The 57671-nt window shown below is 44.9% G+C and carries 53 protein-coding genes, 1 tRNA gene, 1 pseudogene and 2 riboswitches; of the genes and pseudogenes, 14 read left to right on the forward strand and 41 right to left on the reverse strand.

Going from position 1 to position 57671, the window contains the following annotated elements:
• Positions 1-213: 213 nt before the first annotated feature.
• The 4 genes from FD47_RS02815 (at position 214) to FD47_RS02830 (ending at position 3078) form a co-directional block, all read left to right on the forward strand.
• Complete coding sequence (locus tag FD47_RS02815; RefSeq protein WP_054732948.1) at positions 214-561, forward strand: hypothetical protein; 348 nt, start codon at positions 214-216, stop codon at positions 559-561.
• Positions 562-654: 93 nt separating this feature from the next.
• On the forward strand, positions 655-1500 hold the full coding sequence (locus FD47_RS02820; RefSeq protein ID WP_056980023.1) for an aldo/keto reductase: 846 nt from the start codon (positions 655-657) through the stop codon (positions 1498-1500).
• A gap of 180 nt (positions 1501-1680) precedes the next feature.
• Positions 1681-2082, forward strand: coding sequence for a hypothetical protein (locus FD47_RS02825; RefSeq protein ID WP_054732938.1), 402 nt, complete (start codon positions 1681-1683; stop codon positions 2080-2082).
• Positions 2083-2151: 69 nt separating this feature from the next.
• Positions 2152-3078 (forward strand): L-lactate dehydrogenase, encoded by a 927-nt coding sequence (locus FD47_RS02830; protein ID WP_054732935.1) that lies wholly within the window; start codon positions 2152-2154, stop codon positions 3076-3078.
• Positions 3079-3268: 190 nt separating this feature from the next.
• Here FD47_RS02830 and FD47_RS02835 read toward each other — a convergent pair whose 3' ends face one another.
• From FD47_RS02835 to sfsA, 10 genes and pseudogenes are all read right to left on the reverse strand, one after another.
• On the reverse strand, positions 3269-3454 hold the full coding sequence (locus FD47_RS02835; protein ID WP_054732933.1) for a hypothetical protein: 186 nt from the start codon (positions 3452-3454) through the stop codon (positions 3269-3271).
• A gap of 231 nt (positions 3455-3685) precedes the next feature.
• Positions 3686-5017, reverse strand: a complete 1332-nt coding sequence (locus tag FD47_RS02840) for a dihydrolipoyl dehydrogenase family protein (RefSeq protein WP_054732930.1) — start codon at positions 5015-5017, stop codon at positions 3686-3688.
• Between the two features lie 210 nt (positions 5018-5227).
• Positions 5228-5920, reverse strand: coding sequence for a glycerophosphodiester phosphodiesterase (locus FD47_RS02845; protein WP_054732927.1), 693 nt, complete (start codon positions 5918-5920; stop codon positions 5228-5230).
• Positions 5921-5958: 38 nt separating this feature from the next.
• Entirely contained in the window at positions 5959-7326 is a 1368-nt protein-coding gene (locus FD47_RS02850; protein ID WP_171035024.1) for an ABC transporter substrate-binding protein, read from the reverse strand.
• Positions 7326-8156 carry a carbohydrate ABC transporter permease gene (locus FD47_RS02855; RefSeq protein ID WP_008213085.1) on the reverse strand — a complete coding sequence of 277 codons (831 nt, stop codon included), beginning with the start codon at positions 8154-8156 and terminating at the stop codon, positions 7326-7328. Before FD47_RS02855 ends, FD47_RS02850 begins: the two co-directional genes overlap by 1 nt.
• Complete coding sequence (locus FD47_RS02860) at positions 8156-9118, reverse strand: carbohydrate ABC transporter permease (protein WP_054732921.1); 963 nt, start codon at positions 9116-9118, stop codon at positions 8156-8158. Before FD47_RS02860 ends, FD47_RS02855 begins: the two co-directional genes overlap by 1 nt.
• Positions 9111-10202 (reverse strand): ABC transporter ATP-binding protein, encoded by a 1092-nt coding sequence (locus tag FD47_RS02865; RefSeq protein WP_054732918.1) that lies wholly within the window; start codon positions 10200-10202, stop codon positions 9111-9113. Before FD47_RS02865 ends, FD47_RS02860 begins: the two co-directional genes overlap by 8 nt.
• Before the next feature lie 231 nt (positions 10203-10433).
• The gene (locus FD47_RS02870) at positions 10434-11126 is read right to left on the reverse strand and encodes a glycerophosphodiester phosphodiesterase (RefSeq protein WP_054732915.1); all 693 of its coding nucleotides are present in this window, start codon (positions 11124-11126) and stop codon (positions 10434-10436) included.
• Positions 11127-11291: 165 nt separating this feature from the next.
• Positions 11292-12326: an SDR family NAD(P)-dependent oxidoreductase gene (locus FD47_RS02875; RefSeq protein WP_056980024.1), complete on the reverse strand. Its 1035-nt coding sequence runs from the start codon at positions 12324-12326 to the stop codon at positions 11292-11294.
• A gap of 41 nt (positions 12327-12367) precedes the next feature.
• Positions 12368-13102 (reverse strand): annotated as a pseudogene (gene sfsA, locus FD47_RS02880) (DNA/RNA nuclease SfsA); the annotation flags it as partial.
• 137 nt (positions 13103-13239) lie between these two features.
• Here sfsA and FD47_RS02885 point away from each other — a divergent pair.
• Complete coding sequence (locus FD47_RS02885; RefSeq protein ID WP_054732907.1) at positions 13240-13767, forward strand: DUF308 domain-containing protein; 528 nt, start codon at positions 13240-13242, stop codon at positions 13765-13767.
• 77 nt (positions 13768-13844) lie between these two features.
• Here FD47_RS02885 and FD47_RS02890 read toward each other — a convergent pair whose 3' ends face one another.
• The 4 genes from FD47_RS02890 to FD47_RS02905 all read right to left on the reverse strand — a co-directional run bounded on the left by FD47_RS02890 (position 13845) and on the right by FD47_RS02905 (position 16944).
• Positions 13845-14828, reverse strand: a complete 984-nt coding sequence (locus tag FD47_RS02890; protein ID WP_056980026.1) for an aldo/keto reductase — start codon at positions 14826-14828, stop codon at positions 13845-13847.
• 405 nt (positions 14829-15233) lie between these two features.
• Positions 15234-16091, reverse strand: coding sequence for a YitT family protein (locus FD47_RS02895; RefSeq protein ID WP_054732904.1), 858 nt, complete (start codon positions 16089-16091; stop codon positions 15234-15236).
• A 107-nt stretch (positions 16092-16198) separates the two neighbouring features.
• Positions 16199-16552: a fluoride efflux transporter FluC gene (locus FD47_RS02900; protein ID WP_054732901.1), complete on the reverse strand. Its 354-nt coding sequence runs from the start codon at positions 16550-16552 to the stop codon at positions 16199-16201.
• On the reverse strand, positions 16546-16944 hold the full coding sequence (locus FD47_RS02905) for a fluoride efflux transporter FluC (protein ID WP_054732897.1): 399 nt from the start codon (positions 16942-16944) through the stop codon (positions 16546-16548). The genes FD47_RS02900 and FD47_RS02905 overlap by 7 nt, the downstream gene beginning before the upstream one ends.
• Positions 16945-17197: 253 nt before the next feature.
• On the opposite strand from FD47_RS02905, the gene FD47_RS02910 reads away from it, so the two are divergent.
• Positions 17198-17839, forward strand: coding sequence for a DUF6198 family protein (locus tag FD47_RS02910; RefSeq protein WP_054732895.1), 642 nt, complete (start codon positions 17198-17200; stop codon positions 17837-17839).
• A 91-nt stretch (positions 17840-17930) separates the two neighbouring features.
• Here the strand turns inward: FD47_RS02910 and FD47_RS02915 are convergent, their stop codons facing one another.
• The 11 genes from FD47_RS02915 to yycF form a co-directional block, all read right to left on the reverse strand.
• Positions 17931-19250, reverse strand: coding sequence for an NCS1 family transporter (locus tag FD47_RS02915; RefSeq protein ID WP_054732893.1), 1320 nt, complete (start codon positions 19248-19250; stop codon positions 17931-17933).
• Complete coding sequence (gene allB, locus FD47_RS02920) at positions 19247-20632, reverse strand: allantoinase AllB (protein ID WP_056980027.1); 1386 nt, start codon at positions 20630-20632, stop codon at positions 19247-19249. The genes FD47_RS02915 and allB overlap by 4 nt, the downstream gene beginning before the upstream one ends.
• A gap of 49 nt (positions 20633-20681) precedes the next feature.
• A riboswitch (TPP riboswitch) is annotated at positions 20682-20773 on the reverse strand.
• Positions 20774-20788: 15 nt separating this feature from the next.
• Entirely contained in the window at positions 20789-21343 is a 555-nt protein-coding gene (locus FD47_RS02925; protein ID WP_054732889.1) for an ECF transporter S component, read from the reverse strand.
• A 137-nt stretch (positions 21344-21480) separates the two neighbouring features.
• A riboswitch (TPP riboswitch) is annotated at positions 21481-21571 on the reverse strand.
• Between the two features lie 67 nt (positions 21572-21638).
• Positions 21639-22223, reverse strand: coding sequence for a uracil-DNA glycosylase family protein (locus FD47_RS02930; RefSeq protein WP_056980036.1), 585 nt, complete (start codon positions 22221-22223; stop codon positions 21639-21641).
• Between the two features lie 29 nt (positions 22224-22252).
• A complete protein-coding gene (gene rlmH / locus FD47_RS02935) occupies positions 22253-22732 on the reverse strand; it encodes a 23S rRNA (pseudouridine(1915)-N(3))-methyltransferase RlmH (RefSeq protein ID WP_054732887.1) in 480 nt (159 codons plus the stop codon).
• 587 nt (positions 22733-23319) lie between these two features.
• Positions 23320-24582 carry a S1C family serine protease gene (locus FD47_RS02940; protein WP_008213052.1) on the reverse strand — a complete coding sequence of 421 codons (1263 nt, stop codon included), beginning with the start codon at positions 24580-24582 and terminating at the stop codon, positions 23320-23322.
• 89 nt (positions 24583-24671) lie between these two features.
• Positions 24672-25475: an MBL fold metallo-hydrolase gene (locus tag FD47_RS02945; protein WP_171035027.1), complete on the reverse strand. Its 804-nt coding sequence runs from the start codon at positions 25473-25475 to the stop codon at positions 24672-24674.
• 20 nt (positions 25476-25495) lie between these two features.
• Positions 25496-26332 carry a two-component system regulatory protein YycI gene (locus tag FD47_RS02950; RefSeq protein WP_171035025.1) on the reverse strand — a complete coding sequence of 279 codons (837 nt, stop codon included), beginning with the start codon at positions 26330-26332 and terminating at the stop codon, positions 25496-25498.
• Positions 26333-26352: 20 nt separating this feature from the next.
• On the reverse strand, positions 26353-27654 hold the full coding sequence (locus FD47_RS02955) for a YycH family regulatory protein (RefSeq protein WP_054732884.1): 1302 nt from the start codon (positions 27652-27654) through the stop codon (positions 26353-26355).
• Entirely contained in the window at positions 27644-29497 is a 1854-nt protein-coding gene (walK, locus tag FD47_RS02960; protein ID WP_054732880.1) for a cell wall metabolism sensor histidine kinase WalK, read from the reverse strand. The genes FD47_RS02955 and walK overlap by 11 nt, the downstream gene beginning before the upstream one ends.
• A 37-nt stretch (positions 29498-29534) precedes the next feature.
• Positions 29535-30251: a response regulator YycF gene (gene yycF / locus FD47_RS02965; RefSeq protein WP_008213061.1), complete on the reverse strand. Its 717-nt coding sequence runs from the start codon at positions 30249-30251 to the stop codon at positions 29535-29537.
• Positions 30252-30568: 317 nt separating this feature from the next.
• Here yycF and FD47_RS02970 point away from each other — a divergent pair.
• Positions 30569-30641, forward strand: a tRNA-Lys gene (locus tag FD47_RS02970).
• Positions 30642-30816: 175 nt separating this feature from the next.
• Here the strand turns inward: FD47_RS02970 and dnaB are convergent.
• The 13 genes from dnaB to dnaA form a co-directional block, all read right to left on the reverse strand.
• On the reverse strand, positions 30817-32202 hold the full coding sequence (gene dnaB / locus FD47_RS02975; RefSeq protein ID WP_008213062.1) for a replicative DNA helicase: 1386 nt from the start codon (positions 32200-32202) through the stop codon (positions 30817-30819).
• Between the two features lie 197 nt (positions 32203-32399).
• A complete protein-coding gene (gene rplI, locus FD47_RS02980; RefSeq protein ID WP_008213064.1) occupies positions 32400-32852 on the reverse strand; it encodes a 50S ribosomal protein L9 in 453 nt (150 codons plus the stop codon).
• Between the two features lie 39 nt (positions 32853-32891).
• On the reverse strand, positions 32892-34904 hold the full coding sequence (locus FD47_RS02985; RefSeq protein ID WP_171034994.1) for a DHH family phosphoesterase: 2013 nt from the start codon (positions 34902-34904) through the stop codon (positions 32892-32894).
• Positions 34905-35088: 184 nt separating this feature from the next.
• The gene (rpsR, locus tag FD47_RS02990; protein WP_008213417.1) at positions 35089-35325 is read right to left on the reverse strand and encodes a 30S ribosomal protein S18; all 237 of its coding nucleotides are present in this window, start codon (positions 35323-35325) and stop codon (positions 35089-35091) included.
• A 35-nt stretch (positions 35326-35360) separates the two neighbouring features.
• Complete coding sequence (gene ssb, locus FD47_RS02995; protein WP_008213419.1) at positions 35361-35918, reverse strand: single-stranded DNA-binding protein; 558 nt, start codon at positions 35916-35918, stop codon at positions 35361-35363.
• 33 nt (positions 35919-35951) lie between these two features.
• Positions 35952-36248: a 30S ribosomal protein S6 gene (gene rpsF, locus FD47_RS03000; RefSeq protein WP_008213420.1), complete on the reverse strand. Its 297-nt coding sequence runs from the start codon at positions 36246-36248 to the stop codon at positions 35952-35954.
• Between the two features lie 256 nt (positions 36249-36504).
• A complete protein-coding gene (locus tag FD47_RS03005; RefSeq protein ID WP_008213423.1) occupies positions 36505-37614 on the reverse strand; it encodes a lactate oxidase in 1110 nt (369 codons plus the stop codon).
• 147 nt (positions 37615-37761) lie between these two features.
• Positions 37762-40347, reverse strand: coding sequence for a DNA gyrase subunit A (gene gyrA / locus FD47_RS03010; protein ID WP_054732877.1), 2586 nt, complete (start codon positions 40345-40347; stop codon positions 37762-37764).
• Positions 40348-40433: 86 nt separating this feature from the next.
• A complete protein-coding gene (gene gyrB / locus FD47_RS03015) occupies positions 40434-42377 on the reverse strand; it encodes a DNA topoisomerase (ATP-hydrolyzing) subunit B (RefSeq protein ID WP_056980028.1) in 1944 nt (647 codons plus the stop codon).
• Between the two features lie 12 nt (positions 42378-42389).
• The gene (recF, locus tag FD47_RS03020) at positions 42390-43511 is read right to left on the reverse strand and encodes a DNA replication/repair protein RecF (protein WP_054732874.1); all 1122 of its coding nucleotides are present in this window, start codon (positions 43509-43511) and stop codon (positions 42390-42392) included.
• Positions 43508-43777, reverse strand: a complete 270-nt coding sequence (yaaA, locus tag FD47_RS03025; RefSeq protein ID WP_171035015.1) for a S4 domain-containing protein YaaA — start codon at positions 43775-43777, stop codon at positions 43508-43510. The genes recF and yaaA overlap by 4 nt, the downstream gene beginning before the upstream one ends.
• Before the next feature lie 326 nt (positions 43778-44103).
• Positions 44104-45243, reverse strand: a complete 1140-nt coding sequence (dnaN, locus tag FD47_RS03030; protein ID WP_008213430.1) for a DNA polymerase III subunit beta — start codon at positions 45241-45243, stop codon at positions 44104-44106.
• Positions 45244-45438: 195 nt separating this feature from the next.
• Complete coding sequence (gene dnaA / locus FD47_RS03035; RefSeq protein ID WP_008213431.1) at positions 45439-46797, reverse strand: chromosomal replication initiator protein DnaA; 1359 nt, start codon at positions 46795-46797, stop codon at positions 45439-45441.
• 514 nt (positions 46798-47311) lie between these two features.
• Between dnaA and rpmH the strand changes: the two genes are divergently transcribed.
• Genes rpmH through yidC form a run of 3 tightly spaced genes read left to right on the forward strand, consistent with a single transcriptional unit; the run spans position 47312 to position 48698 of the window.
• Positions 47312-47446, forward strand: coding sequence for a 50S ribosomal protein L34 (rpmH, locus tag FD47_RS14970; protein ID WP_013729124.1), 135 nt, complete (start codon positions 47312-47314; stop codon positions 47444-47446).
• A gap of 53 nt (positions 47447-47499) precedes the next feature.
• Positions 47500-47865 carry a ribonuclease P protein component gene (gene rnpA, locus FD47_RS03040; RefSeq protein WP_008213432.1) on the forward strand — a complete coding sequence of 122 codons (366 nt, stop codon included), beginning with the start codon at positions 47500-47502 and terminating at the stop codon, positions 47863-47865.
• The gene (gene yidC, locus FD47_RS03045; protein ID WP_056980029.1) at positions 47862-48698 is read left to right on the forward strand and encodes a membrane protein insertase YidC; all 837 of its coding nucleotides are present in this window, start codon (positions 47862-47864) and stop codon (positions 48696-48698) included. The genes rnpA and yidC overlap by 4 nt, the downstream gene beginning before the upstream one ends.
• A gap of 213 nt (positions 48699-48911) precedes the next feature.
• On the opposite strand, the gene FD47_RS03050 is transcribed toward yidC, so the two are convergent.
• The gene (locus tag FD47_RS03050; protein WP_225425040.1) at positions 48912-49784 is read right to left on the reverse strand and encodes a cation diffusion facilitator family transporter; all 873 of its coding nucleotides are present in this window, start codon (positions 49782-49784) and stop codon (positions 48912-48914) included.
• Positions 49785-50031: 247 nt separating this feature from the next.
• On the opposite strand from FD47_RS03050, the gene jag reads away from it, so the two are divergent.
• The 3 genes from jag to mnmG all read left to right on the forward strand — a co-directional run bounded on the left by jag (position 50032) and on the right by mnmG (position 54340).
• Positions 50032-50763, forward strand: coding sequence for an RNA-binding cell elongation regulator Jag/EloR (jag, locus tag FD47_RS03055; protein ID WP_054732870.1), 732 nt, complete (start codon positions 50032-50034; stop codon positions 50761-50763).
• A gap of 209 nt (positions 50764-50972) precedes the next feature.
• Positions 50973-52367 (forward strand): tRNA uridine-5-carboxymethylaminomethyl(34) synthesis GTPase MnmE, encoded by a 1395-nt coding sequence (gene mnmE, locus FD47_RS03060; RefSeq protein ID WP_008213436.1) that lies wholly within the window; start codon positions 50973-50975, stop codon positions 52365-52367.
• A 35-nt stretch (positions 52368-52402) separates the two neighbouring features.
• Entirely contained in the window at positions 52403-54340 is a 1938-nt protein-coding gene (gene mnmG / locus FD47_RS03065) for a tRNA uridine-5-carboxymethylaminomethyl(34) synthesis enzyme MnmG (protein ID WP_054732867.1), read from the forward strand.
• 85 nt (positions 54341-54425) lie between these two features.
• Here the strand turns inward: mnmG and FD47_RS03070 are convergent, their stop codons facing one another.
• A complete protein-coding gene (locus FD47_RS03070) occupies positions 54426-55622 on the reverse strand; it encodes a multidrug effflux MFS transporter (RefSeq protein WP_056980030.1) in 1197 nt (398 codons plus the stop codon).
• 222 nt (positions 55623-55844) lie between these two features.
• Here FD47_RS03070 and lepB point away from each other — a divergent pair, with 222 nt between their 5' ends.
• Entirely contained in the window at positions 55845-56435 is a 591-nt protein-coding gene (gene lepB, locus FD47_RS03075; protein ID WP_008213440.1) for a signal peptidase I, read from the forward strand.
• A 115-nt stretch (positions 56436-56550) separates the two neighbouring features.
• On the opposite strand, the gene FD47_RS03080 is transcribed toward lepB, so the two are convergent.
• Complete coding sequence (locus FD47_RS03080) at positions 56551-57417, reverse strand: helix-turn-helix transcriptional regulator (RefSeq protein WP_056980031.1); 867 nt, start codon at positions 57415-57417, stop codon at positions 56551-56553.
• Positions 57418-57671: the final 254 nt, after the last annotated feature.

Consider the following 57671-nt stretch of genomic DNA (forward strand, 5'->3'; position numbering starts at 1 on the left):
ACTTTTTCATGGAACTTTGGACATTACCCAGACAACTTCAAATTTCGTTAACTTGCTCAATAAGCTACTTGCTCCTATTTTAAAGGCATCGCTTCCAAATTACAATTTGAATAGTCCATGACGTTGCCTTTTTGAATCCTTTTTGACGTATCCATCGCATTCCACTGGAATGTTGAGTACAATAAAGGTATATAGAGGGGGGACGTGATCATCGTGACCAAATCTGAAGAGTTCCTAGATTTTTTTAATAAAGCATACAAGGACCCAACTAAGCACAGCAATTACAGCACTAACAGCGATCTGCGGTTCGACAGCCGATCAGATGCGTTGACGGTTAAACACTTACTAGAAGATCAAAGTCCATACGCCAAATTTTATACGTTAAGCGCTGAATACATTAATCCAAATCAGTCGATGCAGGTCGGCTGGTACTTGACCGTTCGAAAAACACCGCAGCCAACGAATAACCAGAACGCAAACCAAAAACCGGAATCGCAAACTAATGGCAAGCCACAAAAATCAGACCATCAAGTAAATCAATCTGATCAATCCGGAAAATAATCGTTGGGGAAAACCGATTATTTGAAACGTCCCGTCATTTGCGCTAAGTTATTTGATAACGACTTTCATTACTAATTTCTTAGGAGGACAATCATGACAATTAAAATACCGAATGTTATTTTAAATGATGGTTACCCATTACCCGCTATTGGGCTTGGCACCTACCAGGTTCGTGGCGGCATGGGGGTTCAGCAAATCCTTCAGGCAATCCGGGACGGCTACCGAAGTATCGATACCGCAACAAACTATGACAACGAAGGCGCTGTCGGCGAAGCGATTCGCCTTTCCGGAATCCCCCGTTCACAGTTTATTGTCACATCAAAACTTCCCGGTAAGTATCACCAGTATGATGAGGCCACCAAGGCCATTTCCGAATCCATTTATCGACTGGGTGTCGGTTATCTGGATCTGTACCTGATCCACTGGCCGCTGCCAAAACGAGACCACTACGTTGAAGCGTTTCAGGCAATGATTGCTGCAAAAAAACGGGGTCTCATTCGTTCAATTGGCGTTTCAAACTTTGAGCCGGAACATCTGGACCGTCTCATCAAAGAAACTGGGGTGACGCCGGCCGTCAACCAACTCGAAATCCATCCATACTGGGTTCAGCAGCGGATGTTAGAAGAGGACCAGAAACGTGGCATTGTGACCGAAGCCTGGAGCCCACTCGGTCGGGGCAGCGCCGCTTTATTTGAACCAGTCATTCAAGAACTGGCTAAGAAGTACGATAAGAATGTCGGCCAAATCATCCTGAGATGGCACGTTCAACGCGGAATCGTTCCAATTCCCAAGTCGACTAATCTGAATCATCAGCGCGCAAATCTCGATATTTTCGACTTTAAGTTAACCCCCGCTGAGATTAACGAAATTAACGGCCTCAGTAAACAAGATGGCCGAATTGATGGTCAGGACCCAAATGTCTACGAAGAATTTGAGTAACGCCAGTCACTTTCTACCTGAGCTATCACGACTTTAAAAAATGACTATGAACTGAACCCCTTGAACTGGAGAAATCTAATTCAAGGGATTTTTTATATTCCCGTCACTAAGGCGCCGTTTCCCAAATTGTGAGCAGTTCCTTTTATAATGAAGCCATCTAACAGAAGGGGGGAATTTTAAATGACGCAAGAATTAGGTTCCAACGATCTGGGCACGTACAGCTACGTTTCCCGCGTTTATAATGAGAATATACGCTTGGCTGCTTACAAGCTGCCGGAAACAGCTGCTGACAGGGATAACGTGCTGTTTTTCGATACCGATGAAATTCAACTCACCATGCAGATTGTTGACCAGCGAGTTATTCGGGTTACCATTTCGACGCCGGCGCCCCAATCGTCGACCTACATGCAGGTCTTCGAAGGGTTCGAATTTGGGTTGGATGCGCTGGGTACCTGGATCAATACCTACCACCGGTCAACAAGCACCCATGGACCGGCATCAGACGTTGTGAACGGTATCCTCGCAAGTTACAATACAACTCCGGATAACGTGCTCACAGTCAGTCTTACCCGCGCAAAATAATTAGTCGGTTCACAAACAATCACTAAATTCCGTGCTATGCTAAAGATAATTCTAAGATGGGGTGATCATATGACAAGAAAAATTGCTGTTATTGGAATGGGAAACGTTGGCGCAACTGCTGCCCACTACATCGTTGCGTGCGGATTTGCGGATGACCTGGTATTAATTGATACCCGAGAGGAAAAGGTCCAGGCCGACGCAACTGATTTTGAAGATGCGATGGCCAACCTGCCGTATCATACAAATATTACCGTTAATGACTACTCACAACTAAAAGACACTGACGTGATTATTTCCGCGTTGGGTAACATCAAGCTTCAAGATAACAAGAACGACGATCGGTTTGCGGAACTGCCATTTACCAGTAAGGCCGTTAAATCGGTTGCCCAGAAGATCAAGGATTCCGGATTTAATGGCATTATTGTCGACATCTCCAACCCGGTAGATGTCATCACATCAATGTACCAAGAGATTACCGGATTGCCGAAAAAGCACGTCATCGGAACCGGTACCCTGCTGGATTCCTCACGTATGAAGCGGGCAGTTGCCAAAGAATTGGGAATCGATCCCCGTTCAGTTTCCGGGTATAACCTCGGTGAACACGGAAACTCGCAGTTTACAGCGTGGTCAACGGTCCGCGTGTTGGGCCATCCAATTACGGAGATCGCCTCTCAACGCAACCTTGACTTGAACAAGCTGGACAAAGCAGCCCGTGAAGGTGGCTTTAGCGTGTTCCATGGTAAAAAGTACACGAACTATGGCGTTGCAACTGCGGCTGTCCGCCTTGCCAATACAGTGATCAGCGATGCGCGCACCCAGTTAGCCGTTTCCAATTACCGTGAAGAATTAGACACCTACCTATCATATCCGGCAATCGTCGGCCGTGACGGAATTATTGAACAGGTCCAACTTGATTTAACCGATGAAGAAAAAGAGAAATTGCAAACCTCCGCAAACTTTATTAAGACGAAGTTTGCGGAATCGATGGGGAAATAGGGCTTAGTATTTAACCATTGTCTTTTAAAACATATCAAATAGCAGGTAAATCACCGGAATATGATGATTGTGCCTGCTATTTTTGCGGATAAATAATTGTAAGTAAAGATTGCATAACTGCTTAAATGACGTTTGAAGTTTAATACTCATTGCCTTTCAATAATTTATCGATTTTATTAACTGTTTACATTCACATTGCAACCTTTAAGATTAAGTCTGCACCTAGCGGAGTTGCAACATAGATTGCAAAGGCCATTAAGATAATCCCAATGCCAACCAACACAGGCCTCAATGGTTTTTGAGCACGTTTATTAAATCCCAAATGCAACATTTCTAAACCGATCAGACCAGATAATATCATTATCCAAAATCCCATAACGTTATCAGCTCCTCTTTAACATTTATGAAAATAATCGTAATGAAGGATTGGTCTCAGTATATTACCGTCATCTCTACAGTCAACCCCGCCGGATGCATTTCGCGTTCAACCTAGTCCACTTCAATAAACCACGACTTCTGTCTTTCTCTAATTTCGTAACCCAGAATAAAAATCTGTTAGGATCATCATCCATGATTCCTAACAGATTTTGTTTATGACATATTATTTTTACAGCTGGCCCCAAGTAGCCGAACTGATCGATGGGAAGAGGTAAACCAGCCGACCGAGTTCAGCCGCGCCAAATTTAAACTCCATCGCCGGCAGCAGCGTATTGATCACGTTGTCCGCCTGCTCACTGACTTCGGTGACGCCAACCAAGTGATGGTCCTTATCAAAAATCAGGGTGTCGTCGCCTTGAGTTTCGTTATCGACCTGCCGATACCAATCATCCGGCAAGTGGTTGGTTTGAACGGTCAGCCCCTGCTTCTCAGCGTCCTCAACCGATACGCCAGCCTTGGCGATTCTTGGTGACGTGAAGACTACCGATGGAATAACCGGGTACTGAATCGCATTGCTGGTCTGACCTGAGAAGAGCTTGCAGAGATAGGTTGATTCAAACACAGCCGTTGGGGTTAACTTAGGCTGAGTCTTATCGATAACATCCCCTGAAGCGTAGATATTCTCAACGCTGGTTTGCAAATGATCATTCACAATCACACCATGGGCATTATACTTAACGCCAACTTTCTCCAATCCAATATTTTCAACGTTGGGAATCCGGCCGGTGGCGTCCAAAATCCAATCAACGGTTAACTTATCGTCATCGCCATACTCAACGTCAAATTGATCGCCATTGCGAACGAATGCCGAAACGTTAGCGTTCTTAATGAACTTAACCCCACGGTCTTCCAGATCCGCGATAACCTGCTCAACGTACGGTTGATAGAAACTGCGTAAAGCCTTGTCACTGTGCATCAAAACCGTGACGTTAGCCCCAGCAGCGTTGGCAATCGTCGCAAATTCCATACTAATGTATCCTGAACCAATGATCGCAATGTTCTTTGGTAATTCAATGAGGTCCATGAACTCACGACTGTCGTGAGCCAATTCGGTTCCCGGAATATCGAGACGGTGTGGCCGTAGTCCGGTTGAAACCACGATCTTGTCGGCAGTTTTTTCTTGGCCGTCAACAACAATGGTATGGGCATCTTGGAAGCTTCCCTTACCGTGTAAAACGTCGATGCCAACACTATCAAGAAGGCCACCAATCATCCCCGGCAAGCCCTTAATCACGTCGTTTTTGTGGGCCACATTCTTTGCCCAATTAATGGTCAGCTTACCATCGACTACCCCGGCGAGTCGTTCAACTTCTCGGCTTAATGCAACCGGAGCGTCTAGCGTAATTTTAGCGTTACAGCCATAGTTTGGACAAGTACCGCCAATCATATCCGCTTCAACAACGCCGACCTTCGCGCCGGATTGAGCGAGCGGAATCGCGCCATCAAACGTCCCGTGACCGCTACCCAAATATAAAACATCATAATCATATTGATTTGCCATATAGGATACCTCCAATTCACAATCGATAGTCCATTACATTGTACACAATCTACTACCATCTTCATTATAGCGGAGGAGGAGAGTGGATTCAAAATAACCGTTTACAAATTTTGTCAGCCGGACATTTGAAAGTAAATCGTGATCCACAAAAAGGTCGGCGCAACGATTAGCTGCCCCGACCCCGCAATTTGAAATAAGCCATTTAAATGATTAAACCAGCACGCTCTTCTTCACGTCGTTGGCCAGTTCAAAGTTATCGGTAATGATTCCGGCCACATGATCCGCTAAGAGCTTCCGTTCAGTACTGGGATCGTCAATTGTCCAGATGCGTTCCTTAATATTACGCAGCGGCTGATAATGGTTGAGATGAAGCCCGGCAAGGTGGGCATCAATCATGAGTTCCCGTGGATGAAGTAATGGGTGATTGGCCAACAAACAATATTGTTCATTTGGACTTACCTTGTAAGCATCCTTCAGAGTCTGTAAGGAAAATGAAGAGTAAATGACCGGATAAACCAAGTGATACTGGTGCACCATGTCCAACACGATCCGTTCAATATTTGGATAATGGATCTTATTGGTCTTAAATTCGAGGTTTAAATAAATTGGTTGATTAGCCGCCAGACTCAGCAAATCCTTCAATTTAGGAACCGTTTCACCGTTACTTAAATGAAACGCCTGCAGTTGCCCGTACGTATAGTCGTGAATGCGTCCGTGACCATTTGTCGTTCGGTTGATTTTTTCATCGTGCATAATCACCGGGACATTATCTTTGGTCAGGTGCACATCAAATTCCAACCCGTCAGCGTGGTGGTCAATCGCATATTGAAACCCATTTAATGAATTTTCCGGAAACTTAGCTGGATAACCTCGGTGACCAAAAATTAACGTTTCGTTTGTCATTTTCAGGATACTCCTTCATAAAATCAATTCAGTCTCTCTCACTGATAATCATGATTTGCCCGGTTAGTCGTCTTCAAGTTCGCATTCATCCCCTGGTTAGCAGTGGACAATGCCTTTGAAATCGACCCGCCATCGTAAACAGTTTCCATTGATGTTTCTTCTAATTCACGCGTAAGCTGCATCCCCTCCATTAAAATTCCGGAGTTCGTATTATTTGGCTTAGCAGCGGCAAGCTGTTCGCCAGGAACTCTGGCCTCAGGCTGCTTGGCGTAAAGACTCTTCAAAGCCGGTTGACTTTGAGACTTGCTGTTAAGTGCCAAGTAGCCGGTGGCCTTTTGCCAGTTTGCCTGGCTATCTGGTCGCAAGGCGTACTTGATGAATTCAAAGGCACCCTTTTGAACTTTTTTCGGTTTGTCGTTGGAAATCCACAGAGCGGCACCGCCAATCCCAACACCATTGGCTTTTTTACCATCAGGATGGGGGAAGTACGAAATGCCCAGTTTGTCCTTGTTGCCGGTAGTCAGCTGGCCAATATAAGCTGATGATTGAACAAAAATCCCCAGCTTGCCGGCCAAGAAGGCAGCAATTTCATTGGTTTCCGCACTGGCACCAGAACCGTAATTGACAAAATCGCCAGATTTAATATTCGTGCGAATCCATTTCAGATAGTTCTTAGTGGTTGGGTTGTTCAGGTTAATCTTGGTTGGATTCCCGGTATGGCCGTCACCGTTGTTAACTAATGACGTTTTCGCGTTGGCTAAAGCCTCTTCCATCAGCCAACCATAGATTTCCATGGTCATCCCTTTAACCTTATGCCCGGAACGCTTGTACAGCTGCTCAGCGACTCGGGTCACATCGCTATAGCTTGGTGATTTAGCCGGTGGGGTAATGTGATATTTTTTAAGCAGCGTCGCGTTATAGTACAGAACCGGCTGCGACGTATTGAACGGCATGGCCAGTTGTTTGCCCTTATTAGAATAGAATGACCGGGCAACCGGAGAAATATCGCTGACGTTGTAGTGATCAGCGTCAATAAATTTCTGAACCGGCGTCGTGTATTTACTGTGCATCATTTGGGCAGTCGAAATATCAAATGATTGGAACAGCGCGGGCGAAGCACTGGACCCGTGACTTTGGATAATCTTTTGAACCGCTTCATCGTAAGCCCCTTGATATTGAGGAATCACTTCGTACTTGGTTTGCGATTTGTTAAATTTATCCACCATTTGATCCAGCGCAACTTCGGCTGGACCGCCCATTTCATTCCAGAAGACAATTTTTGTGCGCCCAGGTTTAGCGGAAACCTGATTGTGGGCTGATGTATAAACCACCGCGCCCAAAGCCACGACAACGATCGCAATAACCGGTAAAATATGAGCTCTTAAAAAGGCTAGTATTTTTTTCATCACTTAACCGCACCTTCATTCACACCTGACTTGAAGTAGTGCTGGCCGATAAATAACACAATCAGCGTTGGAATCACAACGATTGCGGCGGTGGCTTGAATCATGCCCCAATCATTAAAGGTTTCTTCGGATTGCAGCTGCCGCAAGCCATTTTGAACCGGTCGAAAGGCGTTACTAAACGTCGTTAGCATTGGCCAGAGATACTGGTTCCAAGCGCCCAAGAAACTGTAAGCGCCCAGTGTAATTAGGCTAATTCGGTTATATGGCAGGACAATCTTCCAGTAAAATTGAAAGTGCCCCAGGCCCTCGATATCGGCAGCCTCTTTAAGTTCGGCCGGCATTTGTAAGAACGACTGGCGCAACATGAACGTGCCAAACGCCGAAGTCAAAAACGGCACAATCATTGCTGAGTAAGTGTTCAATAACCCCATCGCCTTAATTGTCATGAAGTTGGGAATGATTTCGGCTTCAAATGGCAGCATCATCGTTGCTAAAAACAGGATGAACAGAACGTGGCGACCGCGAAATCTTAAGAAGACAAACGCGTACGCACTCATGGAACAGAAGATTAATTGTGCAGCGGTCGTGAGGGCGGAAATCCACAAACTGTTACCTAAATACTGCAGGATCGGTGTCTTAGTGAAGGCGTCAACATAGTTGGTCAGGGAAATATGCAGGCTCAAAAAGTTTCCCTTGGCAATGTCCATGGTCGGCAGCAGACTGGTCCAAAGGCCAATGAGAAACGGCCCCAAAACCACTACCGTGAGGATGATGAGTAACGCATAATTTAAAATTTTGTGAGAAAGACTCTGTTTGGCAACAACTTCCATCAGTAATTCACCCGCTTTTCCAATACTTTAAATTGAATCAACGTAAAGATTGCAATAATCACCGTTAAGATCAGCGATTCGGCGCTGGCTTGAGCATAGTTACCGCTATAAAACGCATCCTTATAAATCCGGTAAACCAGCATGTTGGTGGCGTTTGTCGGGCCACCCTTAGTCATTAAATCAATTAGGCCAAAACTCTTGAATCCTTCAATTAGGGTAATGATCGACACAAAGAATAGGGTTGGTGAAATCATTGGAATCGTAATATGAAACAACTGGTAACGAGGCGTTGCCCCTTCAATGCTGGCGGCTTCATATAGCGTCGTTGGCACCGATTGCATGGCACCCAGCAAAATTAAGAACGTAAAGCCGAGGTTCATCCAGACGGTCGTGATGATGACCGCAACCATTGCCCACGTTGGATCTGTCAGCCAGCCAATTTGTGGCAGGTGCAGCCAGGTGCTGACAAGGGAAAGAAATCCAGTTGATGGGTTGAAAATAAATAGCCAGAAGATGGCGGCAACGGAAACCGAAACCCCCATGGTTGCTGAAAATAACGTGCGGAAAATACCAATTCCCGCGAGCTGCTTGCTGGCAAAGTTTGCCAAGACTAAGCCAAGCACAATCGTAATTGCCGTAACGGCTAAAACATAGACCATCGTCACCGCTAAACTGTTTAAATAGTCGGCCGATGTGAGTAAGTTGATGTAGTTTGCCAAGCCAACAAAGACGGTTGGTTTGCCAACGGTGTTCGTTAAAAATAAACTTAAGTACAGGGTTTTAAGCATCGGGTAAAAGATAAAGACACCGAGGATTAACAACGACGGCCCTAAAAATATCCAGGCGTAATATTTATCCTTGGCATTCAGCCAAAAGTCCGAACGAGATTTGGTGGCCTTCGATGTCTCATCGTTTGAGGCTAAAGGCGTCGTGGAAGAGTGAGTTGCCGGTGATTTAAGCATGAACGACTTCCTCCTTTGATAAGGCAATCCGCTGGCCCTGGTTATTAAAGAACAGCAGGTTGGAACCAATTGTGACCTTAATGGGTTCATACGCCCGAAAACTAACCTGCCCCGAAATAACGGCCCGGATGTTGTCACCGCTATTAAGGGTGGCGTAAACAATGGTTTCATCCCCCAGGAACTCGGTGTTCTTAACCACCGCGTTGGATTCCACGGAATCTGTCCGCGAAACCCGCAACTGATCGGGACGAACACCAACACGTAACTCGGCGACCGGTACCGCCTCGTTCAGGGCAATCTCAATATCATCAGACGCGATCGTGAGAAGATGGTCATTTTCGCTAGACCGCTTAGCCGGCAAAATATTAATTTGTGGGGTGCCAAAGAACTGGGCCACAAATTCGTTGGCCGGGTGCTGGTAAATATCAGACGGCGTCCCAATTTGCTGAACATGTTGATCATTTAACACCATGATGTGGTCAGCCATCGTCATCGCTTCAACCTGATCATGGGTCACGTAAATCAAGGTCAGACCCAGTTTTCGTTGCAGGTTATAAATTTCCTGGCGCATTTTAATTCGCAGTTGGGCATCCAAGTTGGACAGTGGTTCATCCATCAGACAAATTTCGGCATCGCTGGCAACCGCCCGAGCAAGGGCGACTCGTTGGCGTTGCCCACCTGAGAGTTCCCGGGGCTTGCGTTTGCTAAACTCGGTCAGGTTAACCATTTCAAGGGCGTGATCAACCCGATGCTGAATATCGGATTGGTTGAGCTTGCGGGCTTTCAGGCCAAAGGCAACGTTATCCCAAACGGTCTGGAAGGGATACAGCGCGTAATTTTGAAAGACCATCGTTAACTTGCGGGCCTTGGGCGGCAGGTCATTGACCACCTTGTCATTAATTAAGACATCGCCATCGGTAATCGGTGTCAAACCGGCAATCATCCGCAGCAAGGTACTCTTGCCACAGCCGGAAGGCCCAACGATCACGAAGAATTCACCGGTTTGAACATCGGCGGAAACGTCCTTCAACACCTCGGTCTGGGAATCATAATCTTTTCGAACATTTCTCAAAGAAATTGACACATCCACTCACCTCATTCACATATTTTTAGTACGGTTTTATTGTGGCAGGCCAATGTAAAACCTGTGTTGAGGGAGTGTAAAAGGGATGTAAAGATTTAAGGAATTATTGAAGCAGTGTTGTAATGGGTAGACAAAAATCATTTCCGGGCAAAGCACTGACGGCTATTTTAGGCAAAAGAAAAACATCCCCACTAATTTGCAGAGATGTTTCATTCAATATTTAGATTGAAATTAAGCAATCGACCCCGCCTGCACCTTTTCAGCGGCTTCAAAGTCGTTGGTGAAAATGCCGGCAACGTTCTGAGCAAATAGGTGCTTTTGAACTTTAGGATCGTCAACCGTCCAGATGCGTTCCTTAATGTTGCGCATTGGCACATAGTGACTCAAATGCAGACCCACCAAATGCTCGCGGGTCATTAATTCCCGTGGATTCTTGATGTCGTGCTCCGACAAGAAGCAGTATTGCTGGGTTGGGTCAATTTTATAAGCAAGTTTAAGTGAATCCAGATTAAATGAGGAGTAGATGACTGGGTAAACCAAGTCGTAGTTCTTCATCATATCCAGAACAATTTGTTCAATATTGTCGTAATGAATTTCATTGGTCTTAAACTCCAAGTTCAAGTGAACCGGCTGCTTGTTGGCAAGGGCCATCAGTTCCCTTAAAGTTGGCACCTTTTGACCGTCCTTCAAGTGAAATTGACGCAATTCTTTAAATGTATACGAACGAATTGTGCCAGTTCCATTCGTGGTTCGGTCAATTTTTTCGTCATGCATGATAACCGGAACATCGTCCTTGGTTAAATGAACGTCAAATTCCAAGCCGTCAATGCCGTGCTCAATTGCATACTTAAATCCAGCCAGTGAATTTTCTGGGAATTTATGGGGATAGCCGCGGTGACCGAAGATCAATGTTTTGTTTAACATAGTTTTAATTGTTTGCTTCCTTCCAAAAAACAAGCTTTTTAGTTAACAGTTTTCAGGTGTTTTCACACTGTAGCGTCTATCATAGCATCCTTTTTCAGGGTTTCAAGAGATATTCCGCCACTTTTGGGTTACAGTTTGTTTACTTATTATAACAAGCGCCCAAATCTAAATGGTAAATTTCGTCCCGGTTAACTGTTCGCCCAATTGCCACAGCCGATCAGCCGTTTTTTCGTCAACTGCCCACGGCCGAACGCCGAACTTGGAAGAGCTGTCGGCTGGTTCAACATGGCTAATGTTGCAGTCTTCGATAAAGACGCCGCCCAAATCAGCCAATTGGGGACTCGTTGCGGCCCACAGAGTGCTGGCAGCGCCCTGACTGACCGTTTTAAAGTAGTCATATTCCCGTTCATGAGCCAGCTTTGCCTTAATCGAATTACCGGTATTAATCATGTGGGTAAATTCAAGTTGGTTAAGCGCAAATGCGGATGCCTTTTTCAGCGCTTCATTTCCGGTCACATTCCGACTTAGATCAGTTCCCGGAACAATTCCCGGATGAACGGCAAATGCGTGGATATCATCCTTGGCAGCCCGCTTATCCAACGCAACGGCAAATAATGCGTCTGCCGCTTTGGATTGCGCATAGGCGGTGTGGGCATCGTACTTGCGATGATTAAAATTGGGGTCGTCAAAGTCAACGCCGTTCCAACTCTGAGCTCGTGATGACATCACAATGATCCGGGCGTGATTCGCTTGTTTGAGTGCCGGATAGAGGGCGTTAGTTAACTGAAAATGGCCAAGAAAATTAGTCGATAACTGAGACTCATTACCACGCTGATCGCGCTTAAGTGTCGGCATCATCACTCCAGCACTTTCGATCAAGAGATTAAGCGGCCGACCAGACGCCAAAAATCCCTTGGCAAACTTGTTAATAGCGTCGGGATCCATTAAATCCAGCAGTCCCAGTTCAGCGTTCTTTAAATTGTCAATTACCGGCATCGCCTTATCAACTGAACGAGCGGGCACGATCACGTGCGCGCCGGCGTTGGTCAACATTTCGGTCACTTTGAGGCCAATCCCGCTGTAGCCACCGGTCACAATGGCCGTTTTTCCAGTGAGATCAACGCCTTTCATAACCTTTTCAGCAGTGGTACGGTTATTAAATGGACTATTGATTGGCGTTTGTTTTGTCGTTTGAAGCATTAATTGATTACCTCTAATATCTAAATTCTTTTTCTAATTGNGGAAGACGGCAGGCCGTCACTAACGAACGGCTGCTTTAAATCAAATGGAATCGGCCGGTTCAACGTCAGCGTATCAGCGGTGACGTGGCAATCGTAGGCCAAAACGTGAACCCCTCTTCTTTGAGCCTTTGCGATCTCAATGGCGAGGGGTTCAAAAATATCGGTATCAATTGTCATTGCGGTTATATTTTCCATCTGGATAGTAAATAATAGATAGGAGAGGGCCCCTTTGTCAAGAGCTTTCTGCAAAGTTTTCACGTGTTTCAGTCCGCGGGTGGTCGGCGCGTCTGGAAACGCCGCGATTCCGCGGTTCTCCAATGTAACACCTTTCACTTCGAGGAAAAATTGTTTTTCGTGATCGCCAATCCCAGCAAAATCCAACCGTGAATCCAGAAACCGGACTTCTGGGGTGACCTCGGTAATTTGATGAATGCCGGGCAATTGAATGTCATTGGTCTGCAACCCAGCTTTAACGATTTTATTTGGCGCCTGGGAATCAATGTTAATCCAAAACTGGTCGTATTTTTTGGCGGCAACCAGATCATACTGGGTTTTACGCGCCGGATTATCGCTTTTCACCAGGGAGACGGTGACGTTCGGCTGCAGAATTGTGGTTCGGCCGGTGTTTTTAACGTGAACCGTCACAATCTCACCGGTGGCCATCAGACGACAATGGGCGATAAAGCGGTTGGGACGGTCAATGAATCTGGCGAGGTGACTGTTAGGATATTGCATGGCAGGGCTTCCTTAATTTTTTCTCACATCCAAAATGGTTCTTGGAAATTCTAAAACGACAAGCTTATCACTATAATTTTAATGGAATTTCCCCTATGATAAAAGTAAATTAATTATTATTGAACGGGGGAGATAGCATGTACAACTTCTTCAACAGCGTCCGGCAATACGTCTGGCTAAACGGCCTTCTTTATCTCATTTTTGGGTTATTCTTTCTATTTGATCCGCGACAAACCCTCAGCGCCTTCATCTGGTTGTTCGCTGCGTTCTTCGTGATATTTGGCATCATTAACCTGATTGCGTCTTTACGTGTCCATTCCCAAACGGGGATTTACGACGTCGGCCTTTCAATTGGGATCTTTCAATTGATTCTCGCGGTTTTAATTTTAGTGTTCGCTAAACCCCTGATCGCCTTCATCCCAATCATTACTGGAATCACCCTGATCATCTTAGGAATTTCAGAAATTATTGATGCCTTCAGCCGCCGCCAATTCATCAACGTTGTGCCGCTGCCAATGATCATCTATGGCATTATTTTAATTTTAATCGGCATTGTCTTAACATTTAACCCGTTTACAACCGTCTTAGTACTCCTCCAATTCTTTGGCGCGATTCTAATCGTCAACGCAATTATGGATTTCATTGGCATGTGGCGCTGGAAATAATTTTACTAATGATCATCAAAAAACGCGATTCATTAGCAAAAAATGCTAAATGAGTCGCGTTTTTTAACGATTAATGATTATTCCGGATCCGCGAGTGACTTCCCGCTTTCAGTAGTTTTGAACCAGTTAAAGGCATCATCAATGGTTTGATAATCGGTATGAGACAATCTGATCGCCATTGATTTTGCGTTCGCAACCACCTGATCGGCGTGTTTGGCACCCGGAATCACCACGCTGATTAATGGGTTTTGCATGTACCATGCCAAGATAATTTGGGTAATTGTGGCATCGTGAGCCTTCGCAATCGGCCGAATTTGGTCAACGGCCGCAAGTGCATGACTGAACCTGGGTTCCTGAAAATCAGCAATTTGACTACGAATATCGTCGTCAGCAAACGTGACATTTTTGTCGTACTTGCCGGTCAACAACCCCGAAGCCAGCGGAAAGTATGGTACAAAGCTCATGTGGTGGGCCTTCAAGTAGGGCATCATTTCCTTGGCGTTGTCCTGATGAAGCAGGCTAAATTCATCTTCCACGACGTCAACGTAGCCATCGGCATTAGCCTCCTTAATCTGTTCGAGGCTAAAATTCGAAAGACCAATTGCCTTGATTTTCCCCGCTTCCCGCAACTTTTGCAGGGCGCCAACCGCCTCCGCTTTGGGAGTGATCTTATCCGGAAAATGAATATAGTAAATATCCAGATAGTCAGTGCCTAAACGGTTTAAACTGGCCTCAACCTGAGCGGTCAGGAATTCAGGGTCATTATTGATGACTTCCGTGCCAGTGGAAAAATCATGAGCCCCCTTAGTCGCCAGGACAATCTTTGAACGGTCAAACCCCTTCATGGATTGGCCGACGAGTTCTTCAGAGTGCCCCAGACCGTATACATAGGCGGTGTCCAGGAGATTAATGCCGTTATTGAGAGCGGCTTGAACCAAGTCAATTCCGGCTTGATCATCCAAATCCGGGAATAGGTTATAACCCCCAACGGCATTTGTCCCCAACCCAAGAGCAGTGGCGGTGACATCCGTCTTACCAATCGTCGCAGTTGCTGGTATCATAATGATCCTCCTCTAATTGTGAAATGATAAACATTTATACCTAGATTATACCAAATACCGTGTTTCAAGTTTGAGATATTCCCATTAATTTCAGTTATTGGTTAAAGGCCATTAATTGTTGGAGTTGTTACTTTATTCACAATGGTATATACTAAGACTGGTTGTGAAGGGGGAAGCAGGAAGTCGTCACGTTTTCTGATTTGCTTCTTGCCAGACTCTTATCCGATACGTCGTTATTAGGGGATTGGCACGATTAAAGGCTATTTATGATTGACTGCATTTAAAAACCGGTCAGAAACGAATCTTTAGTTTCTGGCCGATTTTTTAGGCTGTTCGGGTCATTTATTCTTTTGATTGGCCTTTGCGGATCTGGGCGGCCAGCTATTTGGAAAAACAACCGGCTGATTACAAAATCTTATTCAACGCCTCACCCTTAACGCTGTGCACTTCTTCAACAACCACCAACGCCTCCGGATCAATACTGGATATCAGAGGAACCACTTCTGCCAGTTGGCGTTTCGTACAAATCAAATAAATCATCGGGTGAGATTCTTGATGGTAATAGCCCTTAGCATTCACTAAGGTAATCCCCTGCTTTAACCGCGCTGACAATTCCGCGGTCACTTCGGTGGTACGACTGGTAATGATCGTGACGGACTTCTTGGCACCAAATCGGGAAAGAAATCCATTCAGCACCACTGCGGCAACGTATAATTCCGCAACGGTTAAGAGCATATTTTGAAATCCAATAATCAATCCGGACGGAATTGCCACAATCAAGTCAAACATCAGCATTGCCGTTCCGGTCATCATCCCAAAATAGCGGTTCATGATCTTGGCTAAAATTGTGCTGCCGGCAGTGGTCCCCTCACCTTGAAAGATGATCCCCATGGCGATTCCCATGAGAACACCACCACCGGCAATTGCTGGAATAATCGATTGAGAGGTGTGGTAAGTAAGCAGTCGCGGAAGTTTCAAAAACACCGAGATCCACAAAACCGCCCATAGTGAGTACCAGACCGTCCGCTTATCAAGTAGTCGAAATCCTACCAGTAAAAGTAAGCCATTTAACACCAAGTTCGTGATGAACGGCGGAATCTGTAAGGCGTAATAACCAACCGCTGTTAATCCGGTTACACCCCCTTCACCGATTTGGTGGGGAATTAAGAAATCATTAATTGCGATGGCGTACACGAAGGCCCCCAAAATAATGAGGCTGCCATTTTTAATATGGGTTAGATTTTTAGATGAAATAAAACTCACCCTTTCGTATCATTTTGATGTCACTAACCATGATTGAAGTTTGTGCGATAACCCTGTCAGTCATTTGGGACAACCAATCTGATTGACATGACATCCTCATGATACATCTAAACCATGCTGCCTAGCCACCAGCCCACTTCAATTGCGATGATGCCGAAAATAATTGTTACTATGTAATAGGTTACTGCGGCAAGCCACCGATTATTTCTGACCAAAACAAATGTATCAGTCGTGAAGGTTGAAAAGGTTGTGAAACCGCCGCATAGTCCGGTTAATAGAAACAGCGCAACGGTTCCGCCGGCTGCCATTCCCGTTAAAAATCCGGCTAGCAAGGCACCAACAACATTGATCACAAACATTGCCCACGGCCATTTCGTCCAATACTGCTTACCGATTAATGTGATCGCATATCGCATCACGGCGCCAATGCCAGCCCCAAAACCAACTGCATAAATCACCATACGCGCTTACCTCGATCCATTAATCTGGCAGCACCGTAACCAAGCAATGCGGTGAAAAAGCCGCCCACTAAATTGAGAATTAAGAATCCGGTTGCGACTAGGGGCTGCTGCATCTGTTGGACAACTAACAGGGCAAACGTTGAAAAGGTTGTAAACGCCCCAACCACCCCGGTTCCAAATCCTAAAATCAGCCAGTTGGGCAGGTCAATGACCAAATCCAGACCGTAAATGTTAAAGGTGAGCAAAAAACATCCCACAATATTCACAACCGTCGTTGCCAATAAGCTGTTCGAATTGACCCAAAGGCCAACTTCATAGCGGCCAATACCACCGATCATGCCGCCAACGAATACCGCCCCAAACTGAAGGACCTTGTACCAATTGACTTTCACAAAACCACTTCCTTTGATGAAAAAACACCTACCCGGATCATCAGGTAGACGTCAGCGGCGCAACAGAATCACGCAGTTTGGCGACTGCCATCGCCAGGTAAATTAATTCTCACTATATCAGAAACCGTGAAAGCGTGCAATTAATTTTCAATTAGCTTTCATCCCTTTCAGAAAAGGCTTAACGAGTGGCTGTGATACACTATTACCAGAAGGGAGGAAACTGACCATCCAAAACACAAAGAAACAACGCTGGATCGGGTTAATTTCCGGACTGATTCTTAACGCGTTTGGAAACGCGTTGACCGTCTCAGCCAACATGGGAAGTGCCGTTTGGACTGCCTCAGCCGTCAATTATAGTCACTGGTTTAACGTTAACATTGGGTTTATATTATTCATCATCGGTTTTTTAAACACCGTTACCAACCAAGTTCTGATTAAACACTGGGATTGGCCGCGGTTCGTGGGGGAAATTTGCTACGTCCTATTCTTCAGCTATTTTGTGAATTTATTTGTCGCCGGTTTTAACGCGGTCGGGATTGGTCACCTGCCAATCATCATGCGGGCAATTTTATCATGCGTTGGCATCATTTTCTTCTGCGTGGCCATTTCGCTTTATCAGCGCGCTAACATCTTAATGCATCCTAACGATGACACCACCAATATTTTGCGATTCTTCTACCTGCACGAAAATGCGGTGGCCGCTCAATTAATCGACTTTATCCCACCGATTGCAGCCATTATCATTGCCTTTGCCGTCACGGGTAATCTGCTCGCCGTCAACGTTGGGACGATTTTTTCAATTCTATTTAATGGCCTGATTATTCAAACGGCTGATAAATTTGTTTGGCCGACGTTGAAGCATAATTTCAAAACTCTGGAACCTAAAAAAGACTGAATTTGAGGTGTCCCCCCAAGCTAAAGTTTTGACTTTAACCTGGGAGGACAGATCAATTTATTCAGTCTTTTTGATTGGTAAAATTAAAATACTATTCCGTCGTCTTACGATCATATCCTGACAACCACAGTACCAGCCAAGAGGTCACAAAGCCAATCGGCCAACTCAGGTTCACGCCGGCCAACGCGATCCCCGCACCGACAAACAAGGCAATGACCGGTTGAATAGCCGTGGTCGTTTTCTGACTGTCATAGAGGTTAGCGACATCCACTTGCTTGTGGCGACGAACATAGTACTCGTTAAGCACAATGGCAGTCATCGGTCCCAAGAATGCCGAGTAAGTTTTAATGAAAATTGTCAGTCCCATGGATGAACTGTCCTGAACCAACAACCACGGAAAACTCAAGCAAGCCAGCAGGGCAACAATCACCAAGGATTTCCGTTCTGAAATATTAAACCAGGCGTTTAACACATACGTCGGTGGAATGATGTTAGCAACTAAATTGGTCGTGATCGTTCCCAGAACGATAAAAATGGACACAATCACCGTTGCCAAATTATTATTAAACAGGATGGCCATCGCGTGAACTGGACTGGAGATCCGGGTAACAACCGCCAACAGTGAGCCTGTCAGGACCGTAATGCCGTATGCCAGAAAGATTGGCAGAAAGTACAATGCCGCCCGCCGCTTATTTGATAATCCAACCTTCAACTCACGTGAATAGTCAGCCGCAGACTCGAAAATCGCGGTGTAGTTCCCGAGAAACGCCACGACAAATCCCCAGAAAGTGACTCCCCAAGTTCCCCTAACGTTGACCATTCGACTTGTAAAGGCGGCGCTACGCTGGGTAATTAAGTAAATCAGCGTTGTCACCAAAAGAATCGCCATAAGCAGGGAAATCCAGGTCGATACCACCTTAATCCAGCGAAAACCGCGAATTGAAATCAGCGTCTGTACAATCAGCAGAATGACGAAGAAAGTCGGCGGATTATCATACCCGGTCGCCAACTTGAAAATTTGGTTGAGGGCCAACCCGCCGGTCCAAGTCTGAAAGCCGTACCAAACAATTGCGGGAATCCCCCGCAATAAACTGGCCAATTTCGATCCTAAGATCCCAAACGTCATTCGCAACTGAATAACGTAAGGTGAACCAGTGTAATAGCCAAAGTGATCATTTAACACGAAAATAACGGTAATAATCGCAATCGCTAAACCGGCAGCCGCCATGGTTTGCAAGAGGTTCATCGTGGCAACCCCGGCAATCACAATCGATGATCCCAGGGTCACATTGCCAATATTGAACCCATCGCCCAGCCACATTGCCATGTACGACAACTGACCAACGTGGCGCTGCGATTCGGTTCGCGGCCTTAGATCAGGTGAAATGGCCAAATCCTTTGACGAATTCATCGCTGCAACACTCCCGAAAACTTCTTAGTCAGCAAGTGCCCACTAGGCTTATCAATAAAGCCATGATCAAGCCGATAAATCACGTGCCCTCGCAGAAGCGTGGTCGTGACCCGATCATTGACTTTAAAGCCTTCATAAGCGCTAATTTTGTTCTTGTAATATAAATCATCAGCCTTAACTGTGTAGGATTGGTTCAGATCCAGCAAGGTAATATCGGCGTCATAGCCAACCTGCAGTCTGCCCTTATTCGCAAGTCCGAACAGTTCAGCTGGTCGCTGGGCGGTTACCTTCACGAATTCCGTTATCGGCAATCCACGTTTGGTGACCGCTTCATCGTAGAACAAATCGACGTTATTCTGACACCCGCTGATGCCGCCCCAAATATCAAAAATATTATTCGTTTGACTCCGTTTCATACTCATTGGGGCCGGTGAGTGGTCAGACCCGATGGTGTCAATTTCACCGTTAAATAGTTTTTTCCAAAGCCCTTTAACGATGGCGGGATCTCGTAAAGCCGGCGAACACTTGGCAAGCGGCCCAATCTTTTCAAATTGATCGCGATCTAGAATCAGATAGTGCGGACAAGTTTCACAAGTGACCTGCAACCCGGCTTCGCGAGCCTTCGTCACTTCGGCTACCGATTCAGGTGTCGATAAATGAACAAAGTGCAGTCGGACATTGGTCTGCTTGGCAAAGTAAATTGCCCGCCGGACCGCTTCAAATTCCACAAATGGTGGCCGTGAATCGACATAATCCTTAATGTCAGTTTTCCCCGCAGCGATTTTTTCGGCAGCCAGCCCATCCGTAATCGCGGCATTTTCCGCGTGGACTAAGATTGGCAATCCTGTCTGGGCAATGGCCTGCATCCCCCTAAACAGCTGGTAATCGTCAACGTTTTTAAAGTCCCCTGGAATGTCTGATCCAGTCGTTGCCATAAAGGTTTTAAATCCCATGGCACCCGCATCAGCCATCTTCTGAATTTCGTCAACGTTTCCCGGAACCAATCCACCATACAGACCGTAATCAACGTAGGATTTGTTTTCAGCAATTTTTGCCTGTCGTTTGAATTCTTTTTCTGTCGTCCGGGCGGGTAACGCATTCAGTGGCATCACCAGCATCGTGGTGGTCCCGCCGGCAGCCAGCGCTTGGGAACCCGTGTGATAATCTTCCCAGTCGCTTCTTCCCGGTTCGTTGATATGAACGTGGGAGTCCACCATTCCTGGTAAAACCATCTGTCCCTTTGCGTCCAGCACCTGATCGCTATGAGCGGCTAAATTGTGGCCGATCGCCGCAATTTTTTCGTCTTGAATCGCCAGATCAGCGTCAATCACCCCGTCCGGTGTCGCAATATGACCATTTGTAATAACCAATGCGTATTCCATAAAAAATCCTTCCTCCAAACAACATCAGAGGAAGGTGACCCACGGAAATGGTTTCCGCGCGTTGTCTTCCTCCGACAGTCCAAACTGTGTCAGGTTCAATGGGTATGATCTCAGCCGCAAGCGGCACCCCAGACATTTGACTTAATCAATCACAATTTACTTTTGAACATCAAAATGCAAAACTGATGACCGTTCAACCAGGGCAAAAATCATCTTAACTAATACGGCCCCGAAGAACAGATCCGAAATCAACCGAACCGAAAACAATGCCAAAATCATTGGAAATGAGTACTTCACGTAACCCAACCGGAATAATTCGTAACCAAAGGCAACGATGGTCGTGGTAACCGCTGAAGTTAACAAACTACCCCAGCCCCAGTTACGGTAACGCCAAAACGCAAACCCAATTTCACTACCAAAGCCCTGAACCAGGCCAGAAATTAATGCGGCGGCGCCAAACGTCCCCCCAAATAAGACTTCGGCAGCGGCTCCCAAGGTTTCACCAACGATTGCGGCACCGGGAACCCGAATGAGGTATGCTGCCAGTGGTCCGGCCATAATCCAAAGACCAAACAGTGCTTCATTGGCGAACGGCCCAATGACAAGGTAAAGCGCGTTATAAATCCAATCAGTTCCCACAAAAATAGCCCCAAACGCAATCGCAATTAACGCGATTAAAATCACATCTTGCAAATGAAATTTCTTCTTCAATGTAACTCTTCCTTTCGTGAATCGATGATTAACATCAACATATTTCAAAAGGGAATCATCTGTGAACCGACAAAAAATCCTTTCCCTGAATAACCAGAGAAAGGATTTCCTTTAAATCGTCATAGCTACATAAAATAGTTACTTGATTATCGTCTTCCTCCGACAGTACGAACTGCATCAGGTTCAATGGGTATATCTCAGCCGCAAGCGGCACCCCAGACAGTATTCGATTTTGACAAGTTAATTATGTCTTAAATAGTGGAGAAAAGCAAGGGGAACGCGATTCTTCGTTCAACTAATCCGATAGACCCCTCCGAACCCGTTTCTGTAATTCGGGCACCACTTCATTTTTAAACCAGCCGTGGCGCTTCATCCACCCATAGTTGAGGGGTGAGGGATGGACGAGGGGAAAATAATCCGGCAGATAATCATCAAAATGCCGCACGGTTTCCGTTAGGTTCTTCCGGCATCGTTTACCCAGGTAATATTTTTGGGCGTACTGCCCGATAAGCAATTTCACCTCAACTTGGGGCATCAACTGCAATAACGGTTTATGCCACTTTTCCGCAAACCCTTTGCGCGGCGGCAGATCCCCGTGAGCCCCCTTACCGGGATAATAAAAGTCCAGCGGCATGACGGCGATCTTGCCAGCGTGGTAAAATTCAGCCTTTGTAACGCCCATCCACTCCCGAAGCCGATCGCCACTCGGATCATTCCAGAAAACCATCGATTCCTGAGCTTTCCGGCTGGGTGCCTGACTAATAATGAGAATTTTAGCGGTGGGCTCAATATGATAGAGCGGCTGAATCCCATGTTTAGTAAAGATTTCGTTCTGGGGGTCAGCCTGAATTGCCGCAAAAATGTCATCGCTGATTGCCATATCGTTTCCTTTCCAATCAAACCCAGCGTTCATTTATGATACGGACTGCCCTCATTAATCATGAAGGCTCGGTAAATCTGTTCTGTCAGAACCAATCGCATGAGTTGGTGGGGAAGCGTAAATTTCCCAAACGAAATCTGGGTGTCGGCGCGATCCAATACGTGCTTGGATAGTCCTAGCGACCCCCCGATCACAAACGTAATGTCTGAATGACCATAGGTTGTTAAATCAGCAATTTCCTTGGCAAACTGCTCAGACGATCGCTCATTTCCCAGGATCGCAAGGGCGTAAACATACTCGCGATCCTTAATTTTATCGAGAATTCGCGAACCTTCCTTATCCATCACCTCATCCATTTCAGCCTGACTCAATGACTCAGGGGCTTTCTCATCCGGAACCTCGACAATCTGGAACTTACAAAACCGCGATAACCGCTTCGCGTATTCCGCAATTCCCTGTTTAAAATACTTTTCCTTTAATTTTCCCACGACAACTAGCTTAATATTCACTGACTAAATCTCCTCATGATGGTTTGCTGTGTAAAAAGGGCGGGTTATAAACAAGTTATCAACATAGTTATCCACAGGTTGATAACTTTTCCTGTGGATTAGTGCCCCCGCATTTTTTTGAAATATGTCAAGCCTGATTTTAGTTATCCACAAAACTGTGGACAACACGTGTTCGCAAATTACATTCGTAAACCCTATTATATCAGCCTTTTATGAGCCGAACAAATCTAATTTTTTATTGAAAAAAAGTTATCCCCAGCCTCTGTGGATAACTTTTGCGTTTTGTCGATAACTTTCAAACGTTCATTTACCAGTATTTCACTTCTGGCCTGTGGACTATCCACAGGTTTATCCACAGGTTCTTTGTGGACAAAATTGATTGTTTTTTGTTACTACTGAATTTTCTATCAAATCATCTAGTAGAAGTTCGGTTTTTTGACCAAGTTCACCCTTAAATCACTGATTTAACCCACTGACTGTTCGGAAACCCAACGGTCAATTGTAAAAATAATCATAAATTGTTCGATTACCAAGTAATTAAACAAATAAACCCGATGATGAATCAAGTTCACCACCGGGTCTAATCGTTATTTCGTTGCTTCGCTTAACACTTTATTCGTTGCTTTTTGACTTAACGTAATCGTGCCAGTCTTCTTAGTTCCCTTCTGATAATAGGTAACTGAGATCTTATCGCCAATCTGGTGTTTATATAAGATATCTCGCAACTGGCTCTGCTGAGTAATCTTCGTGCCATCTAATTCGGTGATCACATCATACTTCTTCAAACCGGCCTTTTGAGCTGGCGAACCAGCATTCACCTTAAGAACCACTGCCCCTTGAGTAACGCTCTTCGGCAGTTTCAAAATTGATTGCTGCTGGTCTTCGGAAACGTTGGAAAGATCTGTATAGCCAATTCCAAGCGCTGGGCGAGTAACCTGACCATTCTTGATGAGTTGGTTAATAATCGTCACAACTTCGTTACTTGGAATTGCAAAGCCCATTCCTTCAACACTTGTTCCCTGTTGATCCTGAGCCAGCTTCATGGAGTTAATGCCGACCACTTGACCGGCAAAATTAATCAATGGGCCACCAGAATTTCCGGGGTTAATGGCCGCGTCAGTTTGAATAACGGTTGCGTTACCAACTTGAGCTCCAGACTCAGAGGTTTGCGGTACTTCCCGCTTCTTAGCAGAAATAATGCCTTGGGTAACGGAAGTCGCGTACTGCGAACCAAGTGGTGATCCAATTGCCAGCACTGGTTCGGCAACCTTGATGTTATCAGAATCGCCAAACTCGGCAACGCTCTTTACCTTATTGGAAGTAATTTTCAAAACAGCCAAATCAGTTACTGAATCTTTACCGACAACCTTCGCGGAAGCCTTTGACCCATCACTGAGAATAATTTCCAGCGCATTGGCACCAGAGACCACGTGGTTGTTCGTCACGATATAAGCGGTGTTGCCGCTCTTCTTATAAATGACCCCGGAACCCTCACTGGAAGCTTCCAGCTCACCACTCTTGGAGTTTGAACTGCTCGATGAACGTCCCTGGATCTGGCCAAGAATTCCGGCCAAACTGTCATCACTTGAACTTTCCCGCTGTAAGTTAATAACGGAAACAACGGAATTTTTAGTTGCGTTAAAGGCTTTTTCGGCCTGCGTGTTGAGGTTCACTTTAACATTACTGATCTTGGTATTGCCGTTCTTGTTCGTGGAAACGAGCGACGTGCCGGTTCCGTTATCATTGCTGCTATTAAAGTATGACATCCCACCATACGTAATACCGCCGCCCAGTGCGCCAGCGACAAGTGCGGTGACAATAATTTTTCCAAAACCATTATTTTGTGCCATTGGTGTTCCCCCTTCTCTTTCTTATTGTTATTTTATCCTATTTTCTTGAAAAAAGTGTGACCACAAAGTTATAAAATTCTAAAGGAAATCTAAATAATCATTAAAGGCGAAGCAGTTTCCGGTTCAGTATCGTACAACTTAAAGTCCGAACCGACGCCTAAATCATGGTCAGCAAGAATTGAAGCAACGGTTAAATGACACAGCGACTTCATATTATTGTGCTGGCTCCGATGTCCCAAAAAGACTTTCTTGGTGCGGTGGCCGATAACATCCAACATCGTATTGGCACCGTCCTCGTTGGACAAATGCCCCTGATCACCAAGAATCCGTTGTTTTAACGGCCACGAATACTCACCATTCTCAAGCATTTCAATGTCGTGATTACACTCTAACAGATAGCCATCAGCGTCCTTAATGACGCCTTCCATGCGATCAGAAACGTAACCGGTATCTGTGAGGACCACAAATGACTTGTTGTTATGATGAAACACGTAAAATTGCGGCTCCGCTGCGTCATGCGACACTGAAAAGCTTTCAATATCCAAATCGCCGAAGTCCATTACCGTATCTGGCGGGAAAATATTGATTTCATCTTCGGGAACCTTACCAATTCGCGAACGCATTGCGTCCCAAGTTCCCTGATTCGCGTATACGTTCAGGTTATATTTCCGGGCTAAAACGCCAACGCTTTGGCGATGATCGGAATGTTCATGGGTCACCAACAACGAATCAACGTCGTTAATGTCCCGGCCAATCGATTTCATTAGATTGGCAATTTTCTTGCCGCTTAACCCAGCATCCAATAAGACCTTATGTTGCGGTGTCTCGATATATGTAACGTTGCCAGTACTTCCGCTGGCCAGCACGCTAATTTTCATATCGTCAGTTTCCATAGTGCTTCTTCTTTCCAACATTAATTATCTCCAGATATACTTTGTGCGTTCTTCAAGTTTTCATTTGTTTCTTTAATAATGCCACCGGTAAATGCATTAATCTTCTTCAACTGTACCTGAGGCGAGTTTTGCGGCTTAATCGCAATGACCCAGGTTGGAATAAAGACCCGGTCTGTATCAATCGATAACAGCTTCGTGTACGCTAATTTCGACCAGACAACCTTGGTATTATTAGGAATTTCGTTGTATTGGTATAACCATATTAAAGCACGAGTTTCCGAAATTGTCTCGGATTTTTCTCGTAAGCTCTTAACATCCTGCAAATAGGATTGGGTGTAACTCACAATCTGGTGGTTCGCATTCAGGTTAAACCGGACCTGCGCCTCGGTGGAATAAATCAACCCATTCATAGCCTTCTGGACGAATACAATGCTCTTAGCAGTTGATAAATCCTTGCTGTAGGCGTATTGATCGCCATAGAGGACAAAGGTAGGATTATCCATTAATTTGGCAATGGACGACTGTGGGTTGTTCTGACTAACCGTCACGGGTTCCTTAAACTCGCTATCCAGTTCGTGGCCAACGTAGTGGGGAGTCTGGTTTAATAATTGGCCCATCTGACTGCGTAACGTATCGTTTTGGGTACCAGATAGGTAGTAGGCAAAACTGGTCTTATTTGAGAGGCTGCCAACGTTAATCTGATCGTCCTTCATTTCTTTGACGATCTTGGAATCCGAATCGCCCTGAGAAACGTTCTCGGTTTGCATGCTCATATTCTGTTCAAACATTCCAAACAGAAAAATATCAATGGCGATAAATGTTACCAGGAAAATGATCTCAATTCGTTTAAAGTTCACGCGACTCCCCTCCTTTCACATTAGTATTGGTTAATCATTAAGGAGTAACTGCGCCAGTGTCCCTGATAGTTAACGTACCAGTCAGGAATTAGGTTAATCAGCAATTGAGACGACTTATCCCGCCGCCAACCATATCCTAATTGCAGCTGTTTAATGGCTTTCTGTTGGTATCCGTGAGCAACTAGGCGGCGAATCACGGTTTCAGTCGCCGGAAGCGTCCGGTAGCTTTGATCAGTTGGAATTGGCACTTCCGGATTATCCAGCGTAAATTTCAATCGCTTTGCACTGGAGTTGAGGATTTGCGATGAAATCGTGCCAAATCCATTTTGGCGGAAAATTGGAAATCCTTCAACAAACGTCCGGTACATCACCGTTCTGGTGCTGGTATCGTAGTTGAAGAACCGCACACTGTCCAGCGATAACCCCAAGTCAACTAACTGGTTGTACGAATCATTCAGCACGGAAGTCACGTTTCGCTGATCCTTATTTGTTCTGAAATCAGAGAACGTTCCCATTCTGGTTTTCGAATCAAACGCCAACTGTAAATTATTTTGTTCGCTGTAAGTGACTAAATTCTTCCGGCGCTTAACCGTTGTGCTGCTTTGCGATTCACGATTATTTAACAATCGACTGACGTAATAGTCTTCAGATTGGCGATCAATCAAATACTTGTAGGGCTGAAGCTGAAGCTGATTTCTCACGTAAACCATTGGCCGCCCATTTAACAACTGAATGGAAGCCGGCACCCGCCGAAAATTCATCTTAAGCACGTCGTTTAAGGCCTTGAGACTGTGCTTCTTCACATTGACCTGATAAACGGCAAAGTTTTGATCGTTCAACAAATACAGCTTCGAGGAATCATCGGTTGGCAAGACAATTCTCGTCACCGAATGGTTTGGAAGCTTTTTGAATTTCTTATTTGTAATCTCATTAACAATTTTCATCGAAACCGGACTGCCATAACTCAACATGATTGAGTTTGGCCGGTTTGCGATTTGGAAATACTTATCTTCAGACTTGGTGCTTAATGTTTTTAAACTCACGTTTTGGTACCCGCGCATTGTTTTTTGAACTTCAGCAACCGAATTGGCCAAGCGATTCACCAAAATCACTTGGTTACCCGACTCGTCAGTGTGAATTGCCTGTGTCGGCGAATAAACGTACCGTTTAGGCTTCGTAACCGCTTGTGTTTGGGTTGTTTGGGTGGAATTTTGCCGGTTTTTATAGTTCGCTGGATTCGTCCAAATCACCACCGAGAGCGTCAGACTTACGATAACGGCGATGGTCAGCGCGATTGGTATGATATATTTACTAAACCTCATCCCATAAGTCCTCCTCTCCTAACGGCTCATAAGGCAGGGCAATGTAAAAGGTGGAACCCTTCCCCTCAACACTTTCGGCCCATAATTGACCGTGAAGGGCTTCAACGACTTCCTTGGAAATTGCCAGACCGAGACCACTACCGCCCTGTTGCCGTGAACGGGCCTTATCAACCCGATAGAACCGGTCAAAGATGTGGGGAATGTCCTTACGCGGAATTCCCAATCCCTGGTCACTGATGCTTAAAATGACCTTATTTCGGGTTTCGTACAGGCGGCAGGTGATCACACCGCCATCTGGAGAATATTTAATCGCGTTATTCATTAAATTATCGAGCACCTGGGTGAAGCGGTCGGTGTCCAAATCGACCCACAGATCGCGTTTCGTGAAGTAGCGCTTAATGGTGTACATTTTGGCGGGGTGTTCATCTTTCTTCAGGATCATATCAAATCGATTGAGAACATAGTTAAACAGTTCATTGATATTGACCAGTTCGACATCCATCTTCTGGGTACCGGAATCCATTCGCGACAGTGTCAGCAAATCGTTGATCATTCGGATCATTCGGTCGGTTTCATCCTGAGTCACTTTTAAGAACTTAGGCGCCAACTTCGGATCTTTCCAGGCCCCGTCGTGCAAAGCTTCAATATAGGAACGCACACTGGTTAGCGGTGTCCGCAACTCATGAGAAACGTTGGAAACGAACTGTTTACGATCAGCATCAATTCGCTGTTGTTCGGTAATATCCCGCAGAACGCAAACCAGGCCGCTAATAAAGCCGGATTCCCGTTGAATGAGAGAAAAATGGGCGTGCAAAATCAGACTGTGATCATCACTTGAAAAATCCAAAATCAATTCATCTGGTTTTTCAAGCAAATCACGCAGACTATAGTCTTTGCGAATATCTAACACGTCTAAAATCGATTTGCCCATTGCCTGGTTTTCGTCCATGTCCAGAAAACTAGCCGCCGTTTCGTTAATGATAATCACGTTTCCGCGCCGATCGGTTGCCAAAACCCCGTCAGTCATATTAGCTAAAACGGAATCCAAACGGCGTCGCTCTGATTCAGTGGACTCGTGAGATTCCTCAACTCTGACAGACAGGTTATTAACCGCACTGGCTAACTGGCCCAATTCATCGTTTCCATAAACGTGAACCTGGCCGGAATAGTCCCCACGGGCAATTCGCATGGTTTGCTTTTTCATTTCTTCAATTGGCCGGGTAATCGCCCTGGAAATCACAATCGAAATCAAGAGCCCCAAAATAATCGCAATTGAAGCCGCAAACAGGTAAATGACGGTGATACTATTAATATTTTGATAGACGGGATCCAGATTTGCCTTGGTATAAATGACGCCAACCAGGGTACTGTTATTCCCAGAACTCTTAATTAGGGGCGATACCAGCGTATAGTAACGGGTATTACTCGACGAATCATAGGTGTTCTTTTCGACTTTATGCCCACTGTAAATCACGTTTTTAACGTCATTATCAGTTGTTTTTTGACCCACAACGGCCTGATTATTAACCTGATTGGTTCCACGAATGGTCCCTTTGTTATCAATAACCTGAATTTGGGCCGTATTGCCAGTATCGGAATCGTTCAAAATCGTTTTAATCCGGCGATTTGCCAGGGTTTTATTTGACCGGTTCAGTTCAGTTGTCAGTGAGTTTTTCACGTAAGACTGCAGCTGAACCTGATTGGTGAAAGCTGAGAGGTTTTGGTGTTCCAATTGCCTCACAAATACCGCCCCAACGATTTCCAACGTCAGCAGCAGTACGAGGGCGAAAACCAGCGCTATTTTAAACTTGATTGATTGGTAAAATTTGATTCGGTTATTCACAACCAGTTAATACCCCTTACATTCTTAGCATTTTTAATTACTGCTGATCACTTTCAGGATTTCTCAAGTAGTAGCCGACCCCACGACGGGTGACCAGCCAAGTTGGGTGACTTGGGCTATCCTCAACCTTTTCACGCAAGCGCCGGACCGTGACATCAACGGTCCGAACATCGCCGAAGTAGTCATATCCCCAAACGGTTTGTAAAAGGTGTTCCCGAGTCATCACTTGGCCGATGTGCTGGGCCAAATAATGAAGCAGTTCAAATTCTCGGTGGGTTAATTCAATGTTCTCACCACGCTTGGACACTGAGTATGCCTCGGGATGAATAACCAGGTCACCGATCTTGATGTCCTTATTTTCATCACCTTCATTGGTATTACCACTGGAAGTGCCCTGACGGCGCAGATTAGCTTTAACTCGGGCAACCAATTCACGATTTGAAAACGGCTTGGTAACGTAATCATCGGCACCCAATTCAAGCCCCAGAACCTTATCAAGTTCAGAGTCCTTAGCGGTTACCATGATAATTGGGGTATCCTTTGTTTTCCGAACTTCTCGAGCAACCTCGAGACCATCAATTTTAGGTAACATCAGATCCAAAATGATGAGATCTGGATCAACTTCATTTACTTGTTTAATTGCTTCTTCGCCATCATAGGCAACGAAGACTTCATAACCTTCTTTAGTAAGATTAAATTTCTCTATGTCGACGATCGGTTTTTCATCGTCTACAACCAATATCTTTTTAGCCATTCAAGTATCTCCTAACATGGATTTTAATATTGTTTTTGTTTCAAAAATTTACACACATCAACACGATATTATTATAACACAGTGTGTGAATCCGCCCGGGACAGTCTGAAAGCTAAGAAAGCTTCACCAAAATCGCGGGTTTCGATTTGGGGGAAGGTTACTTAGCTGCAGGACTGTGGGCGGGTGAACATAATTTGTCAGTCCGTCCCAACCCAACCGAAAAATGAGACCCTCTTCTCGGCCACCGAGAATTTTTCGAATTCTGGTTGCAAAATTTTTTCCCACATGGTATTATATTTAAGTCGGTTAGATGATATGGGCAGTTAGCTCAGTTGGTAGAGCAACGGACTCTTAATCCGTGGGTCCAGGGTTCGAGCCCCTGACTGCCCACTATATTACATAAACCACTAAATAACAATCATGCTGCTTAATAGGCCGTGGTTGTTATTTTTTTCGTGAAAATAAGTTTCCACGCGGATTCACAATAGACCCAGTTCGAAAACTGATGGCTGGTCCATCGGCCTTTCAAACTGGGTCTATTTTTGCAATTATTTGCCTGATTTAGTTACTTACTGCCCTCTTGCGCATACGAAATCGATGAAAATTTATTATACGATTTCACAAATAACAATTTAACCGTTCCTCGGGGGCCCGATCGGTTCTTTTCGATAATGACTTCAACTTCGCCGACATCATTCTCATCATCAGCACCCTGATTGTCATCATCGTCATCGCCGTCTTCATCCCGATAATAGTCATCTCGATAAAGGAAGGCCACAATATCGGCATCCTGCTCAATTGAACCGGATTCCCGAATATCTGACAGCACCGGCCGCTTGTCCTGACGCTGCTCAACGCCCCGCGACAGCTGCGACAGCGAAATAACCGGCACATGAAGCTCTTTAGCAAGCTTTTTAAGCTGTCGTGAAATATAAGAAACTTCCTGTTGCCGGTTTTCCTGATGACCGCCTTCAATTAACTGAAGGTAATCAATCACGATCAATCCCAAGTTACCGGATTCCTTGGCTAACCGTCGGCACTTAGCCCGAATTTCAGACATCTTAATGCCCGCAGTATCGTCAATGAAAACATTGGCGCGGGACAGACTGCCCATGGCAACAACCAAATTCTGCCACTCATCTTCAGTTAATTGACCGGTTCGCAAGTGGTTAGCATTGATACTGCCTTCCGAACAAAGCATCCGGTCAACCAATGATTCAGCACTCATTTCCAAACTAAAAATGGCAACGGTCTTGTCAGTTTTTGTCCCGACGTTCTGGGCCAAGTTCAAAGCAAACGCCGTTTTACCAACGGCAGGCCGGGCAGCCAAAATGACCAGTTCGTCTTCATGCAACCCGGTCGTGATCTTATCCAGCTCCGGATAACCGGTAGAAAGTCCGGTAACCGTTTCGCCTTCCTGTGACAGCTCATCAATCTTATTGAACGCAGTGTTTAAAACATCCTTAATTGGCTTGAAACCAGATTGGTTCCGGTCTTCGGCAACGTTCATAATATCCCGTTCAGCGTTGTCCAGTACCGTTGTGACATCGTCATCGGTATTATAACTGTCTGTAACGATGTTTGTGGCGGTTTGGATGAGTCGCCGAAGGATTGCCTTATCCTTGACGATCTTGGCGTAATACGTCACGTTAGCGGCCGTTGGCACGGCATTGGCCAACTCGGCAATGTATTGATAGCCGCCAACATTTTCTAAATTATTTTGATTCTTCAGCGCATCCGTTACCGTAATGCCATCCACGGCCTGGTCATTATCGTTTAATTCAACCATTGCCTGGAACACAATTTGGTTGGCACGCTTGTAAAAATCATCCGGATCAAGGTATTCCATCGCATCAATCAAGGCGTCGGTACTCAGAAAAATTGATCCAAGAACCGCTTTTTCAGCCTCAACGTTCTGTGGTGGCACCTGATTCATTACATCATTGTTCATTAATTGGTCACCATTTTATTCTTAAAACTAGGTTTAGCATCATCCAAAATTGAATCAAACATCTACAAAAAGAGACCGGACACAAAATACGACAAATCCTTTGCCTCCAGCCTACTGACTTCACTATCTCTAATCCTGATTGAGCAGGTTCCAGCATTGTTGGCATTTTCATTAACCAACCCGTGCGAACCGTAACACTACTTTTCTGAAACGTGAACCCGAATTCGGGCACTAACTTCAGTATGCAGTTTCACCGGAACATTCGTGTAACCGGCAACTTTAATTGGTTCATTCAGCTCAATCTTTCGTTTGTCGATCTTAATGCCATACTGCTTTTCAAGCGCAGAGGCGATCTGCTTACTTGGAATTGATCCAAACAAGCGCCCATCAGTCCCAGCTTTAGCCGTCAGTTCAACAACGGTCTTGTCGTCCTCAAGCTTCGTCTTGACGGCTTTGGCCTCGTCAACCTCTTCTTCTTCACGTTTCTTTTCGGCGCGCTGCTGGCCCTTTAACTGGCTCATTGCTTGCCGAGTCGCTGCCTTGGCCTTGCCATTTTTAATTAGAAAGTTTTGAGCATAGCCATCGGGAACTTCTTTAACTTCGCCACGTTTACCTTTACCACGGACGTCTTCCAGAAAAATTATTTTCACAACAGATCACTCCTACTATCCTCAAAATTTATTTTCTCTTTACTCATTATCATCGATATAGTCAATCGTTTCAAGCAGTAATTGCTTAACTTCCTCAATCGACTTGTCCTTAAGCTGCGTTGCCCCACTGGAAAGGTGACCGCCGCCTCCCATACGTTCCATAATGATTTGAACGTTAATCGATCCGGTACTGCGGGCCGAAACCCCAATCTGTCCATCGGCGCGTTTGGTAATAATAAATGACGCGTCAACTCCCGACATTGTCAGCAATGAGTCACAGGCTTGCGCTGCCGTAACCGGATCATAAACCCGATCATCTTCGCCCACAATAAGCGCCATATCCTTATGGAAGAACTCAACCATCGAAATCAAATGGTTCCGCTGGAGATAATTATCGATATTTTCCTTCATTAGTTGTTGCATCTCAGTTGAGTCAGCTCCTGCAGAACGCAGATAACTGGCAGCGTCAAATGTCCGCGTACCGGTTCGCATTGAGAATGACTGGGTATCAATGAAGATCCCCGTCAGCATAGCCGTCGCTTCAATCCGGTTAATTGGTTCCTCTTCATGCGGCTGATACTCAAACATTTCAGTAATCAACTCACAAGTTGAAGAGGCGTAGGGTTCAATATATACCAACATTGGGTTTTCGGGAAATTCTTCGCCACGCCGGTGATGATCGATAATGACGACTTTTTGGGTCATCCGGTTATATAGATCAGTGGAAATACTAATTGATGGTTTGGAATGATCCACCATGATCAATAAACTGTTATCGGTTACTTTGGAAAGTGCCTCCGATGGCGTAATAATCGCATCACTAATTTCCGGATATTTCTTAGCCGCTTCCAGCAGCCGTTGAATATCCGAATGAACCTGTTCCTTATCCAGCACAATCCAGCATTTCTTGTTATTCATCTGGGCAATCCGGCGAATCCCCATGCAGGCTCCCAATGAATCCATATCTGGTCGGGTGTGCCCCTGAACGAAAATCTGGTCGGCATCCCCCATCAGTTCATTTAACGCTTGGGAGATCATCCGAGCCCGCACCCGAGTCCGCTTCTCCATTGGGTTGGTTTTACCGCCATAAAAACGCGCGGTACCATCCAAAGACTTCACAACAACCTGATCGCCACCTCGGCCAAGCGCTAGATCCAGATTGCTTTGGGCCTGGTCAGCCAAACTATTCAAATCATCTTCGCCATAAGAAATCCCAATACTCAGTGTCAATGGGAAGTTCTGTTTCGACGTACTCTCACGAACAATATCAAGAATGTTAAATTTATCATTTTCGATTGCCGCTAATGATTTGGCGTAGGCCAACAGGAAGAAGTGGTCATCATCAATCTGCTTGAGATACATCCCATACTTCTTGGACCAGGTTGCCAGTTCGTTGGTGACATAGTTACTCAAATTAGAGATTTCCTGATCGGTCATTGATTGGGTAATTTCATCATAATTATCCAGGAAAATTTGGCCAACAGAAATCTGCTCGTCTTCATAACGTTCCTCCAAATTAGCGTACCGGGTAATATCCAGTAGGTAAACGGAGTTGTACTCGCTCTGCACTAACATCGTGAATTTGTGGTCTCGCCAAGTGACCGTGTGAAATTCGTCTGATTCACCATACTTCATAATCAACTGCTGCAGATCGTGATCAACATCCTCAATGCGCTTGCCCAAAATATTTTCATCCTTAAAATACTTGGTCAAGAAGGGGTTGGTCCACTCAATGACGTTTTGATCATTTAAAATCATCACCCCAATGGGCATCTCCAGCAGGGTTTCCTGCTCACCACGATGAATTCGGTATGATAAGTCAGAAATGTAGCGGTTGGTATCCGAACTCATTTCATTCATCATGACAATGGTGTAAATTAAACCAACCACACTGATGATGATCAGCGCAATTGACGCGAAAATATTATATAAAAATGAAATCACAATCCCATAAATCACAATAAGCGCAATAAACATCATAATGCGACGTAACCGTCGATTATGAACAAACGGTGGCAATTCACCGCTTCGATTTGTAAACCAATTTTTCATCTTTTATCCTCTTGAATGTTTAAGCTTAATAGTTTTATTCTAACATAAAATAAAGATTAAATTTTTCTGAAGAATTTGTAAAGCATTGAAAAATGGGTTTCAAAACCGTAACCAAATCAAAAATTCTTCGAAAGCAAAAAAAGACCTGAACAAAACCGAAGTTTCATTCAGACCTCCCATACTATTAGTCTTCAGATACAAATGGCATTAAGCCCATGATCCGTGCACGTTTAATAGCAATTGTTAAGCTACGTTGATGTTTAGCGCTCGTTCCAGTAACTCGACGAGGAAGAATCTTTCCCCGTTCTGAAACAAACCGCTTCAACAAATCAATATCTTTGTAATCAATATATTCAATGTGGTTAGCGGCGATAAAGTCAACCTTGCGGCGACGACGGCCACCACGTCTTTGTTGAGCCATATTAGTTCCTCCTCATGATAGTTTGTTTACCATTTCTAGAATGGTAAATCATCATCGGAAATATCAATTGAATCCCCAGAATTAGCAAATGGATCATTAGAATTATTCTGCTGACCACCATTGCCATTGTTATTATTGTTGGCGTTATTGCCACCATTATTATTAGGATTTGGGTTCGAATTATTACTATTCGTATTATCGAACGGATTGTTATTTCCGTTATTCTGTTGAGGAGCATTGCCACCCTGCTGATTGTTTGAGTTGTTCCGTGCGGAACGTGGCTCAAGCAACGCAAAGTTATCGACAACCACTTCAGTCACATAAACCCGTTGTCCCTGTTGATTTTCATAATTTCGGGTTTGGATACGCCCATCAATTCCAACAAGAGACCCCTTGTGAACGAAGTTGGCAAGATTTTCAGCGGATTTTCGCCAGATTACGCAGTTAATGAAATCAGCCTCTCGTTCGCCCTGCTGATTGGTAAAGTTCCGATCAACAGCAAGTGTAAACGAACCGACGGCGGTTCCGCTCTGTGTGTATCGTAGATCGACATCGCGGGTTAGGCGTCCCGTTAGAACTGCACGATTAAGCATGCTGAATTGCTCCCCTCATATTAGAATGATTTATTAGTCATCGCGAACAACGATCATGTGACGTAAAATGTCATCATTGATCTTTGAAAGCCGATCGAATTCGTTCAAAGCCGTATCAGTGTCACTCGTTAAAGTGATAACGTGATAGGTTCCTTCATTGAATCCGCCAATTTCGTATGCGAAACGGCGTTTTGACCAGTCTTTTGAATCGAGAATCTTAGCACCATTGTCAGTAACGATCTTGTCGAATCGTTCGATAAGTGAAGATTTAGCATCTTCTTCGATATCTGGACGGATGATGTAAGTGATTTCGTATTTCTTTTCTTCCATGATTGCACCTCCTTGTGGACTTATGGCCCTCTACCCGAGAGCAAGGAGAGTTTCTGTTTTTACTCAGATACTCACAAATAAGTATAATACCATGTTTCCAATCAAATATCAATATGCCTAATACGATTTACGATACACTCATTATATACGCAAATGGGCGCGGACTTTCTTCAAAAATAAGATCTACACAAAAAAATCGGCACCCCAATATCAATAAAGGTGTCGATTTGTTTGTTATGGTTACTTTGTCGCGAAATTAGTACTTAATGTTGAGTAGGTTTGTCTTCTTAACGTCAGCAATCGTCTTAGTTCCTGCTAACTGCATAATAATCTTCAATTCGTCACCGAGATGTTCAAAGACTGATTGAACACCCTGAGCACCACCAAGTGCCAAACCGTAAATTGCTGGTCGGCCAAGAGCGACTAAATCAGCGCCGGATGCCAATGCTTTGAAGACATCTGAACCGCGGCGAACGCCAGAATCAAAGATGATTGGGACCCGCCCGTTAACGGCTTTGGCAACATCTTCCAAAACGTCAAATGAAGCTGGGCCACCGTTCAATTGACGGCCACCATGGTTGGATACGTAAACCCCAGCTGCGCCGGCGCCAATTGCATAGAGGGCATCCTCAGGAGACTCGATTCCCTTAACGATTACTGGGAGATCGGTGTAATCAGCAATTCGTTTAACATCATCTGGGCCAATCTTTTGGGCAGCTGATGCGTAAATTTCTGCAATTCCCTTGCCCTTGCCGTCGCCTTCACTAAACTTCGTCAGGTTTGCCATTGGAATTGGGAACTGGAAGTTGTTAATAATGTCAGCTTCCCGGTAACCATCGACGGTCGCATCAACCGTCAAAATGATCCCCTTAACGCCAGCCTTCTTAGCTTCATCTAGGAGTGACTCATTGAATGTCCAGTCCTTGCTCATATAGAGTTGGAAGAATTGCGGGGCACCGTTACCCGCAGCTGACGTGTCTGAAATCGATGTTGATGAATAGGTACTCTGGGCCATTAAGCCGCCAGCTGCAGCAACGCCACGGGCAGTGTCCTTTTCGCCTTCAACATGGGCAAGTCCCTGAGCGGCAGTTGGAGCCATCATGATGGGTGTCTTTAGCGGCAAGCCGAAGACGTTAGTATCGAGTTCAGGTTTCTCAATGTTGCTCAATGCGCGCGGCACGATTTGTTTGTGGGTAAATGCTTGGCGATTAGCTCGCAGTGTCCATTCATCTTCGGATCCGCCAACAATGTAGCCAAATCCGCCGGTTGGAATGATTTGCTTAGCCTTTTCTTCAAGCTCAGGTAAGTTTAAAATATCAAGTTTCTTTTCGTTTTCGTTTTGTTTGTAGCCATTTACAATTGCCATAATTTAAAAGCCTCCAAAGTTAAAATCGAATTTATAACCTTAGCGTAACACTTACAAAAAGTAAGTCAAACATTTAGACTATTTTTTTACCCACCAAAAAAACGAAAAACCCCATACCGGATTTTCCGTTTCATTATCTTCTTAAGTTTAATTATCTTGGTCATCTGAATCGTCATTCTCGGTGTTTTGCGAATGATCCTCAGAGGTTTGTGAATCAGAATTATCAGTGGCATCCGACTTTGACTCGTCGTCGGCCGCTTCATCATCCTGTTTCTCAACTTTTGCCATGGTTGACACCTTGGCGTCATCATCAATCTTGATTAAATGAACACCCAGCGTCGATCGACCAGTTTGAGAAACATCCTCGATGCCAAACCGAATCATAACCCCTTTGTCAGTGATGAGCATAATATCTTCATCACCATTAACGGTGGTTAATCCGGCAAGCGGCCCGTTCTTCTTCGTCACATTGGCAGTCTTAACACCCTTACCGCCACGACCCTTAATGGGATATTCGTCGGCGGGCGTCTGTTTACCAAAGCCCTTCTCGGAAATGATAAAGACCTTACTGTCCGGATTCAAAACGTCAGCGCCAACAACGTAATCGTTGTCTCGCAGGCGAATCCCCCGAACACCAGTAGCTGAACGGCCCATGGAACGAACGTCACTGGCCTTAAAACTCATTGCGTAACCCAAGTGAGTCCCAATAATAATGTTTTGATCCTTGTTAATGATCAACGCATTAATCAACTGGTCCTTATCTTTCAGGTGAATGGCAATCAGACCATTGCTGCGAATGTTGGCAAAATCCGAAACCGGCGTGCGTTTGACCGTTCCGTCCAACGTGACAAATAACAGGTCCTTTTGAATGTCCTGCTTTCGATCCGACACGTTGATGACCGCTTCAATCTTTTCACCAGAGTTAATGTTCAACAGGTTAACAATCGGAATTCCCTTGGCTGAACGACCGTATTCCGGAATCTCATATCCCTTCATCCGGTAAACTTTCCCGGCATCGGTAAAGAATAACAGCACGTCATGGGTTGAGGTCGAAACAAGTTGTTCCACGAAGTCGTCGTCATGAACGCCCATCCCCTGGACGCCTCTGCCACCACGATTTTGAGCTTTAAACTCAGTCGTTGGTAGCCGTTTGATGTACCCATTGTGGGTGAGTGACACAATGACGTCTTCTTCTTCAATCAGATCTTCATCTTCAAGACTAAGGACTTCACCGACCAGTAATTCAGTCCGCCGGGCATCCCCAAATTTCTTCTGAATTTCCAATAATTCTTCATAAATAATCTGGTTAACGCGATCCCGACTTCCAAGAATTGCCTTGTACTCTTCGATGTCCTTCATCAGTTGATTGTATTCTTTATCAATCTTTTCGCGTTCCAAACCGGTCAGTCGAACCAGCCGCATATCCAAAATTGCTTGGGCCTGCTTATCACTCAAACCGAAGCCATCGATTAATTGGTTCTTGGCAACTTCCCCCGTCTGGGATCCACGAATAATCTTAATAATTTCATCAATGTGATCAAGCGCAATCCGCAATCCTTCAAGAATGTGAGCGCGGGCTTGGGCTTTCTTTAATTCGTACTTGGTCCGGCGTTGAATCACTTCAACTTGGTGTTCCAGGTAATACTGAAGAATCTCCTTTAAGCTGAGAATCTTTGGCGTTCCCTTCACAATTGCCAGCATGTTAAAGCTAAACGATGTCTGCATCAGCGTTAACTTGTACAGATTATTTAAAATCACTTCGGCACTGGCATCCCGCCGAACGTCGATTACAACCCGCATACCTTCACGGTCAGATTCATCGTTAATATCAGTAATGCCTTCAATTCGCTTATCACGAGCTAATTCAGCAATCCGTTCAATCAGCTTAGCCTTGTTGACCATGTAGGGTAATTCGGTGGCAATGATCCGTTGCTTACCATTCGCATCGCCTTCAATTTCAACTTTAGCCCGAAGAATAATTGAACCCCGGCCAGTCTGATAAGCCTTGCGAATGCCGGATTTTCCCATGACGACACCGCCAGTTGGAAAATCAGGTCCCGGCAAAACTTCCATCAAGTCTGCGGTTGTCGCATCCGGATTCTTCATCAAGACGTGAATGGCACTGATTACTTCCGATAAATTATGTGGTGGAATATTGGTGGCCATCCCAACGGCAATGCCTGAGGCGCCGTTGACCAGCAAGTTCGGGAATCGTGACGGCAAGACGCTGGGTTCTCTTTCGGTCCCATCGTAGTTTGGCTCAAAGTCAATCGTGTCTTTATTAATGTCCCGCAGCATTTCCAGCGCAATCTTGCTTAACCGCGCCTCGGTATACCGCATGGCAGCCGCGCCATCACCATCGACAGAGCCGAAGTTTCCGTGCCCGTCAACTAACATATACCGATAGCTAAATGGCTGGGCCATTCGTACCATTGATTCATAAACGGCCGTATCACCGTGGGGATGATACTTTCCCAAGACATCCCCAACGATTCTGGCTGATTTCTTATAGGGTTTGTCAGGCGTAACGCCCAATTCATTCATATCATACAGGATTCGGCGATGAACCGGCTTTAGGCCATCACGAACATCTGGAAGCGCCCGAGCAACAATGACACTCATTGCGTAGTCCAAAAAGGATGTTCGCATTTTTTTAGACAGGTCAACATTGGTAATTCTCCCTGGAAAATCACCATCTTGATTGTTTTCGTTGGCCAAAATTTCTACCTCCATTCAAAATTCAGACACCTAAATGTTTCACATGAAACAGTTAAGCTGGAAATGACACCTTTTTAACCAATCACTCACAAATAAATTGGTTAAACATCCAGGTTTTCAACGAATGTGGCGTTATCTTCAATAAATTCACGGCGAGGTTCAACCTTGTCACCCATCAGCATCGAGAATACGTGGTTAGCCTCCGCAGCGTCCGTTGATTCAACCCGTAGCAGATGGCGATTTTCTGGGTTCATTGTGGTATCCCAAAGCTGCTCGGCATCCATTTCACCTAACCCTTTATACCGTTGGATCACTGGTTTCGGTGATGGCTGTAAGGTTCCCAAAAATTGGTTAAGTTCCTCGTCAGAATCAATGTATCGCTGCATTTTACCCTGACGCACTTGATACAGAGGTGGCTGGGCAACGTAAACGTAGCCGGCGTCAATTAACGGCCGCATATAACGATAAATCAGCGTCAATAACAGCGTTTGAATATGCGCCCCATCAACATCGGCATCGGTCATGATAATCAGCTTATGATAGTTGACTTTGGATAGATCAAAATCATCCCCAAAGCCGGTGCCCATTGCGGTGAACAGTGACCGAATTTCTTCGTTGGCCAAAATCCGGTCCATGCTGGCCTTCTCGACGTTTAAAATTTTGCCTCGAATAGGTAAAATTGCCTGGGTCAACCGCGAACGTCCCTGTTTAGCAGAACCACCCGCGGAATCCCCTTCGACGATAAACAATTCCGAAATTCGCGGATCTTTACTGGTATTGTCAGCCAGCTTACCAGGTAAGTTACTAATTTCCAGACCACTCTTGCGCCGAGTGACTTCCCGAGCGCGCTTGGCCGCGGATCGGGCTTTCGAAGCTAATAAACCGCGATCAACGATTTTCCGGGCAAGCTTGGGATTTTCCATCAGGAATTTTGAAAAATGATCGCTGAAGATCCGATCAGTCGCTGTCCGGGCATCAGAGTTGCCAAGTTTGGTCTTGGTCTGCCCCTCAAATTGAGGATCCGGATGCTTGATGCTGACAACGGCCGTGGTGCCTTCACGAACATCTTCGCCGGAAAGGTTGGCTTCATTGTCCTTAATTAAATTATTTTTACGAGCATAGTCATTAACAACCCGGGTTAAGGCCCGCTTAAAGCCTTCTTCGTGAGTCCCGCCTTCGTAAGTGTGAATGTTATTCGTAAAGGTCATTAACGTGCTGTGATAATCTTCAGAATAATCAATGGCAACTTCAACGGTAATCCCGTTTTCCACGCCTTCAACGTAAATTGGTTCGTCCAAGAGAGTGTCCTTATCACGATCCAGATATTCAACGTAGTGTAAGATTCCCCCTTCGTAGAGGAAATCCTTCTCAGTTGGTTTTTCCGGCCGCATATCACGAATCACAATTCGCAGGCCCTTATTTAGAAAGGCGAGTTCCCGCAGGCGCGCCGTTAAAATTTTAATATCATAGGTGGTCGTTTCCCGAAAAATATCAGGATCCGGTACAAAGTGAACTTTAGTCCCGTGTAAGTCATCGGAAACATGATCAATCACCTTCATCGGCGTTGTCACATGACCCCGGGCAAAGTCCATGTAGTAGACCTTGCCATTTCGCGTAACGGCAACGTCTAATTCCTTAGACAGGGCGTTAACAACCGACGCCCCAACCCCGTGAAGACCACCGGAAACTTTGTATCCGCCGCCGCCAAACTTACCACCAGCATGAAGAATCGTGTAGACCGTTTCCAAAGCAGGCTTTCCAGTCTTCTTTTGGATATCCACCGGAATTCCCCGGCCATCATCGGTCACGGTCACGCTGTTGTCTTTTTCAACGGTTACAGTAATTTTTTTGGCGAAGCCTGCTAAAGCTTCATCGATCCCGTTATCAACGATTTCCCACACCAGATGGTGAAGTCCTTGAGATGACGTTGTCCCAATATACATTCCGGGACGTTTACGAACAGCTTCCAAGCCTTCAAGAACTTGAATTTGACTGGCGTCATATTCGTTTGCAAGCTCTTTTTTTGTTTCTTTTTCGTCTGCCATGTTGTCTCTCCTTTATGATTCTTCAAGTGATACTTTGCCATTGGTGATCCGAAAAATTTTGGGGTCACTTAACAGTTCTTCTTGAACCCCACTTAAACTGGTGGTGGTTAAAAACGTCTGCACCTTGTCCTGAATTGCGGTTAGTAAGTGAGTTTGTCGATAATCGTCAAGTTCAGACAGCACGTCATCCAAAAGCAGGATCGGGTACTCACTCGTTTGTTCCTTCATCAGGTCAATTTCAGCGAGCTTAACGGAGAGTGCCGTTGTCCGCTGCTGACCCTGGGACCCAAACGATTGAACTTCACGCTCATTAATTGCAAATTTAAGGTCGTCTCGGTGCGGTCCCAGTAGGGTTGTGCCCCGTTGAATTTCCTTATCTTTAATTCGACTAAACTGTTTCAGCAAACTTTGATAAATGCTATCCACCGATTGAAGCTGATCATCCGGTACCGCCGTTTGGTACATGAAGCTTAAGGTTTCCTTACCCTGAGAAATTTCGGTATGAATTTTTTTAGAAAAAGCTTCCAACTGCTTCAGAAGGGCGAGTCGTTGGTGAATAATTTCAGCGCCGTAAGCGGACAGTTGATCTGACAAAACATCCAGGTACACCTTATCGGATTGAATCCGGTGCTGCAGATCTTTCAGATAACGATTGCGTTGCTTTAAAATTTTCTTGTACTGGGTGGAATTGTATAAATAGCGATTGCTCATTTGACCGAATTCCATGTCCATGAATTTTCGCCGGACCTGGGGGGCGCCCTTCACAATTGACAAGTCTTCGGGCGCGAACAGAATGACGTTTAATTGACCGACATAGCTGGAAAGTTTTGCCTGTTCCAGATGGTTCACTTTCGCGCGTTTCCCCTTAGGTCCAAGATCCAATTCAATTGGCACGTTGCCAAGACGCTTTTGAATAACGCCCTTAATTTGGGCCGTCTGACTTTGCCAGTTGATAAGCTCTTTTTCATTGGAAGTGCGGTGACTACGGGTTAGTGCCAATACATAAATTGCTTCAAGTAAATTGGTTTTCCCCTGCGCGTTTGCCCCAAGAAAAACGTTGATTCCTTTTGAAAACTGAAGCGCTTGATCTTCATAGTTGCGAAAGTGATGAAGCTCAATTTCAGTTAACCTCATTTATCGTCCCGCTTTGAGCGAATAAAAAATAAGCCAACATCGGGAACTGCCACGTTATCACCGGGATAAAGCTTGCGACCGCGGCGATTGTCGGGCTCGTCATTAACATTAACGGTATTTTCTCTTAGATACCATTTGGCTTGACCACCGCTGCTAATAACGGATTCCTCTTTAAGTAATTGGCCTAAAGTTATATAAGGTCCATCAATGAAAATCTCTTTTTTCACAATTTCACCCACCTTTTTACATAATCTATTATACGCCATTTCACCCCAAAAGTATACGTTTGAAGGGGTTTATATGCACTGTAAGCTGTTTATAGAAATTTGGGGACTTTTGTTAGAAAATGGCTAAAATTGCTGAGAAGTAAAAATATGAGCAATTTAAGCTGAATTTACATTGATTTTGTTTTTCGACATTCTTTTATTGGTTTTAGGGAAAACCAGAAAAAAATGGTTATAACTGGTTTCTTTTTCACATGCTTCTCAATCAATTGAAAGGGGATTGCCAATAATCACGCGAAACTAAAAAAGCCGTTTCAGAAAGACCTCTGTAAGGTCCGTCTGAAGCGACTGAAATGTTAAGGGTAATTTTAAAACGTTCGAATTGGGGTAATGAGTTGAACAAAGCTGTCACTGTCTTCAGTTGGCGTTAACGTGAATGGCCTTAACGCCGAGGTGAAGTCGATGTTAATAGTTGCCTGACTGAAAGATCGCAGCGCGTCTTTCATATAATCGGGATTAAAGGAAATTTCAAGTTCGTTACCTTCAACTGACTTGGGTTTCATATCTTCTTCAACGTTGCCGACATCCGGGGAATTCCCGTAAATGGTAACCGATTTTTCATCCGGTTTAACGGTTATTTTGACCACGTTATTCCGAGATTCATGAGACAACAGTGAGGCCCGTTCGATTGAAGCTAATAGTTCGGGAGCATCAAATGAAATTCGGGTATCAAATGAGTCCGGAATTAGGCGGGAGGTGTCGGGATAGTTTCCCTCTAACAACCGTGAATAAAAGAGCGTATCACCAATGGTAAAGAGGGCCTGGTTTTCAGTAACGGATAAGGTGACCGAATCCTGAGTATCATCGATCATTCGGGAAAGTTCCGTCAAGCTTTTTCCCGGCAGAACGAAGTCAAACGATCCGTTAACGGGATTTTCCAAAGTAACTTTTCGTTGACTCAATCGATGACTGTCAGTGGCAACCGCCAAAAAGTTAGTGTCCGAAAGCGTGAAGTGAACCCCAGTTAAAATCGGGCGACTTTCCTGATTTGATACCGCAATTACCGTTTGACTGATAATTTGTTTAAGTAAGTCGGCCGCCAATGGAATTGATGTGTTGGTTTCAATTTCAGGTAAGTGCGGATAATTATTTGCGTCCAACCCATTAATGGTGAACGAGGATTGTCCGGACGTAATCATGGTTTGAAAGTTCTCGCCAACTTCGATTGTTAAAGTATCTTCTGGTAATTTTTTAACAATGTCGGTAAAAAAACGGGCAGGTAACACAATGGCACCTTCAGATTCAACTGCCAGTAAGTTATCGGGATTATCCGCTTTAACCGTTGTTTCAATCGATATATCGGCATCACTACCAGTCAGAATTAATTCATTCTGGTTTACCTGTAATTTTAAGCCTGTCAGAATTGGGATCGTAGTTTTGGTTGAGATTGCTCTTGAAACGGTGTTGAGTGCTTTTGTAAATGCAATTCTGCTTATCGTAAATTTCATGCCTGTTGTCGACCTCCCGGAGTGTTATATAGATATTAATTAATAAATCAAAAAGAAAAAAGCAGTAATAGTAGTTCCTGTGGATATGTGGATAACTATTAAAAATGACAGTCCCTGCTTTGTTTCAGTCTGTGGATAAAGTTGTGCATAAGTGCATGGCTTTTTCAAAGTTTATCCACAAGCAATTATACCATTTCAGCTAAGGGCACTTTTGATATCTGCGATTTCTTTTCGAATATCGGTATCCAATTTAATGACCTCCGCGATTTTATCGCAAGCGTGAATAACGGTTGTGTGATCCTTGCCGCCAAATTCCTTACCAATTTTTGGTAGTGAATTACTCGTCATTTCACGGGACAGGTACATCGCAATTTGGCGGGGAATGACGATTGACTTCATGCGTTTCTTGCCTTTGAGATCACTGATTGAAATGTGAAAATAGCTGGCAACTTTATTTTGAATATCAACGATAGAAAGTTCAGTGTTGGCCTTGGTGAGCTTGAGCCCCTTCAACGCTTCGTATACGAGGTCGGTGGTGATTGGTTCGTTTTTAAGTTTTGAATAAGCCTGAACCCTTGACAGGGCACCCTCTAACTCGCGGACGTTGGAATTAATTTGGCCGGCAATGTAGGAAAGCGTTTCGTTTGGAATAACCAAATTATCCAACTTCGCCTTACTTTTTAAAATTGCGATTCGGGTTTCCAAATCTGGCGGGGTGATATCCACTGGTAATCCCCAAGCGAATCGGGAAACCAGCCGTTCCTGAAGCTTAGGAATTTCCTGGGGGACCCGATCAGAAGTTAGAACGATTTGCTTATCGTTATTATAGAGGTCATTAAATGTATGGAAGAATTCTTCCTGAGTTCCCTCTTTTTGAGCAAAGAATTGAATATCATCAACCATTAATAGATCAACGTTTCGATACTCTTTCCGAAATTCTTCGGTCCGATTAGTCTGAATGGCATTGATAAAGTCATTGGTGAAGGCTTCACTGGTCACGTACTTCACGTTGGTTTCGGGATGGTCTTCGAGCCGCTTGTTACCGATTGCCTGCATCAAATGGGTTTTACCCAATCCCACGCCGCCGTAAAAGAACAACGGGTTATAAAGTTTTCCGGGTTCTTCAGAGACGATCAATGCCGCCGCATGGGCCATTTGGTTGCCCTTGCCAATGATGAAGTTATCAAATGTATAGTTTGGATTCAGATGATTTTCCTTGCTAAACGCAAAGGTATCATCCGAATCCGTTTCCCCGTCGGAATCAATATCATCAGTTGGGGATTTTTGGGCAGCTTCCTTCTTAACATCCGATTCCAGAACGAATTTTGGTTCAACATTCCCCTTAGTAATGATAAAGGCGTATTCAATCAAATTTGGTGCTAACTGTTCTTTCCAATAATCGCGGTGGAGTTCAGAAGGAAGCGCCAGTGTTAATGTTGTGCCGTCAAAATCGACTGGCGTGACCGGTTTTACCCAGGTGTCATAGGTTAGGTCAGTCGTGTTTTTGCGGAACTGCTCGCTTAATTTTTGCCATAATGAATTCTTATCGAGCACTTGAAACGCCCCCCACTTAATTTAGTCGTTTATAAAATCCAGAATTAATTCTAGCATTCCAGATAAAAGTTTTCCACAGGCAAAATCAGCCTGTGCATAAATGTTTCACAGGTGTGGGAAGTCTGAATAACAAGTCTGTGGATAAGTGGAAAACCACTAAAAAAATGATGCTAAATCACAACGGAATGTGGATAACTAAAGCTGATATTACCAGCTTTTTGAGGATTAATCACAAAAGTATCCACAGGCTGTGGATAACATTAACCACAGTCTGTGATCCTGTGGATAACCCTGTGACTATGATCCGCGTTCACTATATTAAACGGGGTACTTATCCACAGTTTTTGTGCATGAAACAAATTTAAGGGATCCAGATTTTTTTAATGACTTGCTAAAAGTGTATTTCATTTATGGTCGAACTATGTTAATATATTGAGGAAATGCATTTGAACATCCGAAATTAAATGCTTAAACGCAACTTTATATAGTTTATATAGATAGAGGAGGAATTCTCATGAAGAGAACATACCAACCAAAGAAGCGTCATCGCGCTCGCGTTCATGGTTTCCGTAAACGAATGAGCACCAGCAATGGTCGTAAAGTGTTAGCACGCCGTCGTCAAAAAGGTAGAAAATCATTGTCTGCATAGACCACTGACCATTCAGTGGTCTTTTTCATTATTTTTATTTACGGAGATGGATCATGCGAAAATCGTATCGCGTTAAGAAAGAGTCGGAATTCCAGAAGGTCTTTGAAACGCATAACTCAGTTGCCAATCGGCAATTTATTGTCTATACGTTAGATAAACCGGATCAAGTTCACTTTCGCGTTGGGATTTCAGTCGGGAAAAAAATTGGGAATGCAGTACATAGAAATTGGGTCAAAAGACGGATCCGTCAGGCAATTTTGGAGTTGAAGCCAGACTTGCGTCAGGACGTTGACTTTATTGTCATTGCACGACCGGTAACCGACAAGATGCCGATGAAGGATGTCAAGTCAGGATTGATCCACGTCTTCAAATTAGCAAAGTTACTGGATTCCAACTATGATGGTGGGGAAAAACATTGAGAAAAAGAATAAAGAAAATATCGGTTTTACTGTCGCTGCTTAGTTTGACGGTCTTTCTGTCGGCCTGTAGCAATACGCCCATTACAAATCACAGTACTGGGATTTGGGATGGATGGGTTGTCCTGAACTTTTCACGGGCGATTATTTGGTTATCTAAATTCTTTAACGACAATTATGGAATGGGAATTATTATCTTCACCATTTTGGTGCGGATTGTCATTCTGCCGTTAATGGTTTATCAAACCCGCAGTATGCGAAAGACTCAGGAAGTGCAGCCACAGTTAAAGGCATTGCAAAAAAAGTATTCCTCACGGGATGCCGAAACAATGCAGAAGCTTCAGGCTGAGCAGAAGAAGCTGTACGCTGAAGCTGGCATCAACCCAATTGCCGGGTGTTTGCCGTTAATCGTTCAGATGCCAATTCTGTTTGCGCTGTACCAGGCAATTTGGCGGACCCACATTTTAAGAAGTGGGACGTTCTTGTGGCTGCAACTTGGGCATCCGGATCCAATCTTTATTTTGCCAGTTCTGGCGGCGCTCTTCACCTTTATCTCGTCTTGGTTGGCGATGAAGGGTCAACCTGAATCCAACTCGATGACAACAATGATGACCGTCGGCATGCCATTCTTCATTCTGATTATGGCCATTAGCCTCCCATCTGCTTTGTCACTTTACTGGGTAATCACTAACGCCTTTCAAGTTGGCCAAACCCTTGTTATTCAAAACCCATGGAAGATTCGCCGTGAGCGGGATAAGAAGCAGCGTGAGGAACGGGAACGCAAACGAGCCGTTCAAAAAGCAATTAGAAAAGCAAAACGAAGCAAACGAAAGTAAGCTAGATTAATTAAAGGCCGTTTTGAAATCAATCCGATTTCAAAACGGCCTTTAATTTACGCTCAACATGCAGAAGTTTTCGAAAAACGAAAACTATGTGATTTTTGTCTTTAATTCATGGTGGCGTGGCAAGCTAATCAACATGGTTGGGTTCATCCTTTAAGCTCACAGGATAAGCCATTACGTCGGCATCGAGGATGTCATATTTTTCCATTAACGCGTGTTCAACCTTTCCCCGATTGCGTAGGCCTCGGTTACTCGGGTGTCATTATCGAGGTAAACGCCGACTTTCATCACGATTTGATCCCCCAGCCAGCGTGGCTCAATGCCTTGAACCCCCAGCACACCAGGAATTTGGTTAATTGTTTTGGAATAGGTTTCAATCGTTTTTGGGCTGAATCCTTCAGTCAAACGCATAATTGTGGTTCTAAAGATTGTGATTGAGGCGTACAGAATTAAGAAGCCCACAATGATAGTTGCCGCTCCATCCAGCCACTGAGCGCCCAGATAAGCCCCACCAATTGATAGGAAGGTGCCAAAACTCGTCCAAGCGTCACTTTTTAAGTCCTGGCCGGAAGCGACTAACGCTTGGTTATTGAGTTGATGCCCCTTAGCTGAATTGTATTTTGCCAAGATCGCAATGACGATTGCAGAGGTGATGCTGACACCCAGGGACCAGTCGTTAGGGCGAACCGATCCGCCCGCTAAGAATCGTTGAACCGCGAAGACGCCGTCGACCAGAATTTGGATACTGACGGCAAACATGATGGTTGCCGATAGGAAGGCAGCAATGTTTTCATACTGCCAGTGACCCAGGACGTGATTAGAATCTGGTGGCCGGCGGGAAATCTTGAGACCAGTAATGATAATGGCGGCACCACAAACCCCGGTGAGGTTGTTAAGCCCATCGGCGATGAGGACGGTAATGTTGTTAAAGTAACCGATAATCAGCTCAGCAGTCATGATGACGGCGTATGCACCCAAGTTGGCAAAGGTGATTTTCTGAGCCTCTTGCAGTTTATCTAGCCGGTGTTGACGGTCAATAACGATATTTCTTCCGGCATCGTATTGATTAATGTTTGCCAAAAATGATCACTTCCTAAAATCGAAAACCGGATTTTGAATCTTAAGTTACCAATGAAATTTTCCGTTGGGGAAATGTTGCTTCAAGTCCAATTATATCGGCTCATGAGAAATAGTGTCAGATGACGATTGAAAATATGAGAAATTTTATAAGGTTTCCGTTTAGTTTGCGTTTTTTGCCGAAAATCGTTTATAAAGCTGCTTTTTTATGCTATTATAAATCAGTTAAATCCATTAAAGGGAGTTTATTATGTCAATTTACTCTGGTAAAACCATCCAAGACGCAGTGCAAAAAGGCTTAGCTGAACTATCACTCAATCAGGACCAAGTTGAAGTCAATGTCATTCAACAGCCAAGAAACGGTTTCTTTGGCATCGGTCGCAAACCTGCTCAAGTCGAACTTACCCCAAAAGAAAGCAAAACCACAAACCAAACTGATCCTCACACACCGACACCTGCCGCAGCCATTAAACGCGCCGAGACGTCGAGCGAAGATTCATCTTCTGAAGATGACCGCGAAGATGTTGATCTTGATAAAATTGCCCAGGACCTCGCTGATTATTTAAACGACGTTCTTGAAGCGATGGGATTTTCGTTTACCCTCAAGCTTGATGTCCGCAACCGCCATTCGATTTACATTGATATGGATACGGAACAGGAAAGCCGACTAATCGGCCGCCATGGTCGAACGATCAATGCTTTGCAGAACCTTGGCCAAATTTATATTAACCGAGCTGGCGCCAATAACGTTGACGTTGAGCTGGATACCGCTGATTATCGCCACCGGCGTAGTGAGGCGTTAGTTCAGCTTGCCGATAAAACGGCCAGAAATGCCATCGCCAATGGCAAACCGGTTTACTTGAACCCGATGCCGTCCTTTGAACGCAAACAAATTCATAATGCACTGGCTGATAATCCCCACGTCGTGACGTATTCAACTGGCAAAGAACCTCATCGGGTCATTGTAGTTGCGCCCAAATAAATTGCGAACCAGGTCCAAAATAGCGTTGACAAATCAAGGACTTTAAAATATGATGAAGGTAATCATTCTTATCTTAACTAGGTAAAGTAGTCAAAGTGCTTTATCCATGCTTTTTACGCATGGAGTGGGCACTTTTTTTGTGCCCTAAGCGCTTTTTTGTGGTTTAATGAGTGGAACTATTGGATTTTTATGCGGGAGGAAGCTGAATCATGGTTTTAACAACGACTGAATTTGACACGATTGCGGCAATTTCAACACCACCTGGTGAAGGCGGTATTTCGATTGTTCGGATTAGTGGTGAAGAGGCATTTGACGTTGCCAAGAAACTTTATCGAGGAAAAAATTTGGATAAAGTTGCCAGCAATACCATTAACTATGGCCACATTGTCGATCCGGACACCCACGAAGAAATTGATGAAGTGATGTTGTCAGTCATGCGGGCTCCCCATACTTACACGAAGGAAGACATCATTGAAATTAATTGTCATGGTGGCATTGTCGCGACTAATCGAATTTTACAGCTCATTTTAAGTCACGGCGCCCGAATGGCTGAGCCCGGCGAATTCACTAAGCGGGCATTTTTAAATGGCCGAATTGACTTATCACAATCTGAAGCGGTTATGGATTTAATTGAGGCCAAAACCGATCGGTCGATGAAGGCTGCGATCAGTCAGCTGGACGGCAATTTGTCCCATTTAATTAAGCACCTGCGAAAAGATATTCTCGACGTCTTGGCTCAGGTCGAAGTTAACATTGATTACCCTGAGTATGACGATGTTGAGACCATGACAAGTAAACTATTACGAGAAAAGGCCACCGATGTTCATGCTCGGATTGATCAGTTATTAGAGACGGCCAAACAGGGAAAGATTCTTCGCGATGGCCTTGCGACATCCATCATTGGGCGCCCGAATGTCGGCAAATCAAGTCTTTTGAATCACCTGCTTCACGAGGATAAAGCAATTGTCACCGATGTGCCGGGAACCACGCGGGATGTGTTGGAAGAATATGCCAACGTGCGTGGGGTGCCGCTAAAGTTAGTTGACACTGCTGGTATTCGCGAAACCACCGATAAAGTTGAAAAAATTGGGGTTGATCGTTCTCGAAAAGCGATTGATAGTGCCGATTTAGTTTTGCTGGTCCTTAACGCGAGTGAAGCATTGACGGATGAGGATCGCCAGTTAATTCAGGCAACCGATAAAAAACAACGGATTGTGATTTTAAATAAAACGGATTTACCGGTCAAACTTGACGTTGATGAGGTTAAGCGGCTTACAAAACCGTCCAATATCATCTCAACGTCCGCAATTAAGGCGGATGGTCTCAAGGGACTTGAAGAAATTATTGCCAAAATGTTCTTTGGTGAAGGCATTGCCAACAGTCAGAACGATGTTGTGGTAACCAACGCGCGTCATATTGGGTTACTCAATCAGGCAAAACAGGCTCTTGAAGACGTCATTAAAGGCTTGGATGAAGGGATGCCGGTTGATCTTGTTCAAATCGATATGACCCGCTGTTGGGACTTTCTGGGTGAAATCACTGGTGATAGTTATCAGGATGAATTAATCGATCAGTTATTTAGTCAGTTCTGTTTAGGAAAATAAGTTGTTTCATGTGAAACATTTGGAGGAAAGTTCAGTTGAAAAGTTTACGAGTAAGCGATGTGAAGCAAAAGTATCGCGGCCATGATTATGATGTGATTGTTGTGGGTGCTGGCCATGCCGGCAGTGAAGCGGCTTTGGCAGCCGCTCGGATGGGCAATAAGACGCTGGTGCTTACCATTAATTTGGATATGGTAGCGTTCATGCCATGTAACCCGTCCGTTGGCGGACCTGCTAAGGGAACCGTCGTCCGTGAAGTGGACGCTTTGGGCGGTGAGATGGGTCGAAATATTGATAAGACCTACGTTCAAATGCGAATGCTGAATACTGGTAAGGGGCCTGCTGTCCAAGCATTACGGGCCCAGGCGGATAAGCACGCCTATCACGCTGAAATGAAGCACACGATGGAAAACGAACCGAACCTGACGCTCCGTCAGGGGATCGTTGAATCACTCATTGTTGAAGACGGGGTCTGCAAGGGCGTTGTGACTAATACAGGCGCAAAATACTATGCCAAAGCGGTTGTGATTGCTGCCGGTACCGCTGCCCGTGGAAAAATCATCATTGGTGAACTGATGTATGCATCCGGTCCCAACAATTCCCAGCCAGCCGAAAAATTATCCGGAAACTTAGAAGAATTGGGATTTGATTTGGAACGGTTTAAAACTGGAACCCCACCTCGGGTTGATGGAACAACCATTGACTATTCGAAAACCGAGGAACAGCCCGGCGATCAAAAGCCCCATCATTTTAGCTTTGAATCTGCCGACAAGGACTATTTGGCCGTTAAAGATCAGTTGTCCTGCTGGTTGACCTACACCAATGAAACAACCCATAAAATTATTCGGGACAATCTTGACCGCGCCCCAATGTTTACCGGCGTAATCGAAGGGGTTGGCCCCCGCTACTGCCCGTCAATTGAAGATAAGATTGTCCGGTTCGCCGACAAACCCCGGCACCAACTTTTCTTAGAACCTGAAGGGCGCAAGACTGAGGAGTGGTACGTGGACGGTTTATCAACGTCAATGCCTGAAGAAGTCCAACAGAAAATGCTTCACACCATTTCCGGGTTGGAAAACGCCGAAATGATGCGGCCGGGCTATGCGATCGAATATGATGTCGTTGCGCCCTATCAGCTGAAGCCAACTTTGGAAACCAAAGTGGTTAAAAATCTCTTTACTGCTGGGCAGACAAACGGCACTTCCGGTTATGAAGAAGCAGCCGGCCAAGGCATTATGGCTGGCATCAATGCTGGCCGCCGGGCGCTGGGTAAGGGTCCGTTTGTCTTAAAGCGGAACGAAGCCTACATTGGTGTGATGATTGATGATCTGGTTACCAAGGGCACGAAGGAACCTTACCGACTTTTGACGAGTCGGGCCGAATACCGGTTGCTGCTGCGGACTGATAACGCCGACATGCGGTTGACTGAAAAGGGTCATGAAATTGGCTTGATTTCTGATGATCGTTACGCCAAGTTTTTAGCTAAGAAAAAGGCCATTGAGTCAGAGATTGATCGGTTGAACAACATTCGGATTAAACCTTCAAAAGCCGTCGACGAATTTGTTGAAGCTCACGGTGATAAGCCGTTAAAGGACGGTGTTATCGCGGCGGTATTCCTGCGGCGCCCATACGTTGATTACCAAGCGTTGATGCAGTTTATTCCGGCCCCTGACCAACCATTGGATCGCCATGTTATCGAGCAGGTTGAAATCCAAACGAAGTATGCCGGCTACATCGCCAAAGCCGAAGCTAGTGTTGAAAAGATGAAGCGGATGGAGGAAAAGAAAATTCCGGATCAAATCGATTACGATGCCATTGATGGGATTGCAACCGAAGCCCGTCAGAAACTCCAGAAAATTCATCCGGAAACCTTGGCCCAGGCAACCCGTATCAGTGGGGTTAATCCGGCTGACATTGCCATTTTGAGTGTTTATATTCAACAAGGTAAGATTGCTAAGTTAAAAAAGAGTGTTTAGCAAACCATTTTAGGATGGCAAAAGGGAGGTCAACGGTCTGAGCAGTGATGCCCAGGCGTTAACCTCCCTTTTTGACTCGTTTCGATTAAGTTGATGGTGATGGTTTAATTTGCGTGAACAACCAAAGGCTAATCCCAATGCAGACAGTAATTGAAACCGCCATTGGCAGATAAGTTTGCGATCCCATAATGCCAACCAGTGGCGACATGACCCCGCCGATGGCATTTTGAGAAAGTCCCAGTAACGCGGAAATTCCGCCGCTGTTTTTCATCGATAAGTTCATGATGACTGAGGTTGTCAGGGTAAACAGCATGCCAAACTGCAGGACGATGAGAAGCACCAAACCGATGGCGGTGATGAGGTTATTAAAGACAAACCAGCTAATCGTTAGTGCGAGGGCTGATAGTAAAGTGGTTGTGAGCACGACGTGGATTTGGCGGGTTTCAGAGACTTTGGTTGCTAAAATGCCAGGAACGGCTGACCCGATGGCAATCCCAATCCCGTTAACCGCGTACAAAAAACCAAAGCTTGAGACACTCATATGAAAGTAGTTTTGGAAGACAAATGACGATGCTGAAATATAACTGAAAAGTCCACCATAGATCAGGCCACTGCCAATCACCAGTTTCACAAATTTGCCGTTCTTCAACAGCCCCAGCATTTCCCAGACTGAGTTGATCGGGTTGCCGGCAATTCGTTTAGCCGCCGGGAGTGTCTCTTTCACGCCTAACCAAATTGCAAGGGCCACCAAGCAGCCAATGACTGCTAGGAGAATAAAGACGCCCTGCCAAGCGACGTATTGAATGATGTAGCCGCCAATGACCGGCGAGACGACAGGAAAGATGCCGTTAACTGCTGACAGCAGCGAATAAAATCGCGTCAGTAGCGGACCGGAAAAGAGGTCCGACGCAATGGCCCGGGAGAGGACCTGCCCGCTGGCACCGGCCAATCCCTGGACAAATCGCAAACCAATCAGAAAATAAACTGAGTGCGTTGCTGCGATGAGTAACGAAACCAGTGCGAAGGCGATAAACCCGATCATTAAGGGCAGTTTCCGACCGTATTTATCGCTCAGAGGACCAGAAATTAACTGGCCCACCGCCAAGCCGATCAAGCAGGCACTCAGGCTCAGCTGAACCAGGGATGCTGGGGTATGCAGGCTCTGGGTCATTTGCGGTAACGCCGGTAGGTATAGGTCGATAGACAGCGGTCCGGTGGCGCTAATTGTTCCTAAAATAAAGACCAGCCAGGCCCGTTTGCCTAAACTGACGTTTGCAGCCATTCAATCACCCGTTTCTAATTCGTTAAGTCACCAAATTATGATACCGGTTTACCGCTATAATCGCAAATTAATTATAGTTATGTTAATTATGCATTTAAAAGTTGTCTTGAAGATAAAATATGATAAAATTAAATTCGTTTGTATCAACGATCTATCAACGTTTTTCATGAACCATTAAAAACACTGGGACTTTGTGTTGAAAGTCCATAAAGGAGCACGTACATGAAATTTATCAAAGGATTCTTAGGGATTGTCATTCCGGTCGCAATTGGACTGGCACTTGCCCTGCTCATTAAGGCGACGGTTGTGACGGTCGCGCGAGTGGATGGGCCTTCAATGGAACCGAATTTAGTAAATAACGAACGACTATTTGTTTGGCGCCATGCCAAGATTAAACATCTCAGCGTGATTGTCTTTGACGCTCACGGCGAAGATCCCAGCGCCACAACCCCCAATACCGATTATGTTAAGCGGGTGATCGGCCTTCCCGGCGACACCGTTTCCAGTAGCGACGGCAACGTTTACGTGAACGGCAAGAAGATCAACCAAAGTTTCATTAGTAAGTATCAACGGACAACCGGTACCGGAAACTGGGATCTGCAGACCCTTTCCAAGAGCTGGGCTAAGCATCCCAATTCCGTTAAGGTCCCTAAAGGCAATTACTTTGTGTTAGGTGATCACCGATCGGTTTCAAACGATGGCCGATACTGGGGATTTGTGCCAAAGAAGAAGATTACCGGCGTGGCCAAGACGTTCCCATGGGGAACCGATAAGGCCAAGCGGCATAACGTGAACGACTTGGGATTTGAATAACTTTAAAATAATAATAACTAACGCTGAATTCAGCAGGATTTTGATCTTGGTGAATTCAGCGTTTTTTTGTGATTTGAAGTCCCGTACTGAGAACTTTCTTCATGGGCGTTATTTTTCAAACATTATTGTAGTGTTTCCGATAGGTGAGCGGTGAGACCCCGTAGTATTTCTTGAAGCTCATTGAGAAATAGTAAACGTTTTGGTAGCCAACATCCGCGGCGATTTTCGTAATCTGCTCAGACGTAATCAGCAAGCGTTTCACCGCTTCTTCCAGCCGGTACTTTGTCAAAAACTGGTTTGGCGTGATCCCAAACGTTTTCTTCATACTAACTGCCACTGAGTTAGGATGCACGTGGAAGATTTTTCCCAGGTCTTCATTGGTAATCTTCTCATCGTAATGGTCGCGCAAATAGCGTTGCACTCGACTGGCCAGAATTGATGTTGACGTCTTAGCTGGGCTTTGAACCTGAACCTGCTGCAAAAGGTCAATAAAGAGCTGCTGAGCCTGCCAGAATCCAACGGCGTTTTGCGCAGCGCTGTTTTGAAAGATCTTCTTGATGATTGGCAACAGCGCGTCCGTATCCGAGATGGGGGTGTGTTTTTTTAAAAACAGTGTCATGTCTGGTGTGTAGTAGTGCAGTGAAGGAACCTGGATAATGGAACGCAACTGCTTTGGTTCCTTAGATTGGACGTAATCGCTAATCACGGCAAAATGAATCCAGTAATATTCGGTAGTTTCGTCCATCGGTTTCCAAGAGTAGTGGTGGTGCTTTGGCTGCAGAATAAACATTTCACCAGGAACAACGGTGTATTTAATGTCATCTTCAGCAATATAGAGTTTTCCACGAACCATAAATATCATCACAAAAAATTGAAAATTATTCCGATTCGGGTGGCGTTCGCCCGGATTAAAAATGACATGTCCACTTTGAACGTAGGTTGGCAAGGGTAAACATGAAATTGATAGGTACTGATCTGCCATTGAATTGACCTCCTAAATGGCTTTTTTAATGTAAGCGCTTATAAATTAATATAAAACGCCTGTTAAATAATATAAAAAGTTATCTGAGCGACTTTATAAAGACTGATAAAATATTATAAATTCTTGGACAATTTAATAAATCATCCCTGATACCATGGTTATACCTTATTTCAGCCGTTTTGTCCATATTAATAATCTCTGTGGTATTTTATAAAATCTTTGATAGATAGTAGATTTTAATATTTTATATTTAC

This window comes from Lentilactobacillus parafarraginis DSM 18390 = JCM 14109 (genome assembly GCF_001435895.1).
Lineage (GTDB): Bacteria > Bacillota > Bacilli > Lactobacillales > Lactobacillaceae > Lentilactobacillus > Lentilactobacillus parafarraginis.

Bases quoted from the DNA above. Each gene is read 5' to 3' on its own strand.
- FD47_RS02820 (WP_056980023.1), top strand. From the start codon at position 655: ATGACAATTAAAATACCGAATGTTATTTTAAATGATGGTTACCCATTA.
- FD47_RS02825 (WP_054732938.1), top strand. From the start codon at position 1,681: ATGACGCAAGAATTAGGTTCCAACGATCTGGGCACGTACAGCTACGTT.
- FD47_RS02830 (WP_054732935.1), top strand. From the start codon at position 2,152: ATGACAAGAAAAATTGCTGTTATTGGAATGGGAAACGTTGGCGCAACT.
- FD47_RS02835 (WP_054732933.1), bottom strand. From the start codon at position 3,454: ATGGGATTTTGGATAATGATATTATCTGGTCTGATCGGTTTAGAAATG.
- FD47_RS02840 (WP_054732930.1), bottom strand. From the start codon at position 5,017: ATGGCAAATCAATATGATTATGATGTTTTATATTTGGGTAGCGGTCAC.
- FD47_RS02845 (WP_054732927.1), bottom strand. From the start codon at position 5,920: ATGACAAACGAAACGTTAATTTTTGGTCACCGAGGTTATCCAGCTAAG.
- FD47_RS02850 (WP_171035024.1), bottom strand. From the start codon at position 7,326: ATGAAAAAAATACTAGCCTTTTTAAGAGCTCATATTTTACCGGTTATT.
- FD47_RS02855 (WP_008213085.1), bottom strand. From the start codon at position 8,156: ATGGAAGTTGTTGCCAAACAGAGTCTTTCTCACAAAATTTTAAATTAT.
- FD47_RS02860 (WP_054732921.1), bottom strand. From the start codon at position 9,118: ATGCTTAAATCACCGGCAACTCACTCTTCCACGACGCCTTTAGCCTCA.
- FD47_RS02870 (WP_054732915.1), bottom strand. From the start codon at position 11,126: ATGTTAAACAAAACATTGATCTTCGGTCACCGCGGCTATCCCCATAAA.
- FD47_RS02875 (WP_056980024.1), bottom strand. From the start codon at position 12,326: ATGCTTCAAACGACAAAACAAACGCCAATCAATAGTCCATTTAATAAC.
- FD47_RS02885 (WP_054732907.1), top strand. From the start codon at position 13,240: ATGTACAACTTCTTCAACAGCGTCCGGCAATACGTCTGGCTAAACGGC.
- FD47_RS02890 (WP_056980026.1), bottom strand. From the start codon at position 14,828: ATGATACCAGCAACTGCGACGATTGGTAAGACGGATGTCACCGCCACT.
- FD47_RS02900 (WP_054732901.1), bottom strand. From the start codon at position 16,552: ATGGTGATTTATGCAGTTGGTTTTGGGGCTGGCATTGGCGCCGTGATG.
- FD47_RS02915 (WP_054732893.1), bottom strand. From the start codon at position 19,250: ATGAATTCGTCAAAGGATTTGGCCATTTCACCTGATCTAAGGCCGCGA.
- allB (WP_056980027.1), bottom strand. From the start codon at position 20,632: ATGGAATACGCATTGGTTATTACAAATGGTCATATTGCGACACCGGAC.
- FD47_RS02930 (WP_056980036.1), bottom strand. From the start codon at position 22,223: ATGGCAATCAGCGATGACATTTTTGCGGCAATTCAGGCTGACCCCCAG.
- FD47_RS02940 (WP_008213052.1), bottom strand. From the start codon at position 24,582: ATGGCACAAAATAATGGTTTTGGAAAAATTATTGTCACCGCACTTGTC.
- FD47_RS02945 (WP_171035027.1), bottom strand. From the start codon at position 25,475: ATGGAAACTGACGATATGAAAATTAGCGTGCTGGCCAGCGGAAGTACT.
- FD47_RS02955 (WP_054732884.1), bottom strand. From the start codon at position 27,654: ATGAGGTTTAGTAAATATATCATACCAATCGCGCTGACCATCGCCGTT.
- yycF (WP_008213061.1), bottom strand. From the start codon at position 30,251: ATGGCTAAAAAGATATTGGTTGTAGACGATGAAAAACCGATCGTCGAC.
- dnaB (WP_008213062.1), bottom strand. From the start codon at position 32,202: ATGAACAATGATGTAATGAATCAGGTGCCACCACAGAACGTTGAGGCT.
- FD47_RS02985 (WP_171034994.1), bottom strand. From the start codon at position 34,904: ATGAAAAATTGGTTTACAAATCGAAGCGGTGAATTGCCACCGTTTGTT.
- rpsR (WP_008213417.1), bottom strand. From the start codon at position 35,325: ATGGCTCAACAAAGACGTGGTGGCCGTCGTCGCCGCAAGGTTGACTTT.
- ssb (WP_008213419.1), bottom strand. From the start codon at position 35,918: ATGCTTAATCGTGCAGTTCTAACGGGACGCCTAACCCGCGATGTCGAT.
- rpsF (WP_008213420.1), bottom strand. From the start codon at position 36,248: ATGGAAGAAAAGAAATACGAAATCACTTACATCATCCGTCCAGATATC.
- FD47_RS03005 (WP_008213423.1), bottom strand. From the start codon at position 37,614: ATGGCAATTGTAAATGGCTACAAACAAAACGAAAACGAAAAGAAACTT.
- gyrA (WP_054732877.1), bottom strand. From the start codon at position 40,347: ATGGAGGTAGAAATTTTGGCCAACGAAAACAATCAAGATGGTGATTTT.
- gyrB (WP_056980028.1), bottom strand. From the start codon at position 42,377: ATGGCAGACGAAAAAGAAACAAAAAAAGAGCTTGCAAACGAATATGAC.
- recF (WP_054732874.1), bottom strand. From the start codon at position 43,511: ATGAGGTTAACTGAAATTGAGCTTCATCACTTTCGCAACTATGAAGAT.
- yaaA (WP_171035015.1), bottom strand. From the start codon at position 43,777: ATGGCGTATAATAGATTATGTAAAAAGGTGGGTGAAATTGTGAAAAAA.
- dnaN (WP_008213430.1), bottom strand. From the start codon at position 45,243: ATGAAATTTACGATAAGCAGAATTGCATTTACAAAAGCACTCAACACC.
- rpmH (WP_013729124.1), top strand. From the start codon at position 47,312: ATGAAGAGAACATACCAACCAAAGAAGCGTCATCGCGCTCGCGTTCAT.
- rnpA (WP_008213432.1), top strand. From the start codon at position 47,500: ATGCGAAAATCGTATCGCGTTAAGAAAGAGTCGGAATTCCAGAAGGTC.
- jag (WP_054732870.1), top strand. From the start codon at position 50,032: ATGTCAATTTACTCTGGTAAAACCATCCAAGACGCAGTGCAAAAAGGC.
- mnmE (WP_008213436.1), top strand. From the start codon at position 50,973: ATGGTTTTAACAACGACTGAATTTGACACGATTGCGGCAATTTCAACA.
- FD47_RS03070 (WP_056980030.1), bottom strand. From the start codon at position 55,622: ATGGCTGCAAACGTCAGTTTAGGCAAACGGGCCTGGCTGGTCTTTATT.
- lepB (WP_008213440.1), top strand. From the start codon at position 55,845: ATGAAATTTATCAAAGGATTCTTAGGGATTGTCATTCCGGTCGCAATT.
- FD47_RS03080 (WP_056980031.1), bottom strand. From the start codon at position 57,417: ATGGCAGATCAGTACCTATCAATTTCATGTTTACCCTTGCCAACCTAC.